Source organism: Zoogloea sp. JDB1 (assembly GCF_056724025.1).
The window spans coordinates 925135-979652 of the sequence record NZ_CM161496.1; the positions used below are offsets into that span (position 1 = coordinate 925135).

The following is a 54518-nucleotide window of genomic DNA, read 5'->3' on the forward strand; positions in this document are numbered from 1 at the left end:
TGAAGGCAACAAGCAACTCGCTGCCGTCATCGAAGAGTTCAAGAAGAGCTGGGCGTAACGCAGGCATACGGAGAGCGAAATGGCTAGCGGCAAAGAGATCCGTAACAAGATCAAGAGTGTCCAGAACACTAAAAAGATCACCAAGGCCATGGAGATGGTCGCAGCGTCCAAGATGCGTAAGGCTCAGGACCGCATGCGTGCAGCCCGTCCCTATGCCGAGAAGATCCGCCGTCTCGCCGCGAATCTGTCTGCAGCCAACATCACCGACTACAAGCATCCGTTCCTCGTCAAGAAGGACAATGCCAAGCGTGTGGGGCTGATCGTCGTCACGACCGACAAGGGTCTGTGCGGCGGCCTCAACACCAACACTCTGCGTGTCGGGCTGAATGCGCTCAAGGATTGGGAAAGCAAGGGTGTCAGCGACATCCGCGTGACTGCCATCGGCAACAAGGGGCTGGGTTTCATGCAGCGCCTTGGTGCCAAGGTGGTTTCACACGTCACCCAGCTCGGGGATACCCCCCATCTGGAAAAGCTGATCGGACCGGTCAAGGTCATGATCGACGCTTTCCAGAATGGCGAGCTGGATGAAGTGCACATTGTTTACTCCCGCTTCATCAACACGATGAAGCAGGAACCCCAGCTTGAGCAGCTTCTCCCGCTGACCGGTGAGCGTCTCGGTACCCCGGAAGGGACCTGGGACTACCTCTACGAGCCGGATGCGCAGGTGGTGATCGACGAACTCCTGGTGCGCTATGTCGAAGCGCTGGTGTACCAGGCCGTCGCCGAGAACATGGCGTCCGAACAGAGTGCCCGGATGGTGGCGATGAAGGCAGCCTCCGACAACGCAGGGAACGTGATCGGCGAACTGCAACTGGTCTACAACAAGACCCGTCAGGCAGCGATCACCAAGGAACTGTCGGAAATTGTCGGCGGCGCAGCCGCGGTGTAACGGTTTAACAAGTTTGGGGAAACGACGATGAGTCAAGGAACGATCGTTCAATGCATCGGCGCCGTGGTGGATGTGCAGTTCCCGCGCGACGCGATGCCCAAGATTTACGACGCCCTCGAGTTGGCTGGTTCTGAACTGGTTCTCGAAGTTCAGCAGCAGCTCGGTGATGGCGTTGTGCGTACCATTGCGCTGGGGTCTTCGGACGGCCTGCGTCGCGGCATGCAAGTTTCGAATACCGGTAAGGGTATCGCTGTGCCGGTTGGCCACGGCACCCTGGGCCGCATCATGGACGTGCTGGGTCGCCCGATCGATGAAGCCGGCCCGATCCAATGCGACGAGCGCCGCGTTATTCACCAGAAGGCTCCGAAGTTCGACGAGCTCTCTCCCTCCGTGGATCTGCTCGAAACCGGCATCAAGGTTATCGATCTGATCTGTCCGTTCGCCAAGGGCGGTAAGGTGGGTCTGTTCGGTGGTGCCGGTGTGGGCAAGACCGTGAACATGATGGAGCTCATCAACAACATCGCCAAGCAGCACAGCGGTCTGTCAGTGTTTGCCGGCGTGGGCGAGCGTACCCGTGAAGGGAACGACTTTTACCACGAAATGAAGGACTCCAACGTTCTCGACAAGGTTGCGATGGTGTTCGGTCAGATGAACGAACCCCCGGGCAACCGTCTGCGTGTGGCGCTGACCGGTCTGACCATGGCCGAACGTTTCCGTGACGAAGGTCGTGACATCCTGTTCTTCGTGGACAACATCTACCGCTACACCCTGGCCGGTACCGAAGTGTCCGCGCTGCTGGGTCGTATGCCTTCCGCGGTGGGTTACCAGCCGACGCTGGCCGAAGAAATGGGCCGTCTGCAGGAGCGTATCACCTCTACCAAGGTGGGCTCGATCACCTCTATCCAGGCCGTGTATGTGCCTGCGGATGACTTGACCGACCCGTCCCCTGCGACCACCTTCCTCCACCTCGACTCGACCGTCGTGCTGTCTCGTGACATCGCTGCGCTGGGTATCTACCCCGCCGTCGATCCGCTGGACTCCACTTCCCGTCAGCTCGATCCGCTGGTGGTGGGTGAAGAGCACTACGCAACCGCTCGCGGCGTGCAGCAGACCCTTCAGCGTTACAAGGAACTGCGCGACATCATCGCGATCCTGGGGATGGATGAACTGGCTCCGGAAGACAAGCTGCTTGTCGCCCGTGCCCGTAAGATCCAGCGTTTCCTGTCCCAGCCGTTCTTCGTGGCGGAAGTGTTTACCGGTTCCCCCGGCAAGTACGTTCCCCTTAAAGAAACGATCAAGGGCTTCAAGACGATTCTCAGCGGTGAAGTGGACCACCTGCCCGAGCAGGCCTTCTACATGGTCGGCCCGATCGAAGAAGTCTTCGAAAAAGCGAAGACCCTCTGATCAATGCGACCATCGCCCGGCGGCGCCTAGCGTCGTCGGTTTGAGGAGGAAATAGCTATGGCAATGACCATTCACGTCGATATCGTCAGCGCGGAAGAGCAGATCTTCTCCGGTCTGGCCGAATTCGTAGCTCTGCCCGGCGAAGCTGGCGAGCTCGGAATTCTGCCCGGCCACATGCCGCTGATGACCCGGATCAAGCCGGGTGCCGTGCGCGTCAAGGTCCAGAACCAGTCCGAAGAGGAACTAGTTTTTGTGGCCGGCGGCCTGCTGGAAGTCCAGCCCAACCTCGTGACGGTTCTGGCGGATACCGCCATCCGTGGCAAGGATCTGGACGAAGCGAAGGCGCTGGAAGCCAAGCGCCTGGCGGAAGAAGCCTTGCAGAACCAGGGTTCCGCCCTGGAGTATGCCAAGGCCCAGTCCGAACTGGCATCGGCTCTGGCCCAGATCGCGGCAATCAGCAAGCTGAAGAAGCGCGGTCACTGATCGAGACGATCGGTTGCAAAGAGAAGGGGCAGTCCGCAAGGGCTGCCCCTTCTCTTTTCTGCTTGCTATATGGCCGCGGTGGGGGCGAACTCATTCGCCCATGCTGGTATCCGTTGCACCCGGCTCGGTGGCAGGTGCGGGCATTTCAGCGTGCCGTCTGAGGGCGAGCGGATTCGAGTCTGCCCAGACGTTTGTCGAGCCGTGCCAGATCGTCGCGGAGTTCGGCGCTGGCGCTGGCCAGCTCTTCAAGCGCGTGGCGCTTGACCAATACCGGGCGCTCTTCGCTGTAGTATTCGACCAGGTTGTCGACGAAGTTGCGACTCGCCTGGCGCTGCCAGCCGATGATATCCCGCGCTGTTGTCACCGCTCGGTGAGCGGCGATGTCGCCAACCAGTTTGGCCAGGGCCTCCTCGCCGTCCCAGCGGAGTTGCCGGAAGACGAAACCGAGGGTGTCGGCGAAGTCGGCATTGCCGCTGATGCGGATGTCGGCCATCAGTGCGTCCGTGCCACCGGTGATGGCTTTTGGCAGCGTGCCCAGCGGCAGCTCCAGCGTGACATCCGGCTCAATGGCTGTAGCTTCGTTGAAGTAGCCGTCACCGTCCACGCCGAGGGATAGTTCCAGCGGATTCAGGCGAAGCACAGCGACCCGGCTCGCAAATGGTACCAAGCGTTCCCGGGCCCAGGGGGCATCGGCAAGTAGGTGGTTGAGACCGGCAATGGCTGATGAGGCAAGCATCTCCACTCCATCAAGAATTGCGGGGACCCGTGGCCCCCGCGTGATACTGGGTTGCTGCCCCGCGGTGCCAGGAGCCTGTGCCCGAAGCATCGCCAGCAGTTCAGATCTTGTAACCCCGGTGCAGTGCGACAACGCCGGCGGTCATGTTGAAATACTCCACGCGGGCCAGACCAGCCTCTTCCATCAGGGTCTTGAGGGATTCCTGGTCCGGATGCATACGGATGCTTTCGGCCAGATAGCGGTAGCTATCGGCGTCCTTGGCGACTTTTTCGCCCATCAGTGGCAGCAGCTTGAAGGAATAGAAGTCGTAAGCGGGTGCGAGGGGTTTCCAGACCTTGGAGAACTCCAGCACGAGCAGACGGCCACCGGGCTTCAGCACGCGGCGCATCTCTGCAATGGCCTGATCCTTGTGGGTCATGTTGCGCAGGCCGAAGGCCACCGTCACTACGTCGAAGTGATCGTCGGGGAAGGGCAGCTTCTCCGCATCGCACTGGGCGACCGGAAGCAGGAAGCCGCTATCCACGACGCGGTCGCGGCCGCGGGACAGCATGGCGTGGTTGATGTCGGTGAGCCACACCTGTCCGGTCGGTCCGACCTTCTTGGCGAAGGCCAGGGACAGGTCGGCAGTGCCGCCTGCTACGTCGAGCACCCGGTCGCCCTTGCGGACACCGGCGATTTGCACGGTGAAGGTTTTCCACAGGCGGTGCAGGCCGAAGGACATCAGGTCGTTCATCACGTCGTAGCTGCTGGCGACGGAGGAGAAAACGCCGCGGACCTTGCTGGCCTTTTCGGATTCGGCCACTTTCTGGAAGCCGAAGTGGGTGGTCTTGTCGTTCATGATCTGGAAATGGGAGCGAAGCATGGGATCACCGGCAAGCTGCCAGCGATCGGGATTCAGTGGTGATGGCCGCAGCCGCCGGTTTTCGGGGCCGGCGGCGGCAGATCGGCGGGATCCCGGCTGCCGCCCTCGGTGGCGAGGCGGAGCAGGTAGGACTCCCACAGTTCGTCGTGCCTTTCGCCGAGGTCGTACAGGTAGTCCCAGGAATACAGCCCGCTATCGTGGCTGTCGGAGAAAACCGGGCGGATCGCGTAGTTGCCGACGGGTTCGATGCGCGTGATGTCCACGTCGCGCTTGCCCAGTTGCAGGACTTCCTGGCCGACGCCATGGCCGCGCACCTCGGCAGAAGGGGAAAAGACGCGCAGGAACTCATAAGTGAACTCGAAACGCTTGCCGTCATCGAAGGCAATTTCCATCCGGCGTGAGACTTGGTGCAGCTTGATCTCGGTGGGGATGGGGACGTCCTTGTGCAGGCCTGCCATGGGGGGCTCCGTCAGTTCTATGGGCAATGTGCGAATGATACTCGAAGGTGGGCCTGGCTCCCCTTGAAGGCGGTCATTGCACGGCTATCGACGGGTGTGACATGTCATGAAAAGTTCAAGTTGCTGAAATACACTGCCTGCGTCCAGAGATTCCACCGAGGTATCCATGCCTGCCACCATCCTGCTCGTCGAAGACGAACCCGCCATCCAGGAACTGATCGCTGCCAATTTGATGCGCGCCGGGCACCATGTGGTGCGAGCGTCGGACGCGGAAACCGCCCAGCGCATCGTTCGTGATGCACTGCCCGACCTGATCCTGCTCGACTGGATGCTGCCCGGCATGTCGGGGGTTGAATTTGCTCGCCGTCTGCGCGGCGAGGAGCGTACCCGCGGTATTCCACTGATCATGCTGACGGCCCGCGGCGAGGAGCAGGACAAGGTGCTTGGCCTCGAATCCGGTGCCGACGACTACATCACCAAGCCCTTTTCGCCGCGAGAACTGGTGGCCCGCATCAAGGCGGTGCTGCGCCGCCGGGCTCCGGAAACCACCGAGGATCCGGTCGAACTGGGCGGCCTGCGCCTCGATCCCGCCACCCATCGCTTGGCAGCGGGCAGCAACCCGATTACCCTTGGCCCGACTGAATTCCGTCTGCTGCATTTCCTGATGACTCACCCGGAACGCGTCCATTCCCGTGCCCAGTTGCTCGACCAAGTGTGGGGCGACCACGTCTTCGTCGAGGAGCGCACTGTCGATGTGCACATCCGCCGCCTGCGCTGTGCGCTCGAACCCACCGGCCACGATGGCTTGGTGCAGACGGTGCGCGGCAGCGGCTACCGCTTCTCGACCCAGCAGGAGACGCCGGCGGCGGTGCGCTGATCTGTGGGAGCGCCTCTGGAAGAAGTTACGGAAATCCGGCCGATCAGCTATGTCCGTGTCGCGGTTTTCACGGTTCTGACGGTCATCGCGCTGCTCGCGATCGCGGTTGGCGTTTTCTTCGGCCTGGTTCCGGCACTCGCCACCTTCTCGGTAGCGCTGCTGCTGGTCGGGCTGTATCACATCAACAATCTCTTCAAATTGGTCCGCTGGCTGCGCACACCGGTGGACGAGGCGGTCCCGCTGCCGCGGGCCTTCGGCCTGTGGGATTACGTGTTTGCCGATGTAAATCGGCGGGCGCGTACTGCCAGCCGCCAGAAAGAGCGCCTGTCCGCGGCGCTGGAACGTTTCCGCGAGGCCAGCCAGGCGATGCCCAACGGTCTGCTGTTCCTGTCGACGAGTAACACCATCGAATGGGTCAACCGCCTGGGCGAGCAGCATTTCGGCCTGGATAGGGCACGCGACCAGGGGGCACCGGTGACCAATATCGTTCGTCAGCCGGATTTCGTGCGTTATTTGCAGGAAGGGCATTACGAAGAGCCGCTGGTCGTCACCGCTGGTCGTCCCATTGGACGGACCCTGATGGTTCACGTGGTGCCCTTCAGCGACGACATGCGCTTGCTGATGTCGGAGGACATCACTCAGGGTGAACGCCTGGAGGCGATGCGTCGTGATTTCGTGGCCAATGTGTCCCATGAAATGCGCACGCCGCTGACCGTCGTGAGCGGCTTTCTAGAGACCGTCGTCGATGGCCTCGATGACCTGGAAAAGGACGATATTCGTCACTACCTCGGTCTGGCGGCCGAGCAGGCCGGCCGCATGCAGCGCCTGATCCAGGATCTGCTGACGCTGTCGGCACTGGAAACCGGTGCGCCCATCCTTCACGAAGAGCCGGTGGACGTGGCGACCCTGCTCAAGGAGATCCAGCAGGAGGCACAAGTGGTGTCCGGTGGCCGCCACACGATAAGCCTGGATTGCTCGACCCATGCCCGTCTGCTGGGCAATAGTAAGGAGCTTTACAGCGCCCTGATGAATCTCGCCATCAATGCGGTGCGCTACACGCCGGCTGGCGGCCACATCCGTCTCACCTGGCGACAGCGCGGCGCGGTCGTCGAATACATGGTGGAAGACGATGGCATCGGGATCGCTCCTGAGCACATTCCCCGCCTCACGGAGCGTTTCTACCGGGTAGACCGGGGGCGTTCACGGGAAACCGGCGGTACCGGGCTGGGCTTGGCCATCGTCAAGCACGTGTTGAGTCGCCATCAGGGTGATCTGCTGATCGACAGTGAACCGGGCCGCGGCAGTCGCTTCACCGCCTGCTTCCCGGTCCGGCGCCTGGTGGCCTGACGCCCGGACAGTTCAGTTCTGCACGTATTCGTAGGTGGCCTGGTCGAAATTGGTGCCTCGAGCAACCAAGTTCGTCAGGCGGATCTGCCTGGCCGAGCCGGTGTGCACCTCGAGTACCCGTTCGGCCTGGAACCAGCTACCCGGCAGCACGATCGTTGCCGGTGCCCGCATGGCGGGGATCTCCGGCAACAGGAAGGCCTGTGCATAGGGGTCGCTGGGACTCACGTTGATGCCGGTGCCGCGAACCGCGCAGCTGCTCGGCAGGCCCGCCAGCAGGTGAATACCGGTCAATAGTGTGCTATCCGGTTCGTACATCAGCCAGCTGACCTGGCCCAGCAGGTAATGGGTGCCGTCGCTGGGCTTGATGCCGACCAGCTGGTGATGCTCGATGCGCTGCACCGGATGTTTGCGCCGCAGCCGAAAGCCCGATACCGAGTGATCGACCGTTTCCCAGGCGTCGATGTTCGAACCGCGCCGTATGGCCTCGGTTTCGGCATCGAGCAGCGGCGGGGTTACGCTCTCTTCCGCCCGTGTGCCGAAGGTGATCACATTGATGTCGTAGCGGCTTCCCATCAGCTGACGGTGATTGGGGGGCTCGAAGTGCCGTCCCGATACGAGCAGTCCGATGCCGTCCCAATCGGTGCAGATCTTGTTTTCCCCTCTCTTGTTGCGACGGGGAAAGCGCCGCCCGGCGGCCGACATGCCCCACGGACGATAGAGGGAAACCAGTAACCGGGCGCATGCCGGCTGGGAGCAATCGTCGCCGAGGCCGAGGGATGCCGGGCTGGTGCCCTGCTTGAATTCCGTCAGCATGGCCTTGATCTGGGCGGCAAGGCGATGGCCGTCGAAACGGCGCATGCCTGGCCGTGAGCCGATCAGGGCGACCGGGCGCAGTCCGTGATCCTCGTTAGGATCCAGGCCGTAGGCGCGGACATCGTCCTGTTCCCAGGTGGTCTGGAGGACGCAATATGGTGCAAAGCGCTGGGCCCAGCGGCAGATCCAGTTGAGTTCGCGCTGATTGCGTCCGTAAGGATTGGTCAGATCGATCAGCAACAGCGTGATATAGGCTTCATCCGGGCTCTGGGCTTTCCAGGTGCTGTTGAGGGGGTCGATGACCCGACTGTGCGTCGCACCCGCCCGGTCTGCTTCGAGATAGGCATCATGGACCGCCTTCCATGCCCCCGGTGGTTCGGAGCGGTGGGCCCGGAAATGTTCGATGATGATCTGCCCCAGATACTGGATGCGGCGCTGGACAAGAAGGGGCAACTGGGCCCGGAATTCTTCCGAGCTGCTGACATGGCTTTCGGCCAGGCGGGCATAGGCGGTGCTCAATGCGCTCCACAGGCGGACCACTTGGCGCAGCGTGGCGTCCTCGGCACTATCGGGAGGTAGCGGGTGGGCGGCGTAGCGGGACGACATCTCGTGCTGGACGAAAGTGATCGTCTGACGCGATGCTTCGAGGACCTCGAGTTGTTCCTCCGGTCCCAGCGGACTGGCCAGCAAGCCTTCAAGCATGCGTACCAGGGTGGCATGGCTCTCGCTGGCGTTGAGCGTGTGTAGATTTCTGAGCAGCTTGCGGTATTGCTCGACGCTGCGCAGGTCTGTGTAGGTCGTCTGCTGGCTATCGGCCATGGCTGGGCTCCCTGCTTCAGCCGGAAAGTTGTTCGGCAATCGCGTTGCGGATAGCCAGGGCCAGCCGTGCATCGTCCACACTGCGTACCGTGCAGCAACTGCTGTGCTGCGCCTGGCCCCAGATCGGTTCGGGGAAGTGCCGGTCATTGAGTTCCCGCGGGATCAGGTGCCAATGAAGGTGGGGCACCACGTTGCCGAAACTTGCCAGATTGATCTTGGCCGGCTGGAAGCACTCGCGCAGGGCCACCTCGACCGCCATCAGGATGTTGAAGCAATGGCGCTGATCGGCGGGAGACAGATCGCTCATCTCGGCGACATGTTCATTCCAGATCAGTCGGCAGTAGCCGGGATAGTCCCGGTCGTTCACCCGGATGACCCGGCAGCTGGCGTCCTGCCAGAGCACGATTTCCGGAACTGGGAAGCACAGGGGGCAGTCTTTCGGTGAACTTGTCGGCATGGCGATGATGAACTGCGGTCAGGTTGTGATGAACGATGGTGATCCTGTCGGATTGCCGCTCTGCGGTTGGGTGCGGCCCGTCTTCCGCATGCAAATGCAATGTACGCTCATTTTGACACTAATCTTCAGTGCGCTGCAGGCTCCTGCCGGATGAAGGCAAATGTGTTTGCAGGACCCGCGTCCACCGGTGCGCCATCGACGAACAGCAACAGGTTGCCCGGCTCGATCGGCATCCATTTTTCATTGTCGGTGAGCGGCGTGGTGGCGACCACCGCGACCCGGTCGCCGGGCGAGGTCAGTTCGCGGAAATCCACGGTGATGTCCTGGTCCTTCAGGTGAGCCTGGTCGAACGGGGCCTTGCGCACGATGTAGGTGAGGCGCGAGGCGCAGTGGGCGAACAGGCAAGTGCCGTTGGAAAGCAAGAAGTTGAATTCCCCGTGGCGGCCTACTTCGGCGGCCACGCGGCGCACCACCGCGAACAGTGCTTCCCGTGAGGGCTCCCCTTCCGGAAACTGGCGGCGCAGCGCTTCCATCAGGTAGCAGAAAGCGCGTTCCGAATCGGTCTGCCCGACCGGCTGGAAATAGCCGTGCAGTTCGGGATCGAAGCTGTTGAGGTTGCCGTTGTGGGCGAACACCCAGTAACGTCCCCACAGCTCACGCTGGAACGGGTGGGTGTTCTCCAGCGTCACCACGCCCTGGGTGGCCTTGCGGATGTGGGCGATGACGTTGAGGGAATGGATCGGGTAGTTGCGTACCAGCTCGGCCACTGGTGACTTGCTGCTGGCCTTGGGATCGAGGAAGACGCGCACGCCACGGCCCTCGAAGAAGGCGATGCCCCAGCCGTCGCCGTGCACATCGGTCAGCCCACCGCGGGCCTGGAAACCGGCGAAGGAGAAGCAGATGTCGGTGGGCGTGTTGCAGTTCATTCCCAGTAGCTGGCACATGGTCGTTCCGGTCCTCCTCGATGGCCCCCGATTCGCCGATCATTCGGGGCCTTATGCTAAATGGCATTTGCCTTTCGGCGGCACGCGCCGCAACATGGCGGCCGGCGGGCTGTTCCCGTCGTCAAGCGTCAGGGATTCAGCATGACAAACCATACCCTAGCCGACTACGTTGCCCAAATCGAGGCCGCAGGTCGCCTTTTTGCTACCGCAGAGCGCATTCTGTTCATTACCGGCGCCGGTTTGTCGGCCGATTCCGGCCTGCCGACTTATCGCGGCGTTGGTGGCCTCTACGAAGACACCCACACCGATATCGGCCTGCCGATCGAGCAGGCTCTGTCCGGTGAAATGTTCGCCCGGCGGCCCGACATCACCTGGCGCTTCCTGTCGCAGATCGAGGCCAGCTGCCGTGGCGCCCATCCCAATGCCGGCCATTACGCCATCGCCCGCCTGGAGGCGCTGCGCGATGGCGTGACGGTGCTGACCCAGAACGTGGACGGTTTCCACCTGGAGGCCGGTTCCCGTGACGTCATCGAAATGCACGGCACGCTGCGTCGCCTGCGCTGCGTCGATTGCGGGCGCGGTCGCCATGTGGACAACTACGCCGGTCTGACGATCCCGCCCGAATGCCCCTATTGCGGCGGTATCCTGCGCCCCGATGTCGTGCTGTTCGGCGAAGCCTTGCCCGACCAGGCCGTGCACCGCTTCGAGAGCGTGCTCGCCGCCGGGCCGGAGTTGGTCGTCTCGGTCGGCACCGGTAGTGCCTTTCCGTACATTGCGGGGCCGGTGATGTGGGCGATCGAGAGCGGCATTCCGACCATCGAGATCAACCCGGGCCATACCCCGCTCAGCGAAAGGGTGGATTTCCGCCTGTGCCTGCGCGCCGCCGAAGTGTTGCCGGCGCTGCTCGATGCGGCGGGCTTTTCCCTCGATACCGGCCGCGATGCCCGCGGCTGAGGTTTCGCGGAGGCGGCGAGTGCGCCTAGAATTCCGCCTTTCGCCCGCCAGAAACTGCCGGCATGGATCTCGCCCGTCTTCTCTCCCAGCTCGACGACACCCTCCTCAGTGAATTATTCACCGCCAATGCGTTGACCCGTGCCCGGGGTTACATCGGTCGCGTCCGCAACATCGAGGCGGCCGGCAACCAGCTACAGGCCCTGGTGCAGGGCACCGAGCCTGTGCCCTACCGGGTCAGCGTGCGCATCGAGCGGCGCGAGTTCTTCGGCGAAAGCTCCATCGAGCTGAACACCCGCTGCACCTGCCCGGTGGGTAGCCGCTGCAAGCACGCCGCCGCGCTGATCCTCGCCGCGCGCCGACCCGGCAAGCTGGTGGACAAGCCCCGCGCCGAAGTGCTGGCCTGGGTGCGTACGCTGCGCGAGCGGGTGGACAAGGCCGCGAAGGTGCGCAAGGCCTCCACGCCGCGGGACAGCATTTTTTACCTGTGCCGCATCATCCGCCAGCTGGGCAGCGACAGCCTGGAGTTCAGCCTGGTCAAGGCACGCACCGGGGCCGATGGCGAGCTGACCGGCTCGGCCAGCGAGTGGACCAACTACGAACAGGCCCTGCTGCGCCCGCCGGCCTTCGTGCGCGATGAAGATCTGCACATCTTCCGCTTGCTGCGTGAGGCCAACCGGCTTGGTGGCGGCTACGGTTGGCCGCTGCTCGAAGGTGCGCCGGGCTTGGCCGTGTTGGAAGCGGCGGTGGCGACCGGGCGGGCTTACCTGGAAATGGATGGTCGCAGCCATGCTCAGCCGCTGCGGAACGGCGCCTTGCGGCCAGCTGTGCTGGAATGGGTGCCCAGCGAAAACGGCATCAAAGCCCGGGTGGCCGCCGAGCCAGCCGCTACGCTGGTGTTGCGCACCGAACCGCTGGCCTACATCGATAGCAGCCGCGGCGAGGCGGGCCGTATCCAGGTAGACGACGCTCCGGTGATCGCTGAACTGCTGGGCCTGCCGGCCCTGTCGGCGGTGGAGCTGCCGGTGGTGGCCAGCGCGCTGGCCGAGCTTGCACCGGCCCTGCCCTCGCCGCAGGGGAGCAAGGGTGTCGAGCTGCCGGTGGTGGATGCTCCGTGCCGTCCGGTGCTGACGCTGACCAGCATCTACTGCTGGAGCTGGCGCCGCCATCGCGGCTACGAAGCGGATTTCAGTGGCAATGAATACGACGTGGCGAGCCCCGCTTTCGCCTATGGCGAAGCCCGCCTGGAGCCTGGCTCCACCCACGATGTGGCAACCCTGCAGGACGGCCGCGCGGTGCGCGTGAAGCGGGATCCTGCAGCTGAGCAGGCTGCCTGGCAGGCCTTCCTGGCGGCTGGTTTCCTGCCCCTCAAGCGCGGCTGGCTGATCAGCCAGGGCATCCCGACCGAAGGTCTGTACGGGCTAGAGAGCGAACTCCACTGGAGCCACTTCTTTTCCCTCGTCGCGCCGGTGCTGCGCCAGGTGGGCTGGCACATCGAGTGCCCGCGGGATTTCCGCCACCGCCTGCTGGTCGCCAGCGACTGGCACGTGGAGATCGAGGAGAGCGACGACGGCTGGTTCGACGTGTCCCTCGGCGTCGAGGTGGAAGGCCGCCGGGTGAACCTGGCGCCGCTGCTGCACGCGGTTTTCAAGCAGGATGCGCGCTGGCTCGACCCCAAGCTGATCGAACGCATCCCCGACAACAGCCAGGTGATCGTCCAGCTCGACGACGGCGACCGGGTGGCGCTGGCCGCCGCGCGGGTCAAGCCGATCGCCCGCACGCTGGTGGACCTCTTCGACAACCCGTCCGGCAGCATCCGCGTGTCGCGCTTCGATGCGCCGCGCCTGGCCGATGTGCTCGGCGACGGCTGGCGGGCCCGGGGGCTGGAGAGCCTGGAGCGCTGGATCGAGCGCATCCGCGGCGTCGGCGCCATCAAGCCGGTGGCGGCGCCCAAGGGTTTCGCCCTCGAGTTGCGCCCCTATCAGCTGGAAGGCCTGTCCTGGCTGCAGCATCTGCGCCGCCACGGCCTCGGCGGCATCCTGGCCGATGACATGGGCCTCGGCAAGACTGCCCAGACCCTGGCCCATCTGCTCGTCGAGAAGCGCGGCCGGCGCCTCGCCAAGCCGGCGCTGGTGGTGCTGCCGACCTCCCTGGTCTTCAACTGGCAGCGGGAGGCGGAGCGCTACGCGCCGGACCTCAAGGTGCTGAGCCTGCGCGGCAGCGGTCGTGCCGAGGCCTTCGAAAAGATCCCCGACGCGGACGTGTGCCTGACCACCTATCCGCTGCTGTGGCGCGACCGGGAACAGCTGGCCGCCCACGAATACCACTCGCTGATCCTCGACGAAGCCCAGACAGTCAAGAACGCCGCCAGCCAGGCGGCCCAGGTGGTGCGTACGCTGCGCGCCGAACACCGTCTGTGCCTGACCGGCACGCCGCTGGAAAACCACCTCGGCGAGCTGTGGAGCCAGTTCGACTTCCTGCTGCCGGGCTTCCTCGGCGACGTGAAGGACTTCACCGCCCGCTGGCGCACGCCGGTCGAGAAGTTCGGCGATACGGTGCGCCGTGATCTGCTGGCGAAGCGCATCGCCCCGTTCATCCTGCGCCGCCGCAAGGAAGAGGTGGCCAAGGAGCTGCCGCCGAAGACCATCGTGGTGCGCAGCGTCGAGCTCGATGGCCGCCAGCGCGACCTCTACGAAACGGTACGCGCGACCATGGACCAGCGCGTGCGTGACGAGATCGCCGCCCGCGGCTTCGCGCGCAGCCAGATCGTCATCCTCGACGCGCTGCTCAAGCTGCGCCAGGTGTGCTGCGACCCGCGCCTGCTGAAGACCGATGCCGCCGCCAAGGTGAAGGAACGGGCCAAGCTGGATATGTTGATGGACATGCTGCCGGAGTTGGTGGACGAGGGCCGCAAGGTGCTGCTGTTCTCCCAGTTCACCGGCATGCTGGCGCTGATTGCCGCGGAGCTGGACGGGCGGCGCATCCGCCACGTGCAACTGACCGGCGACACCGTGGACCGGGAAACTCCGGTCCGCCAGTTCCAGGACGGCGACGTGCCGGTCTTCCTGATCAGTCTGAAAGCCGGCGGCGTCGGCCTCAACCTGACCGCTGCCGACACGGTGATCCACTACGATCCGTGGTGGAACCCGGCGGTGGAAAACCAGGCCACCGACCGCGCCCACCGCCTTGGCCAGACCAAGTCGGTGTTCGTCTACAAGCTGGTGGTGGCAGGCTCCATCGAGGAGAAAATCCTCGGCCTGCAGGAGAAGAAGGCCGAACTGGCCGCCGGTATCCTCGCGGAGGATCACGAGGGCAGCGTCAAGTTCGGCGAGGACGATATCCGCGCGTTGCTGGCGCCGTTGCCGGAGGCGAAGGGCGACGCGGAACCGAAGAAGCGCGGGCGGCCGAAGAAGGTGGTCTGAGCCGCAGCGCCGTCCGGCTCTGTGGGGACGGATGAATCCGGCCCCACGGGAGGGTGCCGCTCGCGGTGGTGGCAGGTCTCGGAGCCCGGCGCTGAAGCCTCAGACCAGCCGGTTGCGTGCCTCGCCAGCAGCGAAGGCCTCGATGTTGTCGGTCAGCTGGTCAGCCAGGGTCTGCATGGCCTCGCGGCTCGACCACGCCACGTGGGGTGTCAGGATGAAGTTGCCGGCGGCGAGCACGTCCGCGGCCAGCAGCGGGTTGTCGGTAGGCGGCTCCTCGGTCAGCACGTCGAAGCCGGCGCCGCCGATGCGGCGGGCGCGCAGCGTGTCGGCCAGCGCGGCCTCATCCACCAGGCCGCCACGGGCGGTGTTGATCAGCAGCGCGGTGGGTTTCATCGCGGCCAGTTCGGCGGCGCCGATCAGGTGGCGCGTGGCATCGTTGAGCGGGCAGTGCAGGCTGATCACGTCGGCGTCTCGGATCAGCTGTTCGAAGGCCACGTAGCCGTCGCGCACGGCCGCCGCGCCCTTGTGCTCGCCGCGGATCACCTTCATGCCGAAAGCCTCGGCGAGGCGTGCGACGCCCTGGCCGAGGGTGCCGCTGCCGAGGAGGCCGAGGGTCTGTCCGGACAGGTCGCGGATCGGATAGTCGAAATAGCAGAACTGCTCGCTCTTCTGCCAGCGCCCGGCGGCCACCGACTGGTGGTAGGGCGCCAGCTGGCGGGACAGGGCCAGCATCAACGCCAGCACGTGCTCGGGTACCGTCTCGCGGGCATAGCCGCGCACATTGGCGACGGCGATGCCGCGGGCCCGGCAGGCTTCCAGGTCCACGTTGTTGTAGCCGGTGGCGGCAATCGCCACCATCTGCAGGTCGGGCAGGCCGGCGATGATCTCGGCGGTAAGCTGGCGCTTGTTGACGATCGCGATGGTGGCGCCGGCCAGGCGTTCCGCCACCTCATGCTGGGCGGTGGCCTCGTATTCGGTCCACTCGTGGGCGAAGGCGGGGCGACGGATGTCGGCGATCAGCGCGCCGGATTCCAGGTAGACGATGCGGTGCATGGCGGTCGGGGCAGCAAACGGAAAGAAGGGATCAACTTTACCGTGCCCGGACCGCCCGGCAGAACCGGGGTTTACCGCAGCCGCCTGCTCAGAACTCCAGGCCGGCCTGGGCTGCGATGCCGGCCTTGAAGGCGTGCTTGACGACGCCCATGTCGGTAACCGTGTCGGCCGCTTCGATCAACGCTTCCGGCGCACCGCGGCCGGTAACGATGACGTGCTGCATCGGCGGGCGGGCCTGCAGGTCGGCGATCACCTCGTTCACATCGAGGTAGGTGTACTTGAGGACGATGTTGAGCTCATCGAGTACCACCAGGCCGATCTCCGGGTCGCGCAGGAAGGCCCGCGCCTGTTCCCAGCCGGCCTTGGCACTGGCGATGTCGGCGCTGCGGTCCTGGGTGTCCCAGGTGAAGCCGTCGCCCATCACGTGCCAGCTGACTTCCGGCTGGCGGCGGAAGAAGGCTTCCTCGCCGGTGTCGGAGCGGCCCTTAACGAATTGCACTACGCCGGCCTTGAGGCCGTGGCCGAGGGCCCGCGCCAGCACGCCGAAGGCGGCGCTGGACTTGCCTTTGCCGTTACCGGTGTTCACCAGCAGCACGCCACGCTGGTCGGTGGCGGCGGCGATGGCGGCGTCGACGACGGCCTTCTTGCGTTCCATGCGGGTCTTGTGACGGGCATCGCGGTCGGGATCGGAGGAAGTGTGGTGGTCGGTCATGGAGGTGTTTGTGGGCTCGTTGGGGTCTTGTGGTTTTCTTGTGAGTTACCTGTGGATTTCCTGTGGAGCGACTGAGTTCGCCCAACAGCTACAACAGGCACAGTAAAGGTCTGGACTGTGTCCAGCGGCTTTCAGGCTGGGACGAACAGCGTTGCCGTACCGTCGGCGACGGCCCGCAGCGGATGGCCGAAGGCCGCCGACAGGCGCTCGGCGGTGAGCACTTCGGCGGCCGTGCCGAAGATATGGCCGCCTGCGCCGTCGAGCAGCAGCACGTGGCTGGCGTAACGGGCGGTCAGATTGATGTCGTGGAGGACCATCGCCACGCCGGCGCCGGCGCTGGCCAGCTCGCGGAAGTGGTCTAGCACCGCGACTTCATGGTGCAGGTCCAGGTGGGCCAGCGGTTCGTCGAGCAGATACAGGCGCGGCCGCTGGACCAGCAGGGTGGCGATGGCGAGGCGCTGGCGCTCACCGCCGGACAGCGTGGGCACCTGGCGTTCGGCAAAGCTGTCAAGGCCCATGCTGGCCAGTGCGGTGAGCGCGATCGCTTCGTCTTCTGGCCCTTCCCAGTCCCACCGGCCGAGGTAGGGGTGGCGGCCGACGAGGGCGGTTTCGAGCACCGTCGCGCTGAAGAAATCCGGCTGGCTCTGGGCCAGCAGGCCGCGCAGGCAGGCTTCGTGGCCGCGCGGCCAGGCGGCGTAGGGCTGGCCGGACAGCAGCACGGTGCCGGCGGCGGCCGCGCGCAGGCCAGCCAGGGTGTGCAGCAGGGTGGTCTTGCCGGCGCCGTTGCGGCCGAGGATCACCAGGGTGTCGCCGGGCTGCAGAGTGAAATCCAGATCCTTTACCACGTCGCGGTGGCCCACCTGAACGGTGAGGCGGTCGGTGGCGAGGACTGGCGGGCGCACATCCATCTTCATCGTGGATGCCTTGCCAGCAGGAACAGGAAGACCGGCACGCCGATCAGCGCGGTCAGCACGCCGACAGGCAGCTGGATCGGTGCGACCACCGTGCGCGCGGCGGTGTCGGCAGCACACAGCAGCACGCCGCCGGCCAGCGTGGCAGCGGGAAGCAGCAGACGCTGGTCGTTGCCGATGGCCAGGCGAACCAGATGCGGCACGATCAGGCCGACGAAGCCCACCGAGCCGACGGTGGTCACCGCCACTGCGGTGAGCAGTGCGCCGAGACCGTAGACCAGCATGCGCAGGCGGCCGACGCGCACGCCGAGGGCGCGGGCGGTGATCTCGCCGCGGGCCAGCAGGTTGAGTTCGCGGGCGAAGGGCAGGGCGGCCAGCAGGCCGAGGACCAGCAGGGCCAGTGCCGGCCATGGCCGGCTGGCGCTGCTGGCATCGCCCATCAACCAGAACAGCATGCCCTTGACCCGGCCTTCGGGGGCCAGGCTCAGCATCAGCGCCACTGCCGCGCCGCAGCCGGAAGCGACGATGACTCCGGTGAGCAGCAGGCGGGTCTGCGTCCACGAACCGTCGCCGTGGGCGAGGCCGAAGACCAGCAGCGTGGCGCCGAGGGCGCCGATGAAGGCGCCGGTGTCGATCCATCCGGCCGTCGCTCCGGCCAGGATCGTGCCCAGGGCGCCAACCGCCGCCCCACCGGAAATGCCCAGCACGTAGGGGTCGGCCAACGGGTTGCGCAGCAGCACCTGCATCAGCGCACCGGCCAGCGCCAGCAGGCCGCCGCAGGCGAAGGCGGCGATGGCACGGGGCAGGCGCAGTTGGCGGACGATGTCCGCCTCCATGCTGCCTTCACCGCTGCCCAGCGCTGCCAGCAGATCGTGCCCGGACACCGGCATGGCGCCGGCCGACAGGGACCAGGCGAAGGCCGCCAGCGCCGTCGCCATCAGGCCGGCGATGACCAGCCGGGCGCGCATGCGCATGTTGCGCATGCTCACCGGTTGATGTCGGGCGGCGGCGTGCCCGTCGGCCATGGTCCCTCCGTGCATGGGGCTTATTTCGGTGCGTAGCGTACGCCGAAGAAGACGTTGGCGCCGGCCGTCTTGAAGCCCCAGGCGGTTTCGTACTGCTTGTCGAGGATGTTGTTGGCCCGTGCCTCGAGGCCCAGCTCCTTGCTCAGCGCGTACTTGGCGAAGGCGTTCACCAGCCCGTAGCCGCCCATCGGGTTGACCTCGCTGGTGCGGTCGTAGCGGCCGCCGGAGCCTTGCCATTCGGCGCCCACGGTGAGGGCCGCGAAGCTGCGGCTGATCGCTAGGTTGCCGGTCTTGTTGGCGCGGCGCTGCAGGCGTTTGCCGGTGTCGAGGTCCTTCGGATCGAGGAAGTCGATGTTGGCGACGATGTCGAAGCCGGCGAGCTGGCCGCCGTAGCCCAGGCTGATGCCTTCGAGGCGGGCGCTGCCGACGTTCTGCGGGATGAAGTTCTGGTCGTTGATGATCAGGTTGGTGATGCGATTGCGGAAGTAGGTGGCGCTGACGCTCTGCCCGTGCTGTTCCCACAGCAGGCCGACTTCCTTGTTGTAGGCGCTTTCCGGCTTCAGATTCACGTTGCCGTAGCCGGGGTAGTACAGCTCGTTGAAGGTCGGCGCACGGAAGGCGTTGCCGATGCTGCCCTGCACACGCAGCGTCGGCAGGATCTGGTAGCCGTAGCCGGCGTAGCCGGTGGTCTTGCCGCCGAACTGGCTGTTGTCGTCGTGGCGGGCGTTGAGCTGGACCTTGTGCGGGCCGAAGCCGGCGGTCCACCCGAGCAGGGCCGAGTTGATCGAGCGGCCGACGTCGAAGGTGTCCTGGTTGACGGCCTTCTGGTGCAGGTTCTCGTAGGCGGCGAGCAGGGTACCGATCGGCAGGCGGATGTCGTTCTGCCACATGAATTGCTGCTGGGTGGTCTTGATCGACGCGCCACTGGGGGCGTAGGACGCGAAGTCCTTCGAATCGTCGACGGACTGGCCGAAGCGAACGGTGCTGGTCCAGACGTCGCTGAGGCGGTTGCGGCTGTACAGGTTCCAGACGTTCTGCACGTCGTCGTTGAAGTTGTCGAAGCCGAGGCCCGAGTCATAGTGGTTACGGCTGGTGGCGTAGAGGATTGAGCCGCCGACTTCATGGCCATCTGCCACGCGGTAGCTCAGCTTGGCCGACAGGTTGCTGTTGCGGTACGGATCCTTGTCCGGGTTGTAGTAGTAGGGCTGCTTGGTCTTGCTGTAGATGGCGCTGTAGCCGTCGCTCTCGGCGTAGCCACCGCGCACCGAGTAGGACAGCTTGTCGGTGCCGCCGGACACGCCGGCAGAGGTTTCGCGGGTGCCGTAGCTGCCGACGCCGACGAAGGCGTCCACCTTCGGCGCGCCTTCGCCCTTGCGCGTGAAGATCTGGATCACGCCGCCGATCGCGTCGGCGCCGTACAGTGCGGAAGCCGGGCCGCGGACGATTTCGATGCGTTCGATCTGCGACAGCGGGATGTCCTGCCAGCTCGGCGAGCCGAGAGTGGCGGAGCCGAGGCGCATGCCGTCCACGACCAGCAGGGTCTGGCGCGGGCTGGCGCCGCGAATGAAGATGTCGGTGGCCTTGCCGGGGCCGCCGCTGGAAGCCATCTGGATGCCGGGCTGGCGGGCCAGCAGTTCCGGCAGCGAGAAGGTCGAGCCGGCGCGTTCGATCTGCTCGCGCTCGATGACGGTCACGTCGGCGAGGGACTCGTCGGCACGCTGGGCCTGACGGGTCGCGGTAACGACAACCGTGGGTTGTTCGGCGGGGGCAGCCAGAGCGATGGCGGGGAAGGCGGAGGCGACCGCCAGGGCAGCTGTGGAAAGTCGGATGATCATCTGTCAGGTTCTCCCGGACCCGGTGGCGTCCCCGCCGACTCGGGTGGATTGCGTGTGGAAGCGCAGGGGAGGTACCGCAGAAGGCCGGACAGGATCACGGCCGCGCGCGTTGCCACCACCCCGTGGCACTTCCGCTGTTGTGTGATCGAGGCCGGTATCCGGGCTCGCAAGCCGAGCCGGTGCGGCACAATGCCGACCGGACAGGACGCATCGCCTTCCCAGACCCGACGGGCCCAGTGGCTATGTGATGCGCCTTGCGCTTGCTTACCGTTGCGGGGGCAGCACAGGCCTTGCGGCTTCCTTGGAAGCACGCGCACCTGTTTCCCGTTTAACTCCTGACCTGGACGGCCGCTGGAGCACCTGGAGCACGCGTATCGCCGGACCGATTCGGCCCTGTGGCGACAACGGCGGCGATAATAGCACCAAAATCAGTCACTTCCCGAATTGGGTTGACGTGAGCGTCAATCCGCTGGAGCCTCTTATGTCATCCGAATTGATCCTGGGCGGTGCCCGTTCCGGCAAGAGCCGCCATGCCGAGCAGGCTGCCGCCGCCAGCGGCCTGGCCGTGCATGTGATCGTTACCGCCGAGGCGCTGGACGAGGAAATGTGTGTGCGCATCGCACGCCACCAGGCCGACCGGCCGGCCGGCTGGAATGTCGTCGAAGCGCCCCGCGCGTTGGCGGCGGCACTGCAGGCGACGACAGCGCCGGAGCGCTGTGTGGTTGTCGATTGCCTGACCCTGTGGCTGGCCAACCTGCTCGACGGGGCCGAGAACCTGCCGTCGGCCGCCGGTGCCGAGCTGCTGCCGGCCTTCGCCCGCGAGCGTGCGGCGTTGCTCGAGCTGATTCCGCAGTTGCCGGGGAAAGTGATCTTCGTCGCCAATGAGGTGGGTCTCGGCCTGGTGCCGGAGAGTCCGCTGGGCCGCCTGTTCCGCGACGAGGCCGGGCGTCTCAATCAGGCCGTGGCGGCCCTGTGCGGGCGGGTGATTTTCGTCGCCGCGGGCCTGCCGCTGGTCCTCAAGGGGACCTGAAGGGCGGGTGGTAATAGGTCACAGTTCGGCGATGTCCCGCCACATAGCGGCCGCTGCTTGCTGCACGGCACCATCGATCCCTCAAAAAAACAAAAGGGATCCACACCATGAGCACTCAACGCCTTGCCAGCAACGTCGGGCAGATCTGCCGCATTGCGCTGCCGTCCTACCCGGGCAGCGGCGCTACCTGGTACGTGGATGGCGCCAACGGCGCGGTCCGCGTATGCCTCGAGGAAAGCCAGGCGACGGTCGCGCAGCGGCGCGACGGCAGTCAGGTTTTTTCGGTAATAGGCGAAGTCGCTGGCGACTACGAACTGCGTTTCGTGCTAAAGCGCGCGTGGGAGCGCGAGGTGCGCAACAGCCGCCGGGTCGTCCTGCAGGTCCGTTCGCTGGGCGGGCAAAGCCGCGCCAATTAAGGCTTTGCGGCCGCCCGGCGGATGTCGCGGGGCGGCCCTCCAGGGGCGCTGGCGCTTGAACAAATGATTTGGGCGTCCTAGCATCCGCGGCCTCGACACCGTCCGCAGATGCGTCCCATGACCTACGCCATCGTCCGTCCCGACCAGTCTCTCGCCCCCGCGCTCCAGCAGCGCATCGACACCAAGACCAAGCCCCTCGGTGCGCTCGGCCGCCTCGAGCCGCTGGCCCGCCAGATCGGACTGATCCAGCAGACCCTCAGCCCCGAACTGCGTCGCCCGCACATGCTGGTGTTCGCCGGTGACCACGGCGCAGCCAAGGCTGGCGTATCCGCCTATCCCCAGGACGTGACCTGGCAGATGGTCGAGAATTTCCTCGCCGGGGGCGCCGCGATCAACGTCTTCGCGCGCCAGATGGGCATGGGTCTTACCGTGGTGGATGCCGGCGTGGCCCACGACTTCGGCAGCCGCCCCGGCCTGATCGACGCCAAGGTGGCACCGGGCACCGCCAACTATCTGGAAGAACCGGCGCTGACCGTCGCCCAGCGCGACGCTGCATTGGCCCGCGGCCGCGAGCTGGTTCGTGGCTTGGCCGCGGATGGCTGCAACGTGATCGGTTTCGGCGAGATGGGCATCGGCAACACCGCGTCCGCGTCCCTGCTGACCCACTGCCTGACTGGCACCGAACTGGACGTGGTGATCGGCCGCGGAACCGGCCTCGACGATGCCGGCCTGATGCGCAAGCGCGCCTTGCTGGCCAAGGCCGTGGCGCGGGGTGGGCATCGTGGCGATCCGCTGGAAGCGCTCGCCGAATACGGTGGCCTGGAAATCGCGATGATGGCCGGCGCGATGCTCGGCGCGGCCGAAGCCGGCATGTTGCTGCTGATCGACGGTTTCATCGTCACCAGCGCGCTGCTGGTGGCCTACGAGATTGCCCCGGAGATTATCGACTACTGCGTGTTCGCGCACCGCTCTGAAGAGCCCGGCCATGCCGTGCAGCTGGCCCACCTGGGCGCGGCGCCGCTGGTCCAGCTCGACCTGCGCCTCGGCGAGGGCACCGGCGCCGCGCTGGCCTTCCCGCTGGTGCAGGCGGCGGTCAATTTCCTCAACCAGATGGCCAGCTTCGAATCCGCCGGCGTCAGCGGCAAGGACGCGTGAGCCCCACCGGCTGCCAGTCCGCCGCATCGTCATGATCCGCGCCCAGCTTGAGCTGATCTTAATCGCCATTGCGTTCTTCAGCCGCCTGCCGGTGCCGGGCTGGGTGGACTTCGCGCCGGACAAGCTGGGCCGCGCGGCGCGCTACCTGCCGCTGGTCGGCTGGCTGATCGGCCTGATCGGTGCGGCGGCCTACTGGCTGGCGGCGCAGCTGCTGCCGGTGGACCTGGCGGTGGTGCTGGCGATGGCAGCGACCGTCCGCGCCACTGGCGCCTTCCACGAGGACGGCTGGGCGGATACCTGCGACGGCCTCGGCGGCGGGTGGACCAAGGACCAGGTGCTGGCGATCATGAAGGACTCACGGATCGGCAGCTACGGCGCCATCGGCCTGGTGTTGCTGTTGCTCGCCAAGTACCTGGCCCTCGCCGACCTGGGCGCCGATGACGACTACCCGGTGATCGCCGCACTGCTGGTGGCCCATCCCCTGTCGCGCCTCGCCGCCGTGAGCGTGATGGCGGTGCTCGACTACGCGCGCAGCGACGACAGCGCCAAGTCGGCGCCGGTGGCGCGCCGCCCGAGCGCCACCGAGCTGGGCATCGCCACGCTGGCCGGCATCGTGCCGCTTTTGCTGCTGACGCCTCTGGAAGCCTTGGCGGCGCTGCTTGTCGCCGCGCTGGTGGCAGTGGCGGCCGCGCGCAAGTTCGCCCGCCGTCTCGGCGGCTATACCGGCGACTGCCTGGGCGCCACCCAGCAGCTCGCCGAAGTCGCCATCTACCTGGGGGTGCTCGCCGCATGGAGCTTTACCTGATCCGCCATCCCCGGCCCGCCGTGGCGCCGGGGATCTGCTACGGCCAGACCGACCTGGGGCTGGCCGAGTCCGCCGCCGACGTGGCGGTGCGCCTGCGTCCGCTGCTGCCGGCAGAATTTTCGCTGTACGCCAGCCCGCTGGCCCGCGCCCGCCTGCTGGCCGAAGCCCTCGGTACCCCGCGGCTCGAACCGCGCCTGAAGGAGATCCACTTCGGCGAGTGGGAAGGACGCAGCTACGACGACATCGGCCGTGCCGCCCTTGACGCGTGGGCCGACGCACCGCTGGATTTCGCGCCGCCGGGCGGCGAGTCGCCGCGCCAGATGGCGGCCCGCGTCCACGATTTCCTCGCCGAGCTGCAGGCCGCGCCGCCACCCGCCGCGGTGGTGGTCGCCCATGGCGGCCCGCTACGCGCGCTGGCCGGCCATCTGCTCAAGCTGCCGGCAGAACACTGGCTTGGCCTCGACTTCGCCTGCGGCGAAGTGACCCGCCTGGACCTGCACGACTGGGGCACGCAGCTGCGCTGGTTCAACCGCTGAGCGTGCGGTGGATTGCGGCACAATGCCCCTTGTGTCCGGCCCTCCGTCCCACCAATGAACTTCATAGCCTGCACCCTCGCCGAACACGGCGACGCGATCCTGGCCATCTTCAACGAGGCCATCGCCACCTCCACCGCCCTCTACGACTACCAACCGCGCACCCGCGACAGCATGACGGCCTGGTTCGCAGCCAAGGCGGCCGGCAACTACCCGGTGATCGGCGTGGTGGACAAGGCCGGCACGCTGCTGGGCTTCGCCAGCTACGGCCCGTTCCGCGCCTTTCCGGCCTACAAGTACACCGTCGAGCATTCCGTCTATGTGCACCGGGATCACCGTGGCCAAGGGCTCGGGAGGGCCTTGCTGGAACGTCTGGTGGAGGCGGCCACGACGCAGGACTATCACCTGCTGGTGGGCGTCATCGACATGGCCAATGCCGGCAGCATCGCGCTGCACGAGCGGCTCGGCTTCTCGCATGCGGGGACGCTGCCGGAAGTCGGTTTCAAGTTCGGGCGCTGGCTCGACGTCGGCTTCTACCAGCGTCGCCTGGAAACCCCGCTCCAGCCGGTGGACGGCTGATCATTCGGCATATTTGTCCGTTACACTCAGGTATCCACCCATTTTGGTCAGGCCCATGGACCACTTCCTTGCCGACGACGGCGAAAAGCTCCACCTGAAAATCTCCGGCGACGGCCCGCCGCTGGTGCTGCTGCACGGCTGGACGTCTTCCCACCGGGACTGGAATCCCTTCATCGAAGCCTTCGAGGCCCGCTTCCGCGTGTATCGCTGGGATGCCCGCGGCCATGGCGGGCATGGGCTGCGGACCGATACGGTGCCGACCGTCGCGCGCATGGCCCGCGATCTGCAGAACCTGCTCGACCACTACCGCCTCGACCAGGTGGTAGCGGTCGGCCACTCGATGGGTGCGCTGACCCTGTGGCAATACCTGCGCGATTTCGGTGCCGGCCGCCTGTCGCGGCTGGTCTTCATCGACCAGTCGCCGCGCCTGCTCACCGACGACGACTGGAAGAGCGGCATCTACGGGGATTTCGACGCCGGCCGCAATGCGGCCTTCATCGGCGAGCTGCAACAGGACTTCGCTGAGGCAGTGCTGCGCCTGGCGGCCGACGGCCACAACGAGCGGGCTCGCGCCAAGTACGCCGAAAACGGTAGTGGCATCCAGACCGCCCGCCAGCGTCTGCAGGCCCTCGAACCCGGGCCGCTGATCGAGTGCTGGCGCAGCCTGACGGCCGCCGACTACCGGGACGTGCTGCAGGCCATCCCGGTGCCGGCGCTGCTGGTCTACGGCGGAGCGAGCAACTTCTACTCCACGGGTACTGCGCATTTCGTGCAGCAGCGCATCCCGGACGCGCTGCTGCACATCTACGAAGGGGTCGATCATGCGCCCCATCTGTGGGAACGGGAGCGTTTCGTCGAAGACGTGCTGGGTTTTGTCGCCGGGCCATCGCAATCCGGGCCCGAGTCGGGGCGGCGTTAGACTATTTGTGAATCACGTCTTCGTCCGCATGGGATCGGGGACGGAGGGGCACGGAGCAAAGGGGGCTAAATGGGCGGACTGGACGGCGCCGGCACGCGGCGCATATTGCTGCGCATTGGGGTTGTGGTGGTGGCAGCCCTGTGGATTGCCGAGGACATGGGCTGGATTCATGTGGCTGAATCAGGCATCCCCCTGGATGCGGATTTACCGTCGCCAGTCCCCACCGCCATGGGGCTGACGGTGCAGAGCGTGATGGTCGGTCATGGCACATCGGCAGGGATCGCCATGCTTTCCGACAATGGCCAACCGCCGGAAATGGTTTCGGAAGGTCAGGCCTACCACGATGATCTGCGCATCGAGCGGGTGCTTGCCGATCGGGTGATCCTGCGGCGGCGGGACAACAACACGCCCATCGTGCTGGCGGTGGTACCGCCGCGGCCGATGGGCGATGCCGTGCCGTCTCCCGTCACTCCGATGGCCCCGATTGGTTCCACGCCCACGGTGGAGCCACCGACCGGGGCTGCCGCCGCGCCGGGACGCTGACGCGCTTCTGCCGGCTGCGGGGCTATCTTGCCGCCGGCAGGCCGTGCACCGCACAATGGACCGTCATTGTCCGTGACCCGCCCATGCCCGCCGATTCACCGAACCCGCCCGCGCCGCTGGTCGCCTGCCATGAGTGCGACCTGCTGCAGCACGATATCCCCATCGCCCCCGGCGAGACGGTCTGCTGCGTGCGCTGTGGCGCCGAGCTGGCGCGCAACCCGCCGGACAGCCTGGACCGCACGCTGGCCTACACGCTGACGGCGGCAATCCTGTATGTGCTGGCCAATGCCTTCCCGCTGATCGGCCTCGAGCTGCAGGGGCGCTACGCCGAGGTGACGCTGTTCGCCGCGGTGCGCAACCTGTGGCACATCGGCATGCAGCCGGTGTCGGCGCTGGTCTTCGTCACCGCGCAGCTGTTCCCGCTGCTCGAGATGCTGATGATCCTGCTGGTTCTGGTGCCGCTGCGCCTCGGCCGCCGCTCGCCGCGCCTGATCCCCTTCTTCCGCCTGGTGCTGTCGGTGCGGCCGTGGGGCATGATGGAAGTCTTCCTGCTCGGCATGCTGGTGTCGCTGGTCAAGCTGGCCCACTCGGGCTCGGTGATCCTCGGCACGGCCTTCTGGGCCACCGCAACGCTGATCCTGATCCTCACGCTGGCCGGGCGGGCTTTCGACCGTCGCGTGTTGTGGCGGATGAGCCATCCGGAGGGCGCATGAAGCCTGCCCTCACCGCTCGCCAGGCCGGCCTGCTGAGCTGCCATGTGTGCGGTCAGCTGGCGCAGGCGCCGCTGGAGGCTGGCCAATCGATGCGCTGCCCACGCTGTGCGGCGCCGCTGCACCAGCGCAAGCCGGCCAGCATCAACACGACCTGGGCGCTGCTCGTCGCCGCGGCGCTGCTCTATCTGCCCGCCAACCTGCTGCCGATCATGGTCACCTCGTCGCCGGTCAACCACCAGGTGGACACCATCATGAGCGGGGTGATCTTCTTGTGGCGGGACGGGCAGTGGCCGCTGGCGCTGGTGGTGTTCTTCGCCAGCGTGGTGGTGCCGCTGCTGAAGATCCTGGCGCTGGTGTACCTCACCGCATCCGTGCAAATGCGTTCCCGTCACCGGGTGATGCAGCGTGCTCGCCTGTACCGCGTGGTCGAATTCGTCGGGCGCTGGTCGATGCTGGATATCTACGTCATCACGCTGCTGGTGGCGCTGGTACAGTTCCGGGGTTTGGCCACCGTCGATGCCGGGCCGGCCGCGGTAGCCTTCGGCGCGGTGATCGTGCTGACGATGTTTGCCGCGCTGACCTTCGATCCGCGCCTGATCTGGGACCCCCTCACCGATTCCGAATCCGCCGACCATGACTGACCCGCTGCCGCCTTCCCTGCCGACCGCCGTCGTGGAGCGTCCGCGCCGTTTCCGCGTTCCGCTGGTGTGGATCATCCCGCTGGTGGCGGCGCTGATCGGCCTGTTCCTGGCGGTGCGCGGCTACTACGAGCAGGGTCCGGTGATCACCATCCAGTTCGACACCGGTGCCGGCCTCGAGCCCGGCAAGACGCGCATCAAGTACCGCGACGTGGATGTCGGCCAGATCACCGCGGTGGCCCTTGCCGAGGACGGCAGCCATGTGATCGCCACCGCCCAGCTGGCCCGCCAGGCGTCCCGCCTGCTGGTGGAGGACACGCGTTTCTGGGTGGTCAGTGCGCGGGTTTCGGGCGGCTCCATCTCGGGCCTCGACACGCTGCTGGCGGGCGCCCACGTGGGCATGGATGTGGGCAAGTCGGCCGAGCCGCGGCGCGAGTTCGTCGCGTTGCGGGAGGCGCCGGTGGTCAGTTTCGACGTGCCGGGCCGCAGCTTCAGCCTGGAGGCGGACAGCCTTGGTTCGATCGGCGTCGGCACGCCGGTGTTCTACCGGCGCATCCAGGCCGGCCAGGTCACCGGCTACAAGCTCGACGAGCAGGGCAAGCACCTGGACATCCAGGTCTTCGTGCAGGCGCCCTACGACCGTTTCGTCACCACCAACTCCCGCTTCTGGAACGCCAGCGGCGTGGATGTGAAGCTCAGTGCCGAAGGGGTGCAGGTCAATACCGAATCGGCCACGTCGATCCTCACCGGCGGGCTGGCCTTCCAGACGCCGGAGGGTGACGCCGACGAGCCGGCGCCGAAGGGGCACGTGTTCCGCCTGTTCCGTAACCGGGACGAGGCGCTCAAGCAGCCCAACGTCAATGCGCACACCTATCTGCTGCGTTTCCACGAGTCGGTGCGTGGCCTGTCGGTCGGCGCGGGGGTGGATTTCCGTGGCATCCAGGTCGGCGAGGTGACGGCGATCCATCCGGCTTTCCATGCCCGCGGCGCCGATCTCGAACTGCTCGTCGAAGTGGCGATCTTCCCCAACCGCCTGCAGGCGCGCAACAAGCAGGGCCAGGCGCCGTACGCCGGCAAGGATTTTCGGGACAAGGATTTCCGAGCCTTCATCGACCGCCTGATCGCCAGCGGCATGCGTGCCCAGCTGCGCAATGGCAACCTGGTGACCGGCCAGCTCTACGTGGCACTGGATTTCTTCCCCGCCGCCGGGCCCGGCCGCGCCGACTGGAGTCAGAACCCTCCCCAGCTGCCGACCCAGCGGGGCAGCTTGGAGGAACTGCAGACCACGTTGCTGCGCGTGGTCGAGCGCATCGACAAGCTGCCGCTGGACGCCATCGGCAAGGACACCCAGAAGGCCATCGCCAGCCTCGGCCGCACCCTCGACGAGGTGGAGGCGCTGGTCAAGCGCCTCGACGGCCTGGCCAACGGCGATGTGCGCGACACCATTGTCGAGGCCCGCGGCGCCATCGCCGACACCCGCAAGCTGCTGGGCAGCGATGCGCCGCTGCAGCAGGACCTGCGCGCCAGCCTGCAGGAGCTGTCGCGTGCGGCTCAGGCCCTGCGCCACCTGGCCGACAGCCTCGACCGTCACCCCGAAGCGCTATTGCGCGGCAAACCCGAGGACAAGCCATGAAACCCGTGCTGGCCAGCCTGGCCCTTTTGCTGGCGGCCTGCGGCACAACGCCGCCGATCCAGTTTTTCAGCCTCGGTCCGCAGGCGGCGGGGGAGGGCGCCCCGGTTGCGACGGCAGAGCCGAGCTTGGTGGTCGGGCCGGTCGGCGTGCCGGCGGCCATCGACCGCCTGCACATGGTCCGCCTGGTGGACGGCGTGCGCGTCGAGGTGGCTGACGGGCACCGCTGGGCTGCCCCTCTGAAGACCGAGATGGCCCGCCGTATCGCCTCCGACATCGCCCGACTGCGCGGCTACGGGCGGGTCGTCGCGTGGCCGCAGGCGACGCTGGCCGAGCCGGACCTGAGCCTGCCGATCGATGTCCAGCGTTTCGATGCCGAAGGCTTCGAGCGGGTCACGCTGGAGGCGGTGTGGACGCTGCGCAAGGGCGGCAAGGACCTGGCCAGCCGGCGTTTCGTCGGCAGCGAGCCGGTGGCGGCGCCGACCTACGCGGCGCTTGCTGCCGCCCACGGCCGGCTGATCGATGCGCTGGCCAGGGACATCGCCGCGGCTCTGCCCTGAAGGCCAGCAACCGCCAGCGTTCGCCGATTCCTTTCGCTCTCCGTGTGACCGGACGCGGCATACCGCGGATCAGGTCTCGGCCTTCTTGCGGCTGCTCTTGCGCGGCTCCGCTGGTGGGCGCTTGATGCGCCCGAGGCGACGGCGGATCTCGTCGGAATCCATCCACAGGTCGCTGCCCTGCAGGATGTGGCTGATGTCCGCGGCGCTCAGGAAAGGCGTGCACAGCCGCGTGGTGACCTTCTCGAACCAGTTGCCGAGGGCATGCACCTCGGCCATCTGCTCGCTGCCCTTGCCGGCGAAACTGCTCGAATAGGTGTGGAACATCAGCTGGCAGTTGTCGTGGACGATCAGCTCGTCGCCGGACAGGAAGATGAAGGCCGCCATCGAGTAGGCCCGCGCCTCCAGCACGGTGATCACGTGGGCTTCCGAGGCCAGCATGTTGTTGATGATCTGCAGGCCGGTGTTGAAGTCTCCGCCCGGCGAATTGATATGCAGGTAGATCAGGTCGGTCTCGGCGGCGGTGCGCAGGGTGTAGAACAGCTCGGTATAGAACTGGGGTTCCTGGATCTCGCCGCACAGGTAATAGGACACTTGGTGGATCGGTACGTGCCGCTCGTAACGCACTAGTCCGCCGAAGGGCTCGAGTTCTTCTTCCGGTGGTGCTGCGGTGTGGTTGCGGCTCGGTGTGGCGTGCAGCATGGCCTCGTCCTCCGTGTGGGAAGCACATGGGGGCAGTATGCGATTGCGGCTGGTCGGCGACAACTGCCGGGGCGTCGCGGGGCAGTCCCGGTGGGCAAAATGGCCGGCGGCCGTCCGGCATCCGGTCCTTGATGCGATAATTCCGCCTTTACGTCTTTCCGGTGTCCGCCTGGCGGACACCTGCCCGTGTATGCATTTCTCCCTGCCGGATTTTTCTGCCTGTCGCGTGCTCGTCTGCGGCGACGTGATGCTCGACCGTTATTGGCATGGTGCAACCGCCCGTATTTCACCGGAAGCGCCGGTGCCGGTGGTGCAGGTGCGCAATGACGAGGCGCGGGCCGGCGGGGCCGGTAACGTGGCCCTCAACGCGGCATCGCTGGGGGCGCAGGCGCGGGTCGTCGGCCTGATCGGCGACGACGAGGCCGGCCGGTTGCTGGAGTCCGGTCTGGTCGAGCGTGGTGTGCACTGCGCTTTCGAACGCCTGAGCGACGCGCCGACGATCACCAAGCTGCGTGTGATCTCCCGCCACCAGCAACTGATCCGGCTGGATTTCGAGGAACGCTTCGACGATCGTCAGGCCGCGCTGGTAGGTGTCGCCTTGGCCGCACAGCTCAAGCAGGCCGATGTGCTGGTGCTATCCGACTACGCCAAGGGTACCCTGTCCGACGTGGCGGCGCTGATCGCCGCGGCCCGGGCGCGGGGCGTTCCGGTGGTGGTGGACCCGAAGGGCACCGACTTCTCGCGTTACCGCGGCGCCACCATCGTCAAGCCCAACCTGGCGGAATTCGAGGCGGTGGTCGGTCCCTGTCCGGACGACGCTACCTTGATCGCCCGGGGCGAAGCCCTGCGCGACGAACTGGGCCTCGAAGCGCTGCTGGTGACACGCGGCGAGCAGGGGGTGACGCTGCTGCAGAAGGGGCAGCCGGCCCATCACCAGCCCACGCGGGCGCAGGAAGTGTTCGATGTGACTGGTGCCGGCGATACGGTGTCGGCGGTGCTGGGCTGTGGCATCGCCGCCGGCCTCGAGCTGCGCGATGCCACCGCGCTGGCCAATCTGGCCGCCGGTGTGGTGGTTGGCAAGCTGGGCACGGCCACCGCCAGCATCGACGAGCTTTACGAGGCGATGAACGCCCATGCACCGCTGGCTCGTGGCCTGCTGGCGGCCGACAAGGTGCTGGGCACTTGTCAGCGTGCCCAGGCTGCCGGCGAGCGGATTGCCGTGGTGCTGGGTCCCGTGGGGGTGCCCGGTGCGGACATGCTGGCCCAGCTGGAAATCGCCGGCAAGGGCGTGGATCGTCTGCTGGTCATTGAGCCGGCTACCGCCGTGGCTGGGGCGGCGGCGGTCCTGGCCGCCCTGCGGCCGGTGGACTGGGTCGTGCGCGCCGATGATGCAACCCGCAACAACCTGCTGGTCGCGCTGCGGCCCGACGTACTGTTCGGTCGCCCGGCAGCCCTCGCCACGCTGACCGACGAAACGCGTGCGGCAGCGGCCGATGTGCGCTCCCTGGCCCTGCCGGACTGAGGCCCGGCCATGGTGATGGACATTTCCACGCGCTCGGGGCGCGTGCGCGCTTGGTTCGACATGCATCTGGTGGACCACGGGATGATCCGTGCCGTCTACAACAACTTTTACCACCTCGGTGGCGGCATGTACCGCTGCAGCCAGCCCAGTCCGGCGCAGCTCGCCAAGTACCAGCAGAAATACGGCATCCGTAGCGTGGTGAACCTGCGCGGCCCCCACGGCTACGGCTCCTACGCGCTGGAGAAGGAAGCCTGCGACCAGCTTGGCCTGGCGCTCCACGACGTCAAGCTGTACTCCCGCACCGCGCCTGAGGTGGAAGAGGTGCATGCGATGGATGAGCTCTTCAAGAGCATGGAATTTCCGGCGCTGATGCACTGCAAGTCGGGTGCCGACCGGGCCGGGCTGGGTTCGGCGCTATACCGCATCCTGCATCTGGGACATCGGGTCGAGGACGCGCTGGCCGAGCTCAACTGGCGCTACGGCCATTTCAAGGGTGCCAAGACCGGCATCCTGGATTTCTTCCTGGCCAGCTATGTGGCACGCAATGCGCGCAGCCCGATCGGCTTCCTGGAATGGGTGGATACCGAGTACGACCGCGATGTGCTGGAGGCCAGTTTCCACGAGGAGGGCTGGTCCAGCCTCGTCGTGGACAAGGTATTGCACCGGGAATAGACTCGCCGCCGCGTCTGTGAGGGCGGAGATACCGAACATTTGATTACAGCTTGCTGGCCAATCCAGACGATTCCCCTACAGTGCTTTGCATCGCCCCATGGGATGCTGGTCAGGCTTCCGAAAGTACCGGTGGGTGAAACTGCTGCCGGCGTCGCCGTTTGGCCGGGTATCGGCAGTGACGGCATAACATAAACCTGCATCGCGATGGCTGGCCACGGACGCCGGCGCCGGTGCTGCAGCGGAAATCTCCTGAAGACATGGAATTACAGGTGCGTGGGGCGGATCCGAAGACCGCGGTGCTGATCCGCCACGTTGGCATTGGTGACCTGGTCTGGCATCTGCCCTATATCCGCGCGATTGCGGCGGCAAGCCGCAACGGCAAGGTGTCGGTGATCGCGGCGCCCTCTACCCGGGCGAAGGACATCCTCGCCGCCGAGGACTGTATCGACGATGTGATCCTCTACGATCGCAGGCCGCGTCGCACCGAGGGGCGCAAGGGGAGTCACCGGGGGGTTGCCGGCCTGCGCCGCTTTGCGCGGGAACTCGAGGCCTACCAGTTCGAGCGGATCTTCCTGTTCTCCCGGCGCTACCATCATGCGATTCTCGCCTGGCTGGCCAAGATCCCGACGCGCATCGGTTTCGGGACCAATCTCCGTCAGCGTCTGTTCCTCAACCACCCGCCCTTCATTCCCAAATATCAGGGGCCCGGCGTCGGCATCTATGAAGAGGCCACCGCGTTGGTGATCGCCCATGGCATCGTGTCGTCCGCCGTCGTGCCGCGCATGAAGGTGCCGGCGGCAGAACTGGCTTTCGGGCAGGATTTCGTCGCTGCCCTGCCACGGCCGACCGTCTGTTTTGCCATCGGCACCTCGGAGACGCACAAGCACTGGGGGGACGAGCGCTACGGTGCGCTGGCGGCGGAACTCATCGCACGGGGCTACGGGGTGGTCCTGCTGGGCGGGCCAAGCGAGGAGGACAGCGCCAGCCGCATCGTGGCGGGCGTTCCGGAGGCGCAGCGTGCAGCGATCCAGCCGTTCACCCGCGGCACCATCATGCAGACAGCCGGCATCCTGTGCGCGGCGGATGGCTGTATCGGCAACGATACCGGTGTGCTCAACATGGCGGCGGCCACCGGCAAGCCGGCCATCTGTCTGCTCGGCAAGCGCCCTCTGCTGCTGCACGATCCGGCGATCCTCTGCCTCAACCAGGCGCCGTTGGATCAGCTCGACGTGAAGGATGCGGTTGCGGCAGTGACGTCCGGCATATCGCCGGGCCGCTGATTGTGATGACATGTGGACCGGCGAGCGCCGTCCGCACAATTGATGACAAAAACGAGTTTGACCCTGCGCGGTTCAATGCGCAAGCTTCGGCCCACGCGCAGTTTACGCCCGCCCAGGGTGACGGACCTGCGCTGGACTCCGGGCCACTAGACGAATGAACGATTCCTTCCAGCTCTATCGCCGCCTGCTCGGTTCGATCCGGCCCTATTCGCGGGTGGTTGCCCTGTCCATCCTGGCGATGATCGCCGCCGCGTCCCTGGAGCCCGTGCTGCCGGGCCTGCTCAAGCCGTTGGTGGACGAGAGCCTGATCAAGAAGAACCAGGTCGCCCAGTGGCAGGTGCCCTTGTTCCTGATGCTCGCCTTCCTCGCCAAGGGCGTGGCCGAATACGTGGCCAGCGTGTCCAGCCAGTGGATCGCCAACCAGGCCATCACCGACCTGCGTCAGCAGGTCTTCCGCCACCAGATGCACCTGCCGATCCCGGTGCACCAGGCCGAGACCGGTGGGCGCATGCTGTCGCGCATCCTCTACGACATCCCGCAGGTCGGCGCCGCGCTGTCCAACGCGTGGATCATCGTCGTCCGTGACACCCTGATCATCATCGGCCTGACCGGTTACCTGATCTACACGGCCTGGGAGCTGACCCTGGTGATTGTTGCCATCGCACCGATCGTGGCCTGGCTGATCCGCGTCGCCAGCCGCAAGCTGCGCGGTTCCAACCAGGAGATGCAGGAAACCACCGGGCGCATGACCGGAATGGTCGAGGAGACCCTCGGCGGCGTGCGCGAGATCAAGCTGTTCGGCACCCACGAGCACGAGGACCGGCGCTTCGCCGAGGTGTCCGAGAAGCTGCGCAAGCAGACCATGCGCACCGTGCGGGTGTCGTCCGCCAACGTGCCGCTGGTGCAGGTGCTGGCGGCGGCGGCGGTAGCCACGGTGATCTGGACCGCCTCGTCCCTGTCGGCCCAGGACAAGCTCAGCCCGGGCGAATTCGTGGCCTTTGTCACTGCGATGTCGATGCTCTTCGAGCCGATCCGCCGCCTGACCAACATCAACGCGACGATCCAGCGCGGCCTGGCCGGCGCCCAGAGCATTTTCGAGCTGCTTGATACGCCGCCGGAAGTGGACAGCGCTACTGGTACGCTGCCACGGGCCGTCGGTGAACTGCGCTTCGACGACGTGAGCTTCGCCTATCCGGGCCAGACTGAGTCCGCCCTGCGGCACTTCAGTCTGGATGTGCATCCAGGCCAGACGGTGGCCCTGGTCGGCGCTTCCGGCAGCGGCAAGACCACGTTGATCAATCTGATCGCCCGTTTCTACGAGCCTACTGCTGGCCGTGTCCTGCTCGATGGTGCGCCTCTCGACCGCCTGCCGCTGGCCCACCTGCGCGCCCAGCTCGGCTGGGTCGGCCAGCAGGTCGTGCTGTTCGACGACAGTATTGCCGCCAACATCGCCTACGGCCGTCCCGATGTGCCAGAAGCCGCCATCCTCGCCGCGGCTCGCGCCGCCCACGCAATGGAGTTCATCGACAAGCTGCCGGACGGCCTCGCCACCCGTGTCGGCGCCAACGGCAGCCAGCTGTCCGGCGGCCAGCGCCAGCGTATCGCGATCGCCCGTGCCTTCCTGCGCGATGCGCCGATCCTGCTGCTCGACGAAGCTACGTCGGCCCTGGACAACGAATCGGAACGGGCGGTGAAGGACGCTCTGGTCGAACTGCGCCGCAACCGTACGGTGATCGTCATCGCCCACCGCCTGTCCACCATCCGCGATGCCGACCGCATCGTCGTGATGGAGCGAGGGCGTATTGTCGAAGCCGGCACCCATGACGAACTGGTGACCCGCGGTGAGGCCTATGCCCGCCTGCTGGCCAGCGGCGAGCAGGTGACGGCGGACGCTGCCTGATACGATGACGAGCCGGGTTGCCCTCTACTTCGTCGCGTCGCCGCTGCAATATCTGGCTGCGCGGCGCATCGCCGAGGCCCACGAGGCCGGGGCGCGCCAGGTGCTGGTCTGGTACAAGCCGGGCATGACGCCGGTGGTGCGGATCGACGACTGGGATGCGGCGAGCTACATGCCGTGGCCGCGCCGCGAACCCTTACCCGGCCCCTTTGGCCGCCTGCGCAGGTTGCGCGCCAATATCCGGCTGGTGGCCGGGCTGGTTGGCCGCTGCGACAGCCTGCACATCCACAGCGCGGTGTTCGACACCGAGGCGATCAACTACTTCCTGCGCGCGCTGCCCAGGCTGTGTGGCTGCACGGAGATGAAGGCGCGCATCCTGCCGGACGGCATCATCAGCATCCGCCGCTACCCGCTCGCCGGGCTCCGGCGCCTGTTTCAGCACGTCCGCAAGCTGCGCCGTCTGGTGGCTCCCGAGCTGGATTACTGGTGCTTTGCGGGGGACCGCATCGGTTCCGACGCCGGATTCTGCGACCGTATCTACGTGCTTCCAGGCTTGCCCCACGAATATCCGGCAGACAAGACCGTCGTGTTGCCGCCGCTCGTCACGCCGGCCATTGATGGGGCGCCGGCAGGAAAAGGGCCGCGTCGCGCGCTGGTGATCGGTCAGCCTCTGGTCGGGGCTGGCTTGATGAAGCCCGCCGACCGGGATGCGGTGAGCGCCGAGATCCATGCCTGGCTGGCCGCAGAAGGTATCCGGCAGATCTTCTACAAAGGCCATCCGAAGGATCCATCGCTGGAGCTCAACGACCCGGACTATGCTGTGGTGACCCTTGATGAGCCCCTCGAAATGCATCTGGCCTGTAATGCCTACGATGCTGTGCTCGGTGTGCGTTCGACGGCATTGCTGTTCGCGCGCCAGACCAGCCCCGCCGAAACCCGCGTGATCGCCTTCGGCTGGGACCGGGTCCGGTTCAAGTCCGACGCCGAACGGCGCGACATGCAGGCCGCCTTCGCGGTCTGTGGGGTCGAGCTACGATGACGGTAGCGCCGCTGGCCGCACTGCGTTCCCGCATCCCGCGCATCAACGAAGCGTTGTTTGCCGCCAGCTTCTTCTTCTTGCCCGGCCACGTGGCGCCGGTCTATACCCTGAGCGCGATAATGCTGGTGCTGTCGGTGCTGGAAGGGCGTTTCCGCGAGAAATGGGCCCTGTTGCGCAGCGACAGCCTGTTCTGGATCTTCCAGGCCTTCTTCTGGCTGTTTCCGCTGGCCCTTCTGTGGACCGAGGATATGGCCGAGGGGCGGCGCATGGTCGGGCGCTACACCTTCTTCCTGCTGTCCCCGCTGTACCTGACCATCGCCCGCCGCGCACTGCTGGCGCGCTGCATCGCCGCCTTTCTGGCCGGCTGTCTGCTGGCTGAGGGCCTGGCCTACTACAACTGGCTGCAGATGCACGTCTTCCCGGCCTGGCCGGCCGGTCTGCGGGTCGCCAAGGACCCCGCGGACACGGCGCCCTTCGTCGATCACATCCTGTACGCGCCGATCCTGGCCTGGGCCGCTTACCTCGCCGCGCGGGCCAGCCTGTCGGGCTCGCCGGCGCAGCGCCTGGGCTGTGCCCTGCTGACGGTGCTGACTGCCGGCAACCTGCTGTTCTCCGGTGGGCGGGCCGGGCAGCTGGTATTCCTGGTGCTGCTGGCGGTGCTGGTTTTCCAGCGTTTCGCGCGGCGGCCACTGCTCGCCGGCCTGCTGTCGGTTGCGCTGGTGTCGGCACTGCTGGCCGGTGCCTATGCCGGCAACGACTATTTCCGTAGCCGGGTGGACATGGCCGTCGATGAGATCACCCATTACGAGGACTCGGTGAATACCTCGGCCGCCCTGCGTCTGACCTTCCTGATGAACTCGGCGCGCCTGTTCGCTGAGCATCCGTTGGTTGGTGTCGGCAGTGGCGACTACACGCGGGAATACGCCAAGCTCCACGAACGCTATTCCGCAGGCTGGCTGACCACCGACAATCCTCACAATCAGTACCTTTTCGTGCTCACCACTACTGGCCTGCTCGGTGGTGCCGTCCTCTTTGCTGTGTACTTCCCGCCGCTGTTGTGGCGTGGTCGGTGCGACGACGTGGCGCCGTTGCGTACTGCGTTGGTGGTCTTCATCTGCACCAGCAGCCTGTTCGAGGACTACCTGTGGCGCTCAAACACCTCGCTACTGTTCGTGCTCTTCGCGGTGCTGCTGCTCGGTGCACGCAGCCGGGATATGCAGTCGTCAGTGCGGCGATGAAGATCTTCGTCCTCAACCTGGAGCGTGCGGTCGAGCGCCGTGCGCTGATGCAGCAGCGCCTGGCCGAGCTGGGGCTGGAGGCCGAGTTTCTACCGGCGATCGATGGCGCCCGCGTCGACCGTGGCAGTCTGCCGGCCGGTGCGGAGCAGCGCCTCAGCAATGGCGAGCTGGGTTGCTACCTGTCCCACAGGCGCAGCTGGGAGATCGTCGTCGAACGGGGGCTGGCCCATGCGGTGGTGCTCGAGGACGACGTGGTGCTGAGCCCCGAGCTGCCGCGGGTGATCGCCGGGATCGTCGGCCTCGATCTGCCCTACGATCTGGTCCGGCTGTCCTCCCTTGGCCCGGTGCGTGGTATCCCGGTGGCCGGGCTGGCGGATGGCCGGAGGCTGATCCTGCCCAACAAGAACCCCAGCGGCGCCCAGGGTTATCTGCTCAGCCAGGCCGGTGCCCGACGCCTGCTGGCACGGCTGGCGGTGCCGCAGCGGCCGGTGGATGACGAGCTCGATCTCTACTGGAAGCATGGTCTGTGTGTGCCGGTGGTGTTTCCCTGCGTGGTCGAGGAAGATGGCGGCCTCGCCAGCACCATCGGCACCCGCATGGACGGCTACCAGCGCAAGACTGTGGCCCGCCATCTGGCGCGGGTGATCGAGGCGAAGCGCCGCAAGCTCGCCGTTTTCCTGCTGGCCCGCCGGCTCCGCCAGGCCGCCCACTGATGACGATGACGACCTTCACCGATGAAATCCTGCAGGATCGGCCGGACGTGCCCTTCCTGGTGTGCGCCTTCTACACCGATACCTATGCGGCGGAAGCTGCCCAGCTGCGCGCGTCGCTGGAGCAGACCGGCACCCCGTATTTCCTCAAGCGCTGTCCGAGCCGCGGCTACTGGGAGGCCAACACGCGCATCAAGCCGGAGTTCCTGCGCGACTGCCTGCAGCGCTTCGCTGGGCGGGCTATCGTCTATCTGGATGCGGATTCGGTGGTGCGCTCTCCGCTGCGCCTGTTCTTCGATTTCGACGCCGACCTGGGCGTCTTCGTGGCTCCGGGTGACGGTGGCTTTTCCCACCGTTACCTGACCGGCACCCTCTACCTGCACAATGCGCCGCCGACGCGGGCCTTTGTGGACGACTGGATCGCTGCCCAGGACGGCATGCTGCTCGGTGTGGACCAGGACAGTTTCACCGCCGCCATCGAGCGCCATCCGGAACTGCGTATCGGGCCGCTGCCGGAGAGCTATGTGAAGATCTTCGACCGCGGCACGGAAACGCCGGTGGTCGAGCATTTCCAGGCCAGCCGGCGCCACGTCAAGCTGCAGCGCGCCCTCAAGAAAACCCGCAACGTGGCCCTGGGCGCCGCAGTGCTCGCTGCCGCTGCCTGGCTGGCCAGCCGCTGGTTCTAGTTGCGCTGCAACAGGTGCTTACGCCAAGGGGACGATCCTCTGGCATCATGCGTTCCCGCACGCGACATTTGCCGAGCCGATGAGCCGTATCCACATCCTGATGTATCACCGGGTGGGGCATTTTCCGCAGCGCATGCCCAGTCATCGCGCGCAAATCTGCCACCTGCCGCGCTTCAAGGCGCAGATGGCCATGCTGCGCTACTGCAGCTACTCGGTGGTGAGCCTGGACGATGCGGTGGCGGGCCTGCGCGGCGGGAAAATACTGCCGCCCAGGCCCGTGGTGCTGACCTTCGACGACGCCTACGTGGACTTCCTCGAACACGCCGCCCCCGTGCTGCAGGCCCATGGCTATCCGGCGACGGTCTACGCCGTGGCCGGCCTGCTTGGCAAGACTTCCGAGTGGGTCACGCCGGAAGGCCTTGTTCCCACCCCGCTGATGAGCGCTGCCCAGCTGCGCGAGATCCACGCGATGGGCTTCACGGTGGGTTCCCACACGGTCAGCCACCCGCGCCTGGCCCAGGCCGACACGCCGCGCATCGTCGAGGAAGTGACGACCAGCAAGCGCATGCTGGAGGACGTGCTCGGCGCGCCGGTGGATCATTTCTGTTATCCCTACGGCAGCCACGACATGCGCGCCGTGGAAGCCGCCGCCGAAGCTGGCTACTTGACCGGCACGACCTGCCAGCGGGCCATCGCTACGCCGGCCGACGACCTCCTGACGCTGCCGCGCAAGGCCGTCTCCCAGGGCAACACCGCCTTCGGCGTGCTGTGGAAACTGCTCACCAAGAATTCCGCCAAGCAGGCCGCGATCCGCCGGCCCGTGCGTGCATGAAGCGCATCCTCATCATCCGCAGCTCCGCCATCGGCGACGTGGTATTCGCCTCCGCGCTGCCGGCGGCGATCCGCCGCACCTACCCGGACGCCCACATCGCCTGGTTGGTCGAGCCGGGCATCCACGAACTGCTTCTCAGCGACCCGGACATCGACGAGGTCATCACCTGGTCGAAGGGCGAATGGGTGCGGCTATGGAAGGAAGGCCGCCGCCTCGAACTGTGGCGGCGCGTGCGCCAGCTACGCCGCGAGCTGCACGCGCGTCGCTTCGACACCGCGCTGGACCTGCAGGGCCTGCTGAAGAGCGGCTTCATCACCTGGCTGTCGGGGGCGCCGCGACGCGTCGGCCTGGGTTCCAAGGAAGGCAGCCAGCTGCTGATGAGCGAGGTGATCCCGCGCGGCGGTGAAAAGGCGCGCATCGGTTCCGAGTACCAGTACCTGGCCCAGCAACTGGGCCTCGACGCTGGTGCCTTCCTGCCGAGCCTCCACGTCGATCCGGCCGCCGAGGCCAGCATGCTCGGCAAGCTCGCCGAGCATGGATTGGCGCCTGGTCGTTACGCGGTGTTCGCGCCATTCACCACGCGTCCGCAGAAACACTGGTTCGAGGACGCCTGGCAGGCGCTGGCGCCGCAGCTGATCGCCGCCACCGGGCTGACCCCGGTGATCCTTGGCGGTCCGGCGGATGCCGAAGCGGCGGCGCGCATCGCCGCGGCCGACCCGCGCGTCGTCAATCTGACCGGCCGCACGCGCCTGCCGGAGGCGGTGGCCGCCATTGCCCATGCGGCGCTGCTGATCGGCGTGGATACCGGCCTCACCCACATGGGCACCGCACTGGCCCGCCCGACGGTGGCCATCTTCGGCTCCACCTGCCCCTATCAGGATACCGGCCGCCCCACCGGCAGCGTGATCTGGCTCGGTCTCGAATGCTCGCCGTGCCGGCGCCGGCCGACCTGTGGCGGCAAATTCACCTGCCTGCGCGACATTACGCCGGCCATGGTCCTCGACCGGGCCCAGGCCATGCTGGCCGCCCAGACTCAAGAAGCACGACCATGAAGATTCTGCACGTGGAAGCGGGCAAGCACATGTACGGTGGCGCCCGCCAGGTTCAGTACATCGCCGAGGGCCTTGCCGCCCGTGGTATCGAGACCCTGCTGGCTTGCCCGGCCGGCAGCGACATCGCTCACCGCCATCCGGCTGGCGCCCGCTTGCTGGAGATGAAGATGGGTGGCGACGGCGACATCGGCCTGGCCTTCCGCCTGGCCAGGGTGATCCGCGCCGAGAAGCCCGACCTGGTGCATCTGCACAGCCGCCGCGGCGCCGACACCTGGGGCGCGCTGGCGGCCAGGATGGCCGGCGTGCCCTGTGTGCTGTCGCGCCGGGTGGACAACCCGGAATCGCGCCTCGCCGTGGCCCTCAAATACCGCTTGTACAACCACGTGATCACCATCTCGGAAGGCATCCGCGAGGTGCTGCTGTCCGAAGGCCTGGTGCCGCACAAGGTCAGCTGCGTGCGCAGCGCCGTCGATCCGACACCCTTCCTGACACCCGTCGATCCAGAGGCGTTCCGCGCCGAGTTCCGCCTGCCGCAGGACGCGCTGGTGATTGGCGTGGTGGCCCAGATGATCCCGCGCAAGGGCCATCGTTACCTGTTCGCGGCGTTGCCCGAACTGGTCGAGCACTACCCCGAGCTGCAGGTGCTGGTCTTTGGCCAGGGGCCGCTGGAGGCCGAACTGCGCGCCGACGTGGCGGCCCGCGGCCTCGGCGGCGCGGTGCACTTCGCCGGCTTCCGCCACGACCTGGCCCACTGGATCGGGGGTCTCGACCTGCTGGTCCATCCGGCCGAGATGGAAGGCCTCGGGGTATCCCTGCTGCAGGCCGCGGCGGCCGGCGTGCCGGTCATCACCAGCCGCGCCGGCGGTTTGCCGGAGGCGGTGCAGGATGGGATGACCGGCATCCTGTGTCCGCCGGGCGACGTGCCGGCGCTGGCCGCCGCCATCGAACGCCTGGTTGCCGACCCGGTTCTGCGCACTCAGTACGGTGAGGCCGGGCGGGCGCGAATCCTCGCCGAGTTCTCCATCGACGGCATGGTCGAGGGCAACCTGGCCATCTATCGCAAGGTGCTCGGCCAGTGAAGATCGTCACTGTCCTGCGCAGCCTCAAGAGCGGCGGCGCCGAGCGCCATGCGCTGCAACTGATGCGCGGCCTGCGCGAGCGCGGCCACGAGGCCTTCTACGCCGGCCCGATGGCCGGCTGGCTTGGCCAGCAGCTGAAGGCCGAAGGTTTCGACGGTATCGACCTGCCGCTGGTCGGCATCTACGACCTGCCGTCTACCGTTCGCCTGGCGTTGTACGCCCGCCGCATCGGCGCCGACCTGATCCACGGCCACCTGACCCGTGGCGCCTGGTATGCCGGCCTGGCCGCCAGGCTGGCCCGCCTGCCTAACGTAGCGACCGCCCATTCGGACAACGCCGGCAAGCACTTCGGCCGTGCCGACCGCATCATCGCGGTATCCCAGGCGGTGGCGGATTTCCTGCAGCGTACAGGCTACGAGCCGGCGCGCATCCGCATGGTCCACCACGGCATCGCCGATCTGGCCGCTGCACTGCCGGCCGATGTGCGCGCGGCGACGCGGCGCGAACTCGGCGTGGCTGACGACGAACCCTGCCTGCTGATGGCGGCCCGCATCGTCTCCGCCAAGGGGCACGACACCGCGCTGGTGGCGCTGGCGCGCCTCCGCGAACGGCGCTGGACGCTGCTGCTGGCCGGCGACCACCACGGCGACCTCGGCCCGCAGGTGCAGGCCCAGGTGCGGGAACTCGGCCTGGAGGGGCGGGTCCGTTTCCTCGGCCTGCGTGAAGACGTGCCGGCCCTGCTGGCGGCGTCCGACCTGCTGCTGGCGCCGTCGCGCCGAGAAGCTCTGTCGCTGACGCTGCTGGAGGCTTCCGCCTGCAGCCTGCCGATCGTGGCCAGCCAGGTGGGCGGCATCGGCGAGGTGGTGGAGGAGGGTGGCAGCGGCCATCTGGTGCCGCCCGACGATCCCGTCGTGCTGGCCGCCGCCATCGACGACCTGCTCGGTGATCCGGCCCGGCGTGCCGCTTTCGGCGCCCGCGCGCGGCAGATCTTCGAGGGCGGCTTTACGGAGGACGCGATGTTCGAGCGCACGATTGCCGTCTATCGTGAGGCATGCGGCCAATGACGCGGGTGCAGATCCTGATGTACCACCGGGTCGGCGACTTCCCCGGCCGGGTCAAGGCCCATGGCGCGCTGTACTGCCATCTGCCGCGCTTCCGGGCGCAGATGACGCTGTTCAAGCTGCTGGGCTATTCGGTGATCGGACTCGACGACGCCGTGGCCGGTCTGCGCGGCGAAGGGCCACTGCCGCCGCGGCCGCTGGTGCTGACCTTCGACGATGCCTACGTGGATTTCCTGACCCATGCCGCGCCGGTGCTCAAGGAGCATGGCTACCCGGCGACGGTGTATGCGGTGAGCGGGCTGATCGGCCAGACTTCCAGCTGGGATGCCGGCAAGGGGCCGGAGCCGGCGCCGTTGATGAACGCCGCCCAGTTGCGCGAGGCGCAGGATCTCGGCTTCACCATCGGCTCCCATTCCCGCAGCCACCTGCGCCTCGCCGAGCAGGGCACGGAGCGCATCGTCGACGAGCTGAATTCCAGCAAGACCGCGCTGGAAGACCTGCTCGGTCGGCGTGTGGACCATTTCTGCTACCCCTATGGCAGCCACGATCTGCGCTGCGTGGAGGCGGCCGCCGCGGCCGGTTACCTGAGCAGCACCACCTGCGAGCGCGCTGCGGCGACGCCGGAGGACGACCTGCTGAGCCTGCCGCGCAAGGCTGTGTCGCGCGGCGACGACGTCTTCGGTGTGGCCTGGAAGCTGCTCGCCAAGAACACCCCCAAGCACCCGCCGATCCGCCGCTAGACGCGTCCGGCTATTCGTCTTGCCGCCGGAAGGCCCACCAGGCGGCGCCGACGGTGAAGCTGGCGATGATCGCCACGACGATCCAGAAGCCTTCCGGATGGTCGGCCAGCGGAATGCCGCCGACGTTCATGCCGAGCAGGCCGGCGATCATGTTGATCGGCAGCGCCAGCACGGTAACCATCGTCAGCACGAACACGCTGCGGTTGGTTTCCTCGGTGACCCGCGCCGCGACTTCTTCCTGCAGCAGCTTGATGCGTTCCTGCAGCGCACTCATGTCGGCCAGCACCGCCGAGAATTCCTCGGTCGAATGGCGCAGGTCCTGCAGATCGTCATCGGCGATCCAGAGTGGCGGCTGGTTGAGCAGGCGGAACAGGGCGCCCGGCTCCGGCGCCAGCAGGCGGCGCAGGCGCACCAGCACGCGGCGCAGGGAGCCGAGGCGGGCGCGGCTGCGCTGCCCGCGTTCGGCGAGCATGGTGTCTTCCACGTCGTCCACCTGATCGGTGGCGGTGCGCACGATCTGCACCAGCACGTCGGCCTGGTCGCGCAACAGGTGGGTCAGCATGGCCACCGTGGAGTCGAAGGTCTCGCCTTGGCGCACTGCTTCGCGCAAGCGGTCGATGGTGCGCAGCGGCTGCAGGCGGGCGCTGATCACCGTGCGCTCGTCCAGGTACAGCCACAGCGTGGCGAGCTGCGACGGCTCGAAGTCGAACTCGTAGAGCACGTCGTTCACCACCGCGATCAGTGCGTCGTGGGCGTACTCGATACGCGTCGAGCGGGAACCCTCATGGAGTGCGTCGAAGAAGGCATCCACCTCGCCCAGATGTTCGCGTAGCCAGCGCTCCGTGGCGGCGTTGGCGAGGTTGAAATGCAGCCACGCGAAGGCCCCGTCAGGGGCGACCTCCGCACCGCTCAGCCAGCGGGAGGCGCGCATCGTGTCGAGGGCTTCCCCGGCGAAGCCGGGACGGAACAGGAAACCGGAGATCAGCCCCGAGCGGTCGGAGCCATAGGAGGCGTCGTTGGGCAGCACGGCGGGTAGGCAGAAAGACCAGCCGGCGAGCCTAGCCGCCGAATGTCACGCCGTTGTGACAGGCGGCTGTCGTCAGCCTTTCGCGTGGGCGGCCAGTTCAGCCATCGCCTGATGGGCGATGTCGCGGCCGTCGAAGAAACCGGCCCGGCGTAGCAGGGGTTGCCAGCCGCGCCAGATCAGGGTCCGGCGGCGCTTCATCTCGATGACCCGCAGCGTGGGGCGCTTGGGCAGGCTGTTCCACGGAAGGGCGAGCCCCAGGCTGGCCTGCTCCGCGGCGAAGTTCCGCTGGTCGCGCAGCATCGACGGATAGACGGCGACCTGCGGCCGGTCGGCGCACAACAGTGCGAACACGTGGCTGGGGCCGGTATCGCCGCCGATGAAGAGGTCGGCGGCCAGCATTTCGGCCAGCATGCGCTCGAAGCTGCCGATGAACTGGGCCGAGGCCGGATTGAGCACGACGACTTCGGCGCCGAGCCGGCGCAGTTCGTTGCACAGGGCGTCGGCATCCTTGCGGCGCCAGCGCCGGGCCAGGTTGTAGGGGGCGTCGTCGAGTATGTGGATGAGGATCCGCGGCCGGCCGGCCGGCGTCGCGGCGGCCAGCTCCCGTGCCTGGGCCGCGATGGCGGGGGGCAGCGTTTCGAAACGGCCGGCCTGGGGATGCGCGGCGAAGGCATTTGTGACGGTCAGCCACAGGTTGCCCATGTTCCATTCGGGCAGCGCGGCGGCGGCGATCTGCGCTTCGCTCCAGTCCACGAAGGTTTCGCCGAAATAGCGCGGCAGCGGGAAGTCCCTGGCCAGAACCGGGTGGCAGTCGATCAGCGCGAAGCGCTCACCGCTTTGCCGGTGGCGCTGCTGGGCCATCCAGGCACAGGCCATGCGGTCGCCGAGGCGCATGGTGCTGCAATCGACGAAGGCGGTGACCTGCCGCTTGTCGTCCGGTTCGTCCTGGCTTGGGTTAGGCGTCTGCATGCCGCTGCGGTTCTCCTCGTCGACGCTGGGCCCGGCTCGGGCATCAGCGGAAAATGGCGCGAAAGTGTAACAGCACAGGCAAATCCGGCCTTGCCCAATATGGCCGGCGAGCGGTGAACCCGTCCGCCCCGGGGCTGGACGGTGTCACCAGTACTGCGGATAGTGCTTGGCCCCGTGCAGATTGTTGTACACCAGCGCCACGGCGACCAGCAGCAGCGCGCCGGCGAGGGTCGGGGTGAGCAGGAAGGACCAGCCGGGCGCGGTGAGGAAGACGATCACCGGGTTGGAGCCGGCCGGCGGATGGACGCAGCGTAGTGCCATCATGCCCATGATCGCCAGCGCCACCGCCACCGCCAGCGCGGCGGCCCACCAGTGCGGACCGAAGGCGGTCAGGCAGGCGAGGCCGACGAAGCTGCTAAGGGTGTGGCCGACGACCACGTTGCGCGGCTGGGAGAAAGGCACTTCCGGAAAGCCGAAGACCAGTACGCAGGAGGCACCGAAGGAGCCCAGCAGCAGGGCCAGCGAGGCCTGTTCGGCGAGGCCGGCCACCACCGCGATGGCGAGGAAGCCGCCCAAGCCGGCCAGGGCGATGGAGCGGGCCGGCGGTACGGGTGGAAGCGCGGCACCGGCGCCGCGCAGACGGGCAAGGAAGGCAGACATGGGTTTCTCCAGTATAGTAGACAGATCTGTCTACTATCGGCCTTCACCGCCGGCTTTGCAAGCCCAGCGGCAGCAGGTAACGTGAAGCCCATGCCCAGTCCACTGTCATCCCCGCCCGTGCCTCGCGCCGACAAGCGCGCCCATCTCGTCGATACGGCCCTGCGCCTGTTCGCCGCCGGTGGCTACCATGCGATTGGCATCGATCGCGTGTTGGCCGAAGCCGGCGTCGCCAAGAAGACCCTTTACGCCCATTTTCCGTCTAAGAACGCCCTGATTGCCGAGGTGCTGCGCGAGCGGGATCGGCGTTTCCGCGCCAGCCTGGCGGCTTTCGTCGACCGCCGTTCGGCACCGCTGGATCGTCTGGCAGGGGTGTTCGCCTGGCATCGTCAATGGTTTGAAGAGCCAGGTTTTGCTGGCTGCATGTTCCTTAATGTTGCCGCGGAGTTCCATGGAGAAGTGGCCGAGTTGCAGTTGCTGGCCCGCGAGCACAAGCAGGCCGTCGAAACCTACCTCGTCGGGCTGCTGGAGCCGCTGACCGGCATCGATGCGGCCCCGGCGCTGGCCGCCGATTTCAACCTGCTTCTCGATGGGGCGATCGGCGTGGCCTTGGTGAGCGGCGACGCAGGGGCCGCGGAGCGGGCCTGGAGCATGGTGCGCCGACTGCTTCCCGCTACGGCTTGAGCCGCTGCCGATCTCAGTTTTCTTATCAGCCGTGTGTCCAGGAGAACCTGTCAATGAGCGAAACCAAGCCGCCGGTCGCCATCCGCGCCGCCGACGCCGAACCCCGCCGCCGTCCGTCCGCCTACCCGGAGCCCTTCGCGTCGCGCATGAATGGTCGCGAGAAGAGTCCTCTCGGTGATCTGTTCGGTCTCGGTAATTTCGGTGTCAACCTGGTGCGCATGAAGCCCGGTGCGGTGTCGGCGCTGCGCCACGCCCATAGCCGGCAGGACGAGTTCATCTACGTGCTGAGTGGCTTCCCGACCTTGCGCACCGACGAGGGCGAGACCCGCCTCGAGCCAGGCATGTGCGCGGGTTTCCGGGCCGGCTCCGGCGACGCGCACTGCCTGGTGAATTCCGGTGATGAGGAGGTCGTGTACCTGGAGGTCGGTGACCGCACGGAAGGCGATGCCGTCAGCTATCCGGACGACGACCTCCAGGCCCTCCGCGAGGATGGCCGCTGGGTCTTCGTGCACAAGGACGGCTCTCCCTATTGAGCCGGCTCATGGGCTTATGGATACAGCCCACGCACCTTATGGGCCAGCAACACCCGTTCGCAGCCGAGCACGAAGGCGGCGGTGCGCAGCGGGATGCCCTTGGCCTGGGCCGAATCCCAGACTGCCGCGAAGGCTTCGCGCATGATGCGGTCGAGGCGGGCGTTGATCTCGTCCTCGGTCCAGAAGAAGGCGCTGATGTCCTGCACCCACTCGAAGTAGCTCACCGTCACGCCGCCGGCGTTGGCGAGCACGTCAGGGATCACCGTGATGCCGCGCTCCTGCAGGATCAGGTCGGCTTCCGGCGTGGTCGGGCCGTTGGCGCCTTCGGTGATGATGCGCGTGCGGATGTGGCCGGCGTTGGCGGCGGTGATCTGGTTTTCCAATGCCGCGGCGACCAGCACATCGGTTTCCAGCTGCCAGAAGTCGTCGGTGGAGATCGCTTCGGCGCCCGGCGCGCCCTGCAGCGTGCCGTGCTCGTGGCGCCAGGCCTTCACCGCCCGCACGTCGAGGCCGGCTGGATTGACGATGGCGCCGGTGCTGTCCTGGATCGCGACGATTTTCGCGCCGGCGTTGGAGAACAGCCTTGCCGCCGCCTCGCCGACGTTGCCGAAGCCCTGCACCGCGACCCGTGCATCGGCGATGTCCATGCCGATGTGCCGGGCCGCTTCGACGGTGGAGACGAACACCCCACGGCCCGTGGCATCCTTGCGGCCCAGGCTGCCGCCCAGGCTGATCGGCTTGCCGGTGACCACGCTCATCGCGGTGCGCCCCTCGTTCATCGAGTAGGTGTCCATGATCCACGCCATGGTCTGCTCGTTGGTGTTGATGTCCGGGGCCGGCACGTCCTTGTCCTGGCCAAGCAGGATGTGGATCTCGCTGGTGTAGCGGCGGGTCAGGCGCTCCAGCTCGGCGGTGGACAGCTGCCGCGGATCGACCCGTACGCCGCCCTTGGCGCCGCCGAAAGGCACGTTCACCACGGCGTTCTTGACGGTCATCCACGCCGATAGGGCCATCACCTCGGCCAGCGTGACTTCCGAGTGGAAGCGGATGCCGCCCTTGCCCGGCCCGCGGGCCAGGTTGTGCTGGACCCGGTAGCCCTCGAAATGCCCCATCTCGCCGTTGTCGAGGCGGATCGGCACGTTGACGATCAAAGCCCGCATCGGGCGAGTAAGGATGGGAGTCAGCGTGCGCAGCTCGGGGTTCAGGTGCGGTTCGACCCGGTCCACCTGCACCAGGAAGGTCTCCCACGGGCCGAGATGCTCGGCCGACAGGTAGGACGGGATGTGCGAAACATTGTTCACTTTGTCTTCCTCCTCCGACGGGCCGGGGCAGGACGCTCTGCCGGCCTCCTTAATGACGCAGAGTGTGCAGCGGGCTTTCGGTTCCGCCCAGTTGAACGCGATCGTGAACTGCGTCGGCTATGATCGCGCCGTGTGTTTTTCGCAAGGGTGGTCTTGATGCGCGTTCAGAAGCTGGTTGTTCTTGCCGTTGCGGGTACGGCGAGCCTTGCTGCCATGGCTTCCGACGAGGCCCGCCTGCCCGGCGATGCCGCCGCCGTGCAGGCCGCGGCGGCCGACCGGCCGTTCAAGCTGAGCTTCGGCGAGTACCGCTACGGCGGCAACTTCAGCGGTCAGGACGTGAACCTGCGCTACCGTCGCGGCGACTCCTCCGTGTGGCTGGGGGCGTATCGCGACCGGGATTTCGGTACCCAAGGGCGGGCCGGCATGGATACCAGCTGGCAACCCTTCGAGGGTTCGACGCTGGCGCTGCAGCCGTCCCTGCAATGGGCCTCCGGCGGATTCTGGGGCGGCAGCTTCAGTGTCGAGCTGGGTGAGCCGTGGTTCGTGCAGGTCGGCATCGGGCGCACCAACACCCGGCCCTACTTCAATCTCAACTTCGACCCCAATGATGCGCTGTCGCTGGCCGCTGGTTACCGGGACGACAGCGGCCGCACCTACTACCTGATGGCGATCCGCGACGACCGCCTGGGCACCCACCAGCAGCACGTCCATGCGGTGGCGCGCTGGCCGGTGGGCAACGGGCAGCGGGTCACCATCGATGTGCTGCGGAAGACCGGCATCGCCGACAGCGGCCCGGTGGAAGGCTGGGGCCTCAGCCTCGGCTACGACTTCCCGGCCTGGTTCCTGCGCCTGGCCTACGAGCCGTGGCAGAACTTCAGCGACGTGAACGCCACCCGCCTGACGGTGGGCTTCAGGTTCTGAGCGCCCCCAGGGCCGGGCTACGCCCAGCCCACCCCCCCGCGGGGGGCAAGGAAACTTGGGGCGGCCCGACGTTTCCTTGAGGCGGGCGCCGGCTTACTGGCCGAGCGCGCCGAAGACCTTCTTGGCGAGGCCGGTGGCGGCGCCGACCGGGTCCTTGCGGATCGCCTTCTCTTCCTCGGCGATCATCAGGTAGAGGCCGTCGAGGGCCTTGCGGGTCACGTAGTTCTCGATCTTCAGCTCGTCGCCCTTGACCAGCCCGAACTGGCTGGCCTTGCTGGCAAGCTTGTTGTACTGGGCGGACAGGGCCAGCTTGTCGGTGGTTTCCTTCACCGTAGGCAGGAAGGATTCGGCCAGCTGGGCGGAGGTCTTTTCCTTGAAATACTGGGTGGCCGAATCGTCGCCGCCGGTGAGGATCTTTTTGGCATCCTCGACGCTCATCTTCTTCACCGCGTCCACCAGCAGGACCTTGGCCTTCGGCACGGCCTGCTCGGCGGCTTTGTTCATCGTGGCGATCAGGGCGTCCACGTCCTTGCCGCGGCCCATCGTGCGCAAGACCCCTTCCAGTGGCGCGATGCTGTCGGGCAGGCCGATCTTCACTTTCGGGTTGTTGAGGAAACCACCGTCCGCGCCCAGCTGTCCAACCGCTTTGCCGGCGCCCTGGACGAGGGCATCCTTCAGACCACCCGACGCATCCTTGTCGGTCAGGTCGGACAGACCCAGGGCCCAGGCTTGGCTACAGATGACAAGCAACAGCAAAGCTCTCAGAATCGCACGCACGGCTTACCTCCTTCTTTCTCGGTTGAACACGATGTTATTAAAGGCTATCACGCGTCTCGTCGCGCCTGTCCTGATCCTGGCCTTCCTGCACGGCTGCAGCCAGCCGGCGGCGGCGCCCGACGTGAGCTTCACGACCCTCGACGGCCAGACCCGCCAGCTGTCGTCCCTGAAGGGCAAGGTGGTGCTGGTCAACTTCTGGGCGACCACCTGCACCACCTGCGTGGCCGAGATGCCCAAGATCGTCGAAACGTACAAGAAGTTCGCGCCGAAGGGCTTCGAGACCGTCGCCATCGCGATGGACTACGATCCGCCCGAATACGTGCGCAACTACGCGCAGAAGAACGGCCTGCCCTTCACCGTGGCCCTCGACAGCGGTGGCAAGGCCGCCAAGGGCTTCGAGGAGGTGCGCCTGACGCCGACCACCTTCCTGCTCGACAAGCAGGGCCGGATCGTCCAGAAATACCTCGGCGAGCCGGACTTCGCCAAGCTCCACGCCCTTCTCGACAAACTCCTGGCCGAACCGGCGTGAGGCGTCGCGGGCTGATCCTGGCGCTGGCCGCGGCCGGCGCGGTTGCGGCTGTGCTGCTGTGGCCGAAGGGGCGCGAAGTGGACGTGGCGGCGGTGCACAAGGGGCCGCTGACCCAGTCGGTGGTGGCCACCGGTCGTATCGTCACGCCGGCGCGGATTTCCATCGGCAGCCCGTTGGCTGCCACGGTGCTTGAAGTTGCCGTACGTGAGGGCGACAAGGTCAAGGCCGGCCAGGTGCTGGCCCGCCTGCGTGCCGACGACGCCGAGGCGCTGATCGGCCAGGCGGTGGCCGCGCTGGCCGAGGCTGAAGCGCGCCTGACCCAGATCGAGGCCCTCGGCCGCCCGGTGGCGGCCCAGCAACTGGCCCAGGCCGAAGCCAACCGGTCGGTGGCCCGCGCCGAGGCCGAGCGTGCCCATCAGCTGGTCGGGCGCGGCTTCTATGCCCAGTCCAAGGCCGACGACGCGCTGCGCAATGCCGCCAATGCCGAATCCGCAGTGGCGGCGGCGCGGGCCCAGCTGGCCGCCCAACAGCCCGGCGGCACCGAAAAGGTCGCCGCCGAGGCCCGCGTCGCGCAGGCTCGTGCCCAGCTCGCCAACGCCCGCGCACGGGCGGCGCTGCTGACTCTCACCGCGCCGTCGACGGGCGTCGTGCTCAGCCGCAAGGCCGAACCCGGCGACGTGGCCGCGGCTGGCAAGGTGCTGCTGGAACTGGCCGACAGCGGTGAAACCCGCGTCTATGCGACGGTTGACGAGAAAAACCTGCGCCTGCTGGAACCCGGCCAGCAGGCCCGCGGCGTCGCCGATGCCTATCCGGCGCGGCCTTTCGACGCGACGCTGTATTACCTGGCGCCGGCGGTGGACCCCCAGCGGGGCACCGTCGAGATCCGTTTCCGTGTTCCGTCGCCGCCGGACTTCCTGCGCCCCGACATGACCGTGTCGGTGGAAACCGTCACCGGCCACCGCAATGCCACGCTGGTGTTGCCGTCCGAAGCCGTGCGTGACCTGGACAGCGGCAAGCCGTGGGTGCTGCTGGCCAAGGATGGCGTGGCGGCGCGCGCTGACGTGCAACTCGGCCTCGCTGGCATCGGCCAGGTGGAAATCCTAAAGGGTCTCGCCGAGGGCGACCAAGCCGTGCTGCCGGCCTCCGGCGCGCTGGAGGGCGACAAACTGCGCATCCGCGAGGCGAAGAAGCCCAAGGTCGGCGGCGTGCAGGTTCCTCAGGGCATGATGCGTTGAAGCTGCGCCTGCCTTTCGCGCCGCTGGTCGCGCTGCGCTTCCTGCGCGAGGGGCGCATGCAGACCCTGCTGATCCTCGCCGGCACCACCGGCGGGGTGGCGGTGATCGTCTTCCTGACCCAGCTGATCACCCAGTTGCAGGCGCAAATCGTGGACCGGGTGCTCGGCACCCAGCCCCACGTGGTGATCCGTCCGCTGGAAGAGGCCAACCGTCGCGCTTTCGACGATCCGGCCTCGGCGGTGGTCATCGAACCCCGTGCCCAGCGCCTGCGTTCGGTGGACCAGTGGGAGAACGTCGCCCGGCTGGCCGCCGCGACGCCCGGCGTCACCGCGGTGTCGCCGACGGTCACCGGCCCGGCCTTCGCGGTGCGCGGCCAGGCCAACAAGTCCGTCGCGCTGATGGGCATCGACGCGGAACGTTACCGGCGCATCGTGCGTATGGAGGAATACATGGTCGCCGGCCGCTTCGCGGTGGACGGCACCCGCGCGGTGATCGGTTCCGAGCTGGCCAAGGACCTGGGCATCCGCCTGGAGGACAAGCTGCGTGTTGCGCTGCCCAACGGGCGCGACGAGCTGCTGCAGGTGGGCGGCATCTTTGACATCGGCAACAAGGACCTCAACCGCCGCTGGGTCTTCGTGACCCTACCGTTGGGCCAGAGCCTGCTCGATCTGCCGGGTGGGGTGTCCAACCTGGACCTGACGGTGGCCGACATCTTCGATGCCCAAGCCATCGCCGAACGCCTGCAGGGCGCCACCGGCCTCACCGTGGACAGCTGGATGCAGACCAACGCCCAGCTTCTCGCCGCGCTGCGCAACCAGACCGTCTCCAACAACCTGATCCGCAGTTTCGTGATCCTCATCGTGGCCCTTGGCATCGCCAGCGTGCTGGTGGTCAGCGTGGTCCAGAAGCAGAAGGAGATCGGCATTCTGCGTGCGATGGGCGCCAGCCGCGCGATGATCCTGCAGGTCTTCCTGATCCAGGGCGCGCTGGTCGGCGCGGTCGGTTCTATCCTTGGCAGCCTGCTGGCTTTCGGGCTGCTCAACATGTTCTCGGCGATTTACCGCAACGCCGACGGCAGCCCACTGTTCGCCGCCGAGCTGGAGCCGCGCTTCATCGTGCTGGCGGCGCTTGTGGCCACTGGCGTCGGTCTCGCGTCGGCGCTGATTCCGGCGCGCCGCGCGGCGAAGATGGACCCGGTGCAGGCGATCCGTTCATGAACGACGCGGTCATCGAGCTCGCCGGCCTGACCAAGGCCTACAACGTCGGTACGCCGGTGGAGGCCGAGGTGCTGCACGGCATCGACCTGAGCTTGGCGCAGGGCGAGTTCGCCGCGCTGATCGGCCCGTCCGGCTCCGGCAAGAGCACGCTGCTGAACATCATCGGCCTGCTCGAACGGCCCACTGGCGGGCGCCTGTCCATCGGCGGGCGCGACACGGCGGCCCTGTCGGAAGCCGAGATCACCGCGCTGCGCGGGCGCAGCATCGGTTTCGTGTTCCAGTTCCACCACCTGCTGCCGGCCTTCAGTGCTCTGGAAAACGTGATGATGCCGGCCATCATCGCCCGCGGCGCGCCCGACGACGAGGCCGAGGCGACGGCGCTGCAACTCCTCGACGCGGTCGGCCTGAAGGCCCACGCCTACAAGAAACCGGCCGAACTGTCTGGCGGCCAGCAGCAGCGCGTCGCCATTGCCCGTGCGCTGGCCCTGCGGCCGCGCCTGATCCTCGCCGACGAGCCGACCGGTAACCTGGACACCCACACCGCCGACGACATCTTCGCGTTGCTGCGCGAGTTCAACCGCC

Annotated in this window: 56 protein-coding genes, 1 pseudogene and 1 riboswitch (2 of these 58 only partly in view); of the genes and pseudogenes, 40 read left to right on the plus strand and 17 right to left on the minus strand. The window is 66.9% G+C overall.

Annotation, left to right across the window (positions count from 1 at the left end; genetic code table 11):
* The 4 genes in view from atpA to AC1PPK_RS04075 are tightly spaced (at most 57 nt apart) and all read left to right on the plus strand, a layout consistent with a single transcriptional unit that may run on beyond the window.
* Positions 1-58 carry the 3' portion of a F0F1 ATP synthase subunit alpha gene (gene atpA, locus AC1PPK_RS04060; protein ID WP_481116572.1) on the plus strand. It extends 1481 nt beyond the left edge of the window, so only the last 58 of its 1539 coding nucleotides appear in the window; the start codon falls outside the window, past its left edge; it ends in the stop codon at positions 56-58.
* 21 nt (positions 59-79) lie between these two features.
* The gene (atpG, locus tag AC1PPK_RS04065) at positions 80-949 is read left to right on the plus strand and encodes a F0F1 ATP synthase subunit gamma (protein WP_481116573.1); all 870 of its coding nucleotides are present in this window, start codon (positions 80-82) and stop codon (positions 947-949) included.
* 27 nt (positions 950-976) lie between these two features.
* Entirely contained in the window at positions 977-2353 is a 1377-nt protein-coding gene (gene atpD, locus AC1PPK_RS04070) for a F0F1 ATP synthase subunit beta (RefSeq protein WP_481116574.1), read from the plus strand.
* 57 nt (positions 2354-2410) lie between these two features.
* The gene (locus tag AC1PPK_RS04075) at positions 2411-2836 is read left to right on the plus strand and encodes a F0F1 ATP synthase subunit epsilon (protein WP_481116575.1); all 426 of its coding nucleotides are present in this window, start codon (positions 2411-2413) and stop codon (positions 2834-2836) included.
* Between the two features lie 145 nt (positions 2837-2981).
* Here AC1PPK_RS04075 and AC1PPK_RS04080 read toward each other — a convergent pair whose 3' ends face one another.
* The 3 genes from AC1PPK_RS04080 to AC1PPK_RS04090 all read right to left on the minus strand — a co-directional run bounded on the left by AC1PPK_RS04080 (position 2982) and on the right by AC1PPK_RS04090 (position 4892).
* Positions 2982-3572 (minus strand): ubiquinone biosynthesis accessory factor UbiJ, encoded by a 591-nt coding sequence (locus AC1PPK_RS04080; RefSeq protein WP_481116576.1) that lies wholly within the window; start codon positions 3570-3572, stop codon positions 2982-2984.
* A 100-nt stretch (positions 3573-3672) separates the two neighbouring features.
* Complete coding sequence (ubiE, locus tag AC1PPK_RS04085) at positions 3673-4410, minus strand: bifunctional demethylmenaquinone methyltransferase/2-methoxy-6-polyprenyl-1,4-benzoquinol methylase UbiE (protein WP_481118180.1); 738 nt, start codon at positions 4408-4410, stop codon at positions 3673-3675.
* A 56-nt stretch (positions 4411-4466) separates the two neighbouring features.
* On the minus strand, positions 4467-4892 hold the full coding sequence (locus tag AC1PPK_RS04090) for a gamma-butyrobetaine hydroxylase family protein (RefSeq protein ID WP_481116577.1): 426 nt from the start codon (positions 4890-4892) through the stop codon (positions 4467-4469).
* Between the two features lie 166 nt (positions 4893-5058).
* On the opposite strand from AC1PPK_RS04090, the gene phoB reads away from it, so the two are divergent.
* Both phoB and phoR read left to right on the plus strand, forming a co-directional pair.
* Positions 5059-5769, plus strand: coding sequence for a phosphate regulon transcriptional regulator PhoB (phoB, locus tag AC1PPK_RS04095; protein WP_481116578.1), 711 nt, complete (start codon positions 5059-5061; stop codon positions 5767-5769).
* Positions 5770-5772: 3 nt separating this feature from the next.
* On the plus strand, positions 5773-7116 hold the full coding sequence (phoR, locus tag AC1PPK_RS04100; protein ID WP_481116579.1) for a phosphate regulon sensor histidine kinase PhoR: 1344 nt from the start codon (positions 5773-5775) through the stop codon (positions 7114-7116).
* Positions 7117-7128: 12 nt separating this feature from the next.
* Here the strand turns inward: phoR and AC1PPK_RS04105 are convergent, their stop codons facing one another.
* From AC1PPK_RS04105 to AC1PPK_RS04115, 3 genes are all read right to left on the minus strand, one after another.
* The gene (locus tag AC1PPK_RS04105) at positions 7129-8748 is read right to left on the minus strand and encodes a hypothetical protein (RefSeq protein ID WP_481116580.1); all 1620 of its coding nucleotides are present in this window, start codon (positions 8746-8748) and stop codon (positions 7129-7131) included.
* A 16-nt stretch (positions 8749-8764) separates the two neighbouring features.
* Complete coding sequence (locus AC1PPK_RS04110) at positions 8765-9151, minus strand: HIT family protein (RefSeq protein WP_481116581.1); 387 nt, start codon at positions 9149-9151, stop codon at positions 8765-8767.
* Positions 9152-9330: 179 nt separating this feature from the next.
* Positions 9331-10149 (minus strand): class II glutamine amidotransferase, encoded by an 819-nt coding sequence (locus AC1PPK_RS04115; protein WP_481116582.1) that lies wholly within the window; start codon positions 10147-10149, stop codon positions 9331-9333.
* Between the two features lie 141 nt (positions 10150-10290).
* Between AC1PPK_RS04115 and AC1PPK_RS04120 the strand changes: the two genes are divergently transcribed.
* Together AC1PPK_RS04120 and AC1PPK_RS04125 are read left to right on the plus strand one after the other, a co-directional pair.
* Complete coding sequence (locus AC1PPK_RS04120; RefSeq protein ID WP_481116583.1) at positions 10291-11103, plus strand: SIR2 family NAD-dependent protein deacylase; 813 nt, start codon at positions 10291-10293, stop codon at positions 11101-11103.
* 62 nt (positions 11104-11165) lie between these two features.
* Positions 11166-14522, plus strand: coding sequence for an SNF2-related protein (locus AC1PPK_RS04125; RefSeq protein ID WP_481116584.1), 3357 nt, complete (start codon positions 11166-11168; stop codon positions 14520-14522).
* Between the two features lie 99 nt (positions 14523-14621).
* On the opposite strand, the gene AC1PPK_RS04130 is transcribed toward AC1PPK_RS04125, so the two are convergent.
* The 5 genes from AC1PPK_RS04130 to AC1PPK_RS04150 form a co-directional block, all read right to left on the minus strand.
* Complete coding sequence (locus AC1PPK_RS04130) at positions 14622-15575, minus strand: D-2-hydroxyacid dehydrogenase (protein WP_481116585.1); 954 nt, start codon at positions 15573-15575, stop codon at positions 14622-14624.
* An 88-nt stretch (positions 15576-15663) separates the two neighbouring features.
* Complete coding sequence (gene cobO / locus AC1PPK_RS04135; protein ID WP_481116586.1) at positions 15664-16287, minus strand: cob(I)yrinic acid a,c-diamide adenosyltransferase; 624 nt, start codon at positions 16285-16287, stop codon at positions 15664-15666.
* Positions 16288-16418: 131 nt separating this feature from the next.
* A complete protein-coding gene (locus AC1PPK_RS04140) occupies positions 16419-17201 on the minus strand; it encodes an ABC transporter ATP-binding protein (RefSeq protein WP_481116587.1) in 783 nt (260 codons plus the stop codon).
* Positions 17198-18181: a FecCD family ABC transporter permease gene (locus AC1PPK_RS04145; protein WP_481118181.1), complete on the minus strand. Its 984-nt coding sequence runs from the start codon at positions 18179-18181 to the stop codon at positions 17198-17200. Before AC1PPK_RS04145 ends, AC1PPK_RS04140 begins: the two co-directional genes overlap by 4 nt.
* A 62-nt stretch (positions 18182-18243) precedes the next feature.
* Complete coding sequence (locus AC1PPK_RS04150) at positions 18244-20058, minus strand: TonB-dependent receptor domain-containing protein (protein WP_481116588.1); 1815 nt, start codon at positions 20056-20058, stop codon at positions 18244-18246.
* Positions 20059-20190: 132 nt separating this feature from the next.
* Positions 20191-20437: riboswitch (cobalamin riboswitch) on the minus strand.
* Positions 20438-20539: 102 nt separating this feature from the next.
* Between AC1PPK_RS04150 and cobU the strand changes: the two genes are divergently transcribed.
* From cobU to AC1PPK_RS04210, 12 genes are all read left to right on the plus strand, one after another.
* Positions 20540-21088: a bifunctional adenosylcobinamide kinase/adenosylcobinamide-phosphate guanylyltransferase gene (cobU, locus tag AC1PPK_RS04155; protein WP_481116589.1), complete on the plus strand. Its 549-nt coding sequence runs from the start codon at positions 20540-20542 to the stop codon at positions 21086-21088.
* A gap of 107 nt (positions 21089-21195) precedes the next feature.
* Positions 21196-21504 carry a protease inhibitor I42 family protein gene (locus AC1PPK_RS04160; protein ID WP_481116590.1) on the plus strand — a complete coding sequence of 103 codons (309 nt, stop codon included), beginning with the start codon at positions 21196-21198 and terminating at the stop codon, positions 21502-21504.
* 108 nt (positions 21505-21612) lie between these two features.
* Entirely contained in the window at positions 21613-22659 is a 1047-nt protein-coding gene (gene cobT, locus AC1PPK_RS04165) for a nicotinate-nucleotide--dimethylbenzimidazole phosphoribosyltransferase (protein WP_481116591.1), read from the plus strand.
* Positions 22660-22693: 34 nt separating this feature from the next.
* Positions 22694-23464, plus strand: a complete 771-nt coding sequence (locus tag AC1PPK_RS04170) for an adenosylcobinamide-GDP ribazoletransferase (protein WP_481118182.1) — start codon at positions 22694-22696, stop codon at positions 23462-23464.
* The gene (gene cobC, locus AC1PPK_RS04175; RefSeq protein WP_481116592.1) at positions 23449-24000 is read left to right on the plus strand and encodes an alpha-ribazole phosphatase family protein; all 552 of its coding nucleotides are present in this window, start codon (positions 23449-23451) and stop codon (positions 23998-24000) included. The genes AC1PPK_RS04170 and cobC overlap by 16 nt, the downstream gene beginning before the upstream one ends.
* 54 nt (positions 24001-24054) lie before the next feature.
* Positions 24055-24576, plus strand: coding sequence for an N-acetyltransferase family protein (locus AC1PPK_RS04180; RefSeq protein WP_481116593.1), 522 nt, complete (start codon positions 24055-24057; stop codon positions 24574-24576).
* Positions 24577-24631: 55 nt separating this feature from the next.
* Positions 24632-25495: an alpha/beta fold hydrolase gene (locus AC1PPK_RS04185; protein WP_481116594.1), complete on the plus strand. Its 864-nt coding sequence runs from the start codon at positions 24632-24634 to the stop codon at positions 25493-25495.
* Between the two features lie 69 nt (positions 25496-25564).
* On the plus strand, positions 25565-26038 hold the full coding sequence (locus AC1PPK_RS04190) for a hypothetical protein (RefSeq protein ID WP_481116595.1): 474 nt from the start codon (positions 25565-25567) through the stop codon (positions 26036-26038).
* An 83-nt stretch (positions 26039-26121) separates the two neighbouring features.
* Positions 26122-26751 carry a paraquat-inducible protein A gene (locus AC1PPK_RS04195; RefSeq protein ID WP_481116596.1) on the plus strand — a complete coding sequence of 210 codons (630 nt, stop codon included), beginning with the start codon at positions 26122-26124 and terminating at the stop codon, positions 26749-26751.
* Positions 26748-27392, plus strand: coding sequence for a paraquat-inducible protein A (locus AC1PPK_RS04200; protein ID WP_481116597.1), 645 nt, complete (start codon positions 26748-26750; stop codon positions 27390-27392). The genes AC1PPK_RS04195 and AC1PPK_RS04200 overlap by 4 nt, the downstream gene beginning before the upstream one ends.
* The gene (locus AC1PPK_RS04205) at positions 27385-29022 is read left to right on the plus strand and encodes a PqiB family protein (RefSeq protein WP_481116598.1); all 1638 of its coding nucleotides are present in this window, start codon (positions 27385-27387) and stop codon (positions 29020-29022) included. The genes AC1PPK_RS04200 and AC1PPK_RS04205 overlap by 8 nt, the downstream gene beginning before the upstream one ends.
* Complete coding sequence (locus tag AC1PPK_RS04210; RefSeq protein WP_481116599.1) at positions 29019-29579, plus strand: PqiC family protein; 561 nt, start codon at positions 29019-29021, stop codon at positions 29577-29579. Before AC1PPK_RS04205 ends, AC1PPK_RS04210 begins: the two co-directional genes overlap by 4 nt.
* Before the next feature lie 69 nt (positions 29580-29648).
* Here the strand turns inward: AC1PPK_RS04210 and AC1PPK_RS04215 are convergent, their stop codons facing one another.
* Positions 29649-30278, minus strand: a complete 630-nt coding sequence (locus AC1PPK_RS04215) for a Clp protease ClpP (RefSeq protein WP_481116600.1) — start codon at positions 30276-30278, stop codon at positions 29649-29651.
* A 190-nt stretch (positions 30279-30468) separates the two neighbouring features.
* Here AC1PPK_RS04215 and rfaE1 point away from each other — a divergent pair.
* The 13 genes and pseudogenes from rfaE1 to AC1PPK_RS04280 form a co-directional block, all read left to right on the plus strand.
* Positions 30469-31410: pseudogene (rfaE1, locus tag AC1PPK_RS04220) on the plus strand (D-glycero-beta-D-manno-heptose-7-phosphate kinase); the annotation flags it as partial.
* Between the two features lie 405 nt (positions 31411-31815).
* Entirely contained in the window at positions 31816-32472 is a 657-nt protein-coding gene (locus tag AC1PPK_RS04225; RefSeq protein ID WP_481116601.1) for a tyrosine-protein phosphatase, read from the plus strand.
* A gap of 257 nt (positions 32473-32729) precedes the next feature.
* Complete coding sequence (locus AC1PPK_RS04230) at positions 32730-33752, plus strand: glycosyltransferase family 9 protein (protein ID WP_481116602.1); 1023 nt, start codon at positions 32730-32732, stop codon at positions 33750-33752.
* Positions 33753-33906: 154 nt separating this feature from the next.
* Positions 33907-35652: a lipid A export permease/ATP-binding protein MsbA gene (msbA, locus tag AC1PPK_RS04235; RefSeq protein ID WP_481116603.1), complete on the plus strand. Its 1746-nt coding sequence runs from the start codon at positions 33907-33909 to the stop codon at positions 35650-35652.
* Between the two features lie 4 nt (positions 35653-35656).
* Positions 35657-36688 carry a polysialyltransferase family glycosyltransferase gene (locus AC1PPK_RS04240; RefSeq protein ID WP_481116604.1) on the plus strand — a complete coding sequence of 344 codons (1032 nt, stop codon included), beginning with the start codon at positions 35657-35659 and terminating at the stop codon, positions 36686-36688.
* A complete protein-coding gene (locus AC1PPK_RS04245) occupies positions 36685-37926 on the plus strand; it encodes an O-antigen ligase family protein (RefSeq protein ID WP_481116605.1) in 1242 nt (413 codons plus the stop codon). Before AC1PPK_RS04240 ends, AC1PPK_RS04245 begins: the two co-directional genes overlap by 4 nt.
* Entirely contained in the window at positions 37923-38639 is a 717-nt protein-coding gene (locus AC1PPK_RS04250; protein ID WP_481116606.1) for a glycosyltransferase family 25 protein, read from the plus strand. Before AC1PPK_RS04245 ends, AC1PPK_RS04250 begins: the two co-directional genes overlap by 4 nt.
* Positions 38639-39322: a hypothetical protein gene (locus tag AC1PPK_RS04255; protein ID WP_481116607.1), complete on the plus strand. Its 684-nt coding sequence runs from the start codon at positions 38639-38641 to the stop codon at positions 39320-39322. The genes AC1PPK_RS04250 and AC1PPK_RS04255 overlap by 1 nt, the downstream gene beginning before the upstream one ends.
* Positions 39323-39401: 79 nt before the next feature.
* Positions 39402-40154 (plus strand): polysaccharide deacetylase family protein, encoded by a 753-nt coding sequence (locus AC1PPK_RS04260; RefSeq protein WP_481116608.1) that lies wholly within the window; start codon positions 39402-39404, stop codon positions 40152-40154.
* Positions 40151-41206, plus strand: coding sequence for a lipopolysaccharide heptosyltransferase II (gene waaF, locus AC1PPK_RS04265; RefSeq protein WP_481116609.1), 1056 nt, complete (start codon positions 40151-40153; stop codon positions 41204-41206). The genes AC1PPK_RS04260 and waaF overlap by 4 nt, the downstream gene beginning before the upstream one ends.
* Positions 41203-42285, plus strand: coding sequence for a glycosyltransferase (locus tag AC1PPK_RS04270; RefSeq protein WP_481116610.1), 1083 nt, complete (start codon positions 41203-41205; stop codon positions 42283-42285). Before waaF ends, AC1PPK_RS04270 begins: the two co-directional genes overlap by 4 nt.
* Entirely contained in the window at positions 42282-43349 is a 1068-nt protein-coding gene (locus tag AC1PPK_RS04275; protein WP_481116611.1) for a glycosyltransferase, read from the plus strand. Before AC1PPK_RS04270 ends, AC1PPK_RS04275 begins: the two co-directional genes overlap by 4 nt.
* Positions 43346-44086, plus strand: a complete 741-nt coding sequence (locus AC1PPK_RS04280; protein ID WP_481116612.1) for a polysaccharide deacetylase family protein — start codon at positions 43346-43348, stop codon at positions 44084-44086. The genes AC1PPK_RS04275 and AC1PPK_RS04280 overlap by 4 nt, the downstream gene beginning before the upstream one ends.
* Positions 44087-44096: 10 nt before the next feature.
* Here AC1PPK_RS04280 and AC1PPK_RS04285 read toward each other — a convergent pair whose 3' ends face one another.
* The 3 genes from AC1PPK_RS04285 to AC1PPK_RS04295 all read right to left on the minus strand — a co-directional run bounded on the left by AC1PPK_RS04285 (position 44097) and on the right by AC1PPK_RS04295 (position 46742).
* Positions 44097-45113 (minus strand): transporter, encoded by a 1017-nt coding sequence (locus tag AC1PPK_RS04285; protein WP_481116613.1) that lies wholly within the window; start codon positions 45111-45113, stop codon positions 44097-44099.
* 72 nt (positions 45114-45185) lie between these two features.
* Complete coding sequence (locus AC1PPK_RS04290) at positions 45186-46082, minus strand: hypothetical protein (protein WP_481116614.1); 897 nt, start codon at positions 46080-46082, stop codon at positions 45186-45188.
* Positions 46083-46226: 144 nt separating this feature from the next.
* Positions 46227-46742 carry an HPP family protein gene (locus tag AC1PPK_RS04295; protein WP_481116615.1) on the minus strand — a complete coding sequence of 172 codons (516 nt, stop codon included), beginning with the start codon at positions 46740-46742 and terminating at the stop codon, positions 46227-46229.
* 90 nt (positions 46743-46832) lie between these two features.
* On the opposite strand from AC1PPK_RS04295, the gene AC1PPK_RS04300 reads away from it, so the two are divergent.
* Together AC1PPK_RS04300 and AC1PPK_RS04305 are read left to right on the plus strand one after the other, a co-directional pair.
* Positions 46833-47423 (plus strand): TetR/AcrR family transcriptional regulator, encoded by a 591-nt coding sequence (locus tag AC1PPK_RS04300; protein WP_481116616.1) that lies wholly within the window; start codon positions 46833-46835, stop codon positions 47421-47423.
* Positions 47424-47476: 53 nt separating this feature from the next.
* Positions 47477-47956: a cupin domain-containing protein gene (locus AC1PPK_RS04305; protein ID WP_481116617.1), complete on the plus strand. Its 480-nt coding sequence runs from the start codon at positions 47477-47479 to the stop codon at positions 47954-47956.
* Positions 47957-47970: 14 nt separating this feature from the next.
* Here the strand turns inward: AC1PPK_RS04305 and AC1PPK_RS04310 are convergent, their stop codons facing one another.
* A complete protein-coding gene (locus AC1PPK_RS04310) occupies positions 47971-49257 on the minus strand; it encodes a Glu/Leu/Phe/Val family dehydrogenase (protein WP_481116618.1) in 1287 nt (428 codons plus the stop codon).
* Positions 49258-49413: 156 nt separating this feature from the next.
* Between AC1PPK_RS04310 and AC1PPK_RS04315 the strand changes: the two genes are divergently transcribed.
* Positions 49414-50178, plus strand: coding sequence for a hypothetical protein (locus AC1PPK_RS04315; protein WP_481116619.1), 765 nt, complete (start codon positions 49414-49416; stop codon positions 50176-50178).
* Between the two features lie 93 nt (positions 50179-50271).
* On the opposite strand, the gene AC1PPK_RS04320 is transcribed toward AC1PPK_RS04315, so the two are convergent.
* Entirely contained in the window at positions 50272-50955 is a 684-nt protein-coding gene (locus tag AC1PPK_RS04320) for a DUF4197 domain-containing protein (protein WP_481116620.1), read from the minus strand.
* Positions 50956-50986: 31 nt separating this feature from the next.
* On the opposite strand from AC1PPK_RS04320, the gene AC1PPK_RS04325 reads away from it, so the two are divergent.
* The 4 genes in view from AC1PPK_RS04325 to AC1PPK_RS04340 are tightly spaced (each overlapping or abutting the next) and all read left to right on the plus strand, a layout consistent with a single transcriptional unit that may run on beyond the window.
* On the plus strand, positions 50987-51484 hold the full coding sequence (locus AC1PPK_RS04325; protein WP_481116621.1) for a peroxiredoxin family protein: 498 nt from the start codon (positions 50987-50989) through the stop codon (positions 51482-51484).
* Positions 51481-52719, plus strand: a complete 1239-nt coding sequence (locus AC1PPK_RS04330) for an efflux RND transporter periplasmic adaptor subunit (RefSeq protein WP_481116622.1) — start codon at positions 51481-51483, stop codon at positions 52717-52719. The genes AC1PPK_RS04325 and AC1PPK_RS04330 overlap by 4 nt, the downstream gene beginning before the upstream one ends.
* Positions 52716-53936 carry an ABC transporter permease gene (locus AC1PPK_RS04335; protein WP_481116623.1) on the plus strand — a complete coding sequence of 407 codons (1221 nt, stop codon included), beginning with the start codon at positions 52716-52718 and terminating at the stop codon, positions 53934-53936. The genes AC1PPK_RS04330 and AC1PPK_RS04335 overlap by 4 nt, the downstream gene beginning before the upstream one ends.
* Positions 53933-54518, plus strand: partial view of an ABC transporter ATP-binding protein gene (locus tag AC1PPK_RS04340; protein ID WP_481116624.1) — the 5' portion only. 104 nt of this gene lie beyond the right edge of the window; 586 of the gene's 690 nt are visible here — the first part of the coding sequence; its start codon is at positions 53933-53935; the stop codon falls past the right edge of the window. The genes AC1PPK_RS04335 and AC1PPK_RS04340 overlap by 4 nt, the downstream gene beginning before the upstream one ends.

What these genes read in the sequence shown, in the direction of transcription:
- atpG (WP_481116573.1), top strand. Translation starts at nt 80, where the DNA reads ATGGCTAGCGGCAAAGAGATCCGTAACAAGATCAAGAGTGTCCAGAAC.
- atpD (WP_481116574.1), top strand. Translation starts at nt 977, where the DNA reads ATGAGTCAAGGAACGATCGTTCAATGCATCGGCGCCGTGGTGGATGTG.
- AC1PPK_RS04075 (WP_481116575.1), top strand. Translation starts at nt 2,411, where the DNA reads ATGGCAATGACCATTCACGTCGATATCGTCAGCGCGGAAGAGCAGATC.
- AC1PPK_RS04080 (WP_481116576.1), bottom strand. Translation starts at nt 3,572, where the DNA reads ATGCTTGCCTCATCAGCCATTGCCGGTCTCAACCACCTACTTGCCGAT.
- ubiE (WP_481118180.1), bottom strand. Translation starts at nt 4,410, where the DNA reads ATGAACGACAAGACCACCCACTTCGGCTTCCAGAAAGTGGCCGAATCC.
- AC1PPK_RS04090 (WP_481116577.1), bottom strand. Translation starts at nt 4,892, where the DNA reads ATGGCAGGCCTGCACAAGGACGTCCCCATCCCCACCGAGATCAAGCTG.
- phoB (WP_481116578.1), top strand. Translation starts at nt 5,059, where the DNA reads ATGCCTGCCACCATCCTGCTCGTCGAAGACGAACCCGCCATCCAGGAA.
- AC1PPK_RS04105 (WP_481116580.1), bottom strand. Translation starts at nt 8,748, where the DNA reads ATGGCCGATAGCCAGCAGACGACCTACACAGACCTGCGCAGCGTCGAG.
- AC1PPK_RS04115 (WP_481116582.1), bottom strand. Translation starts at nt 10,149, where the DNA reads ATGTGCCAGCTACTGGGAATGAACTGCAACACGCCCACCGACATCTGC.
- AC1PPK_RS04120 (WP_481116583.1), top strand. Translation starts at nt 10,291, where the DNA reads ATGACAAACCATACCCTAGCCGACTACGTTGCCCAAATCGAGGCCGCA.
- AC1PPK_RS04125 (WP_481116584.1), top strand. Translation starts at nt 11,166, where the DNA reads ATGGATCTCGCCCGTCTTCTCTCCCAGCTCGACGACACCCTCCTCAGT.
- AC1PPK_RS04130 (WP_481116585.1), bottom strand. Translation starts at nt 15,575, where the DNA reads ATGCACCGCATCGTCTACCTGGAATCCGGCGCGCTGATCGCCGACATC.
- cobO (WP_481116586.1), bottom strand. Translation starts at nt 16,287, where the DNA reads ATGACCGACCACCACACTTCCTCCGATCCCGACCGCGATGCCCGTCAC.
- AC1PPK_RS04140 (WP_481116587.1), bottom strand. Translation starts at nt 17,201, where the DNA reads ATGAAGATGGATGTGCGCCCGCCAGTCCTCGCCACCGACCGCCTCACC.
- AC1PPK_RS04145 (WP_481118181.1), bottom strand. Translation starts at nt 18,181, where the DNA reads ATGCGCAACATGCGCATGCGCGCCCGGCTGGTCATCGCCGGCCTGATG.
- AC1PPK_RS04150 (WP_481116588.1), bottom strand. Translation starts at nt 20,058, where the DNA reads ATGATCATCCGACTTTCCACAGCTGCCCTGGCGGTCGCCTCCGCCTTC.
- cobU (WP_481116589.1), top strand. Translation starts at nt 20,540, where the DNA reads ATGTCATCCGAATTGATCCTGGGCGGTGCCCGTTCCGGCAAGAGCCGC.
- AC1PPK_RS04160 (WP_481116590.1), top strand. Translation starts at nt 21,196, where the DNA reads ATGAGCACTCAACGCCTTGCCAGCAACGTCGGGCAGATCTGCCGCATT.
- cobT (WP_481116591.1), top strand. Translation starts at nt 21,613, where the DNA reads ATGCGTCCCATGACCTACGCCATCGTCCGTCCCGACCAGTCTCTCGCC.
- cobC (WP_481116592.1), top strand. Translation starts at nt 23,449, where the DNA reads ATGGAGCTTTACCTGATCCGCCATCCCCGGCCCGCCGTGGCGCCGGGG.
- AC1PPK_RS04180 (WP_481116593.1), top strand. Translation starts at nt 24,055, where the DNA reads ATGAACTTCATAGCCTGCACCCTCGCCGAACACGGCGACGCGATCCTG.
- AC1PPK_RS04185 (WP_481116594.1), top strand. Translation starts at nt 24,632, where the DNA reads ATGGACCACTTCCTTGCCGACGACGGCGAAAAGCTCCACCTGAAAATC.
- AC1PPK_RS04190 (WP_481116595.1), top strand. Translation starts at nt 25,565, where the DNA reads ATGGGCGGACTGGACGGCGCCGGCACGCGGCGCATATTGCTGCGCATT.
- AC1PPK_RS04195 (WP_481116596.1), top strand. Translation starts at nt 26,122, where the DNA reads ATGCCCGCCGATTCACCGAACCCGCCCGCGCCGCTGGTCGCCTGCCAT.
- AC1PPK_RS04200 (WP_481116597.1), top strand. Translation starts at nt 26,748, where the DNA reads ATGAAGCCTGCCCTCACCGCTCGCCAGGCCGGCCTGCTGAGCTGCCAT.
- AC1PPK_RS04205 (WP_481116598.1), top strand. Translation starts at nt 27,385, where the DNA reads ATGACTGACCCGCTGCCGCCTTCCCTGCCGACCGCCGTCGTGGAGCGT.
- AC1PPK_RS04210 (WP_481116599.1), top strand. Translation starts at nt 29,019, where the DNA reads ATGAAACCCGTGCTGGCCAGCCTGGCCCTTTTGCTGGCGGCCTGCGGC.
- AC1PPK_RS04215 (WP_481116600.1), bottom strand. Translation starts at nt 30,278, where the DNA reads ATGCTGCACGCCACACCGAGCCGCAACCACACCGCAGCACCACCGGAA.
- AC1PPK_RS04225 (WP_481116601.1), top strand. Translation starts at nt 31,816, where the DNA reads ATGGACATTTCCACGCGCTCGGGGCGCGTGCGCGCTTGGTTCGACATG.
- AC1PPK_RS04230 (WP_481116602.1), top strand. Translation starts at nt 32,730, where the DNA reads ATGGAATTACAGGTGCGTGGGGCGGATCCGAAGACCGCGGTGCTGATC.
- msbA (WP_481116603.1), top strand. Translation starts at nt 33,907, where the DNA reads ATGAACGATTCCTTCCAGCTCTATCGCCGCCTGCTCGGTTCGATCCGG.
- AC1PPK_RS04240 (WP_481116604.1), top strand. Translation starts at nt 35,657, where the DNA reads ATGACGAGCCGGGTTGCCCTCTACTTCGTCGCGTCGCCGCTGCAATAT.
- AC1PPK_RS04245 (WP_481116605.1), top strand. Translation starts at nt 36,685, where the DNA reads ATGACGGTAGCGCCGCTGGCCGCACTGCGTTCCCGCATCCCGCGCATC.
- AC1PPK_RS04250 (WP_481116606.1), top strand. Translation starts at nt 37,923, where the DNA reads ATGAAGATCTTCGTCCTCAACCTGGAGCGTGCGGTCGAGCGCCGTGCG.
- AC1PPK_RS04255 (WP_481116607.1), top strand. Translation starts at nt 38,639, where the DNA reads ATGACGATGACGACCTTCACCGATGAAATCCTGCAGGATCGGCCGGAC.
- AC1PPK_RS04260 (WP_481116608.1), top strand. Translation starts at nt 39,402, where the DNA reads ATGAGCCGTATCCACATCCTGATGTATCACCGGGTGGGGCATTTTCCG.
- waaF (WP_481116609.1), top strand. Translation starts at nt 40,151, where the DNA reads ATGAAGCGCATCCTCATCATCCGCAGCTCCGCCATCGGCGACGTGGTA.
- AC1PPK_RS04270 (WP_481116610.1), top strand. Translation starts at nt 41,203, where the DNA reads ATGAAGATTCTGCACGTGGAAGCGGGCAAGCACATGTACGGTGGCGCC.
- AC1PPK_RS04280 (WP_481116612.1), top strand. Translation starts at nt 43,346, where the DNA reads ATGACGCGGGTGCAGATCCTGATGTACCACCGGGTCGGCGACTTCCCC.
- AC1PPK_RS04290 (WP_481116614.1), bottom strand. Translation starts at nt 46,082, where the DNA reads ATGCAGACGCCTAACCCAAGCCAGGACGAACCGGACGACAAGCGGCAG.
- AC1PPK_RS04295 (WP_481116615.1), bottom strand. Translation starts at nt 46,742, where the DNA reads ATGTCTGCCTTCCTTGCCCGTCTGCGCGGCGCCGGTGCCGCGCTTCCA.
- AC1PPK_RS04300 (WP_481116616.1), top strand. Translation starts at nt 46,833, where the DNA reads ATGCCCAGTCCACTGTCATCCCCGCCCGTGCCTCGCGCCGACAAGCGC.
- AC1PPK_RS04305 (WP_481116617.1), top strand. Translation starts at nt 47,477, where the DNA reads ATGAGCGAAACCAAGCCGCCGGTCGCCATCCGCGCCGCCGACGCCGAA.
- AC1PPK_RS04315 (WP_481116619.1), top strand. Translation starts at nt 49,414, where the DNA reads ATGCGCGTTCAGAAGCTGGTTGTTCTTGCCGTTGCGGGTACGGCGAGC.
- AC1PPK_RS04325 (WP_481116621.1), top strand. Translation starts at nt 50,987, where the DNA reads ATGTTATTAAAGGCTATCACGCGTCTCGTCGCGCCTGTCCTGATCCTG.